The sequence below is a fragment of the Enterobacter sp. Taxon_2 genome (genome assembly GCF_058355295.1).
Window position 1 is genome coordinate 1,775,049 of sequence record NZ_CM178024.1, and the last position, 56,092, is coordinate 1,831,140.

Sequence of the window (56,092 nt, forward strand, 5' to 3'; positions counted from 1 at the left end):
ACAGCTGCTGCTGGGTCTGGTGTGGGCGGCCGGAATGGCCTGGCTGGATCTGCGTTTCCTGTTCTGGCTGGCGCCGATTGTCTTCTCGCTGATCCTGTCGCCGTTTGTGTCCGTGATCTCCAGCCGTTCGACGGTGGGGCTGCGGACCAAACGCTGGAAACTGTTCCTGATCCCGGAAGAGTATTCCCCGCCGCAGGTGCTGGTGGATACCGATCGTTATCTCGAGCAGAACCGCAATCGCACGCTGGATGACGGCTTTATGCACGCCGTGTTTAACCCGTCATTCAACGCCCTGGCAACGGCGATGGCCACTGCGCGCCACCGTGCCAGCCAGGTGCTGGAGATTGCCCGCGATCGTCACGTTGAGCAGGCGCTTAACGAGACCCCGGAAAAACTCAACCGCGACCGTCGACTGGTGCTGTTGAGCGACCCGGTGACAATGGCGCGTCTTCACTACCGCGTGTGGTCCGCTCCGGAGAAATACTCTTCGTGGGTGAACTACTATAAGGACGTGAAGCTGAATCCGCTTGCACTGAAGGCGAAGTAAGTTTTTAAGTAGGGCGGATAAGCGAAGCGCCATCCGCCAAATAAAATACCGGCTTAATTGCCGGTATTTTTTTAGAGGTTACTCATGAAAATAATCATCGTCGTACTGATGGCATGCCTGCTCAGCGGCTGCGGCAGTATCATCAGTCGCACCATTCCAGGGCAGGGCCACGGAAATCAGTATTACCCTGGCGTGAAATGGGATCTCCGTGATTCCGCATGGCGCTACCTCACCGTGCTCGATCTGCCGTTCTCGCTGATTTTCGACACGCTGTTGCTGCCAATTGATGCCAGCCATGGCCCTTACGAATAGCGTAAATTAACGCTCGTCCCACTCATCGGCTGCGGTTTGACCTTCTTCCGTATCCAGCGGCGGCTCGAGCTGAAACTCGCCCTCATCCCACTCGTGTAGGGTGTTCTCTTCCAGCCATTCCTGCCGAAGTTCGATTTCGTCATAGTTGCCATCGAAGACGGCCTGCGCACCTTCACCGCTCAATATCGGCAAACATTCCCCTTCTTCACCTTCATCGGCAAAGAATTCGGCCTGCCACATAATATCCCCATCCTGCAGAACGTATTTCTGGATATTAAGCTGTTGCACGTCAGCATCTTCTTCTTCAACGCCGGGGTTGTCGGCGAGGAACTCTTCACGAGCGGCATCAATAGCTTCTTCCAGCGTACTATAGAATACATATTCTTTATCGGACATAATGAGTTCCTCAATGATTATGTTTATCAAATGTATAGGTGCATGAATGCGAACTGTCAAAGCCTACATCTATAGTAGGGTATCGAGCTTGCAGCAGGTTGATGCTTTTGGCTTAGATCGCCAGATTAGTACAGTATTAGACTTCCTCGAAAACGCTAAACTACCCGCTGAATTAGGGTATCAGCTTGATCCAAGCAATCATGAAGTACTGGACAGTGATAAAGGATTGTCAGGCTACGCCGGACACAACTTCACGAAGGGATCATTGGGGCGGTTCAAGGAACGTGTAAGGTCAGGAGAGATTACTGAAGGTTGTCTGTTGATTGAGTCCGTTGATCGGTTCTCCAGAAAGCAGGGCTATGATGCAATCGATGAGTTTACTTTCCTGATCAAACGTAACATTGATATTGTTGAAGTTGAAACGGGGCAAATTTACAGCTATAAGCTCGATCACAAGTTATCTGCATTATCCACAAGTATTGAACGTGCTCACCAGGAATCGAAGCGAAAAGCACGTATTAGTATGAAGTCATGGAAGCATCGTAAAGAAGCATCTTTAGCAAATGGGGTAGCTCTTAACAACAACACACCAGATTGGTTGTCGCTCAGTACTGATAAACTGTCATATGAGATTGACTATCACAAAGTAGAAACTATTAAACGAATCTTTCAGATGTATCGTGATGGGTACGGGGTGACTCATATCGTTAAGGTACTCAATGATGAAGGTAACAGGTACAACGGCAAAGGTTGGAACACTGTCACTGTATATAACAAATTACGTGATCGTCGTCTTAATGGCTTTCTTGTGGGTAAGTACAAAACCATACCCAAAAAAATTAATGAAAGTACTAATGAAGCCGAAAAACGAATTTTAGAGAATTTAAAGATCAAGAAAGAAGCGAATGATAATGCTAAACGTATCTATCCGGTAGTTGTTGATGATGATCTTTTTCTAAAAGTCCAATCATTGATGGATAGGAATGTTTCAAATAAAAAGCAAAGAAGTACTACAACAAAACAACGGAATTTATTTAACGGCCTAACTAAATGCTATGAGTGCGGTAGTCCTATGATCGTTCAGAGTATGTCTAATGGGGGGCAGTACTTACGTTGCTATAGACAACGTACTAAAGATGAAAAGTGCAATTCAAAGATGCTAAGGTACAGCGTTACGGAAAAAGTTTTATTAGAACATATAAAAGGGTTGGAACTGGATGATATTTATGGGGATAAAACACAAAATAATTCCGTGGATACCCTAAAAAATCTTCTTCAACAAACCAACAACAAATTATTAGAGCTTAATGAAAAGATTAAAAGTGCTAATGATGAAGAAGAATTGTTTGCAATAATGGAATTTAAAAGGAAAAGAAATATAGAAAAAGAAGACTTGATCGCAAAAATTAACTCAATCGAAAATGCAAGTGAAGTAGTTCGGCTTTCATATAATTATGATATCGGTGAAATTTCAAATCAAGATAACACTGTCCTTAGAAGAAAAACAAATGAGAATATATCAAAAGTAGTAGCCTCAATTAAATGTTTAAGAACTGACTCAAGTTACATAGGTGCTTATTATTCATATGATATCACTTATCATAAAGACATACTTAAGCATCTACTATTAACCGATAACAATGGGGCACTGTTAAGTGAAATCAGTATTTATCAAAAGAACAATGAACGAACTTATATCGTCAAAGAAGACAAGGAAATGGTATTCAGAGTAGAGTCAAACGGTGATGTATGGGTATTGTATGCAAGTAGAAAGAAAAGCATAAATGATCTTTTGCATTACATCAATGTAATGATGGTTGGTCGAGAACCTGATACTTTTAGTTTTGTGCTTAATGAAGATATGATTGAATGGATCGACTAAGTGGCATATCTTAAGGTTGAACTGTATCGACAGTTATAACAAGTCTTTGTGAGATTCGAGCACTCAAGATTTATAGTGTATTAATAATTCTATAGTTGAGAGTGTTCCAAATCCCCATCATTTTAGCACCTTTTTGAAGGTTCCGAATAAATATCTAAAAGATAAAAAAAGGAACCTCAAATGAATTTTCTAATAGAAGTATTCGCAGCCATTCTTTACATTTTAGTTATTTTCCCCATGTACATAGTCTGTTCAATCATCTTTATGGTGTTATGTATCATTACTCTACCTTTGAAGATACCGGTAATAAATAGATGGGTTAGGAACTACCTGAAACGGAAAAAATAACATGATAAAATATAAGTACCATGTACTTAATGTTTTCTCTCAACTTCTTCAATACTTCCAGATTGAATCAACAATAACGATTTAAAAACCCGTGAAACGATTTTGAAAAAAATCCTATACTAAAAATGTCTTCACATATCTCGCATGTTTCGAAGAATAATAATAAATAATATATAGATTGTGACTCATCTATCCTTCCATTGAAAAGATACCCTACGCCGTAGGGTTCTTTTTACATGGGATCTATTACGAAATCGAAATCATTTAATAAGGAAAAACAAATGAAAACCAAAAAAAAGGATGTAAAAACTAATTGTGTGACCGTGAGATTAACTGACGCTCAACTTATCGCTCTACAGGAGCTATCTAAGAGTGGGGTATGCGAGCGTGTATCACTCGCAAGTGCTTTTCAGTACTTACTAAACCAACACATCATTCTAAAAAAGGGCTAACTCTCACAGGCCAAGTAGATGTGAGAAACGCGATCAAAGGAATTGACGCGTTAATTATAAAAGGAAGTTCAAATGAAACAATGGAAAAACACACAATATGAAAACTACATAGTAAGCTCTGATGGTGAAGTTTTTAATACTAAGACAAATAGAAAACTTAAAAACTCATTAAGTAAATCGAATGGGTATTATAAAGTATCATTATCTGTAAAAGGATATGGTAGTAAAGTTATTGAGGTTCATCGTCTTGTAGCCGAAGCATTTATACCACGCAATCAATCGTTGAAATTAGTAGTTGATCATATTGATGATAATCCATTAAACAATGAAGTTAGTAATTTACAATGGATTACTCAGAAAAATAATATTGCAAAAATCAAAAAAAGAAAGCCTTGTATTCGTTTTACAAAAGAAGAGAAAGAAGAGATTATTAGTACTTACAAAACTGGCAAGTACTCATTGATTGGAATAACAAACTATTTTAATAATCTTTGGAATCGTTCAGTATCACGTCAAGCTTATACAAGGATTATAAAAAAAGCAGGGCAATAAAATACAAATGGCCTGTAGTGGGTGGAATCACTACAGGCCATCTATTAATTACATTTATACAGGAGTATTTATCATGGCAAAAACCTATTCAAGTTTTGATAATAGAAACATAAAAGCACTAATAAGCCAGTACAAGCTATACAAAGATATCCCATGTGAAGATATCAAAAACATTATGAAGGATTCAGTAGCTAAACTGAATGTGAGGGATAAGATTAGTGTATACGATGTGTTTACAGTATTGAGTAATGAAGATGAAATACGAAATGATTTACTATTCAAAACTATCAATCTTATTAAAATAAAACAGAATAAGAAACAAGTAAAAGAACGTATGATTAGGTACTACGGGGCAGCGATAACGGATGCAGCAAAACGAATAGAGCAGTACTTGATGGAGCACCCTGACGCACTACCAGCACCAGCATATGGACAAAGAACGCTAACGTATAAAGAAGTTGGTAAGCTATTAGAACTACAAAAACAAGGTAACTTTATTGATGACATGATTGAGTACTTAAAGAGCTTGCGTTAATTGTGCCTTATTACGGCATATTACGGCATATATCCATGCCGTATTACGGCAGAAAAAGCCCCTGAAACCCGCGTTCTACCATCAATACGGCAACTAAGTATAGAGATACGAAATCCATTCCATTTCATTCCATGTATTTCTTTCTCTATCAGTATTCAATGAAACTGTGACTGCGTCACGAATACTACTCGTCGTGAACTCCTCGTAGTATTGGTTAGAAACGTTCCGTTTTTCTCGCTGTACTCGAAAAGACGGAAGGCGTTTCTTCTCGCTTTGCTCGATAGGTGTTAGTACAGCAAGTGAAGTACCTAAAGTGAATTGGTAAGTCCGAAATGCCCCGCCAGTTTAACCCCTCTCGCTCCGGTCATATGATGCCATTTGATAACTACATAAAGTACTGGATCAAGTGTGCAATTTTTGTGTACAAAGAGGTACTTAAGAGAGGAATAACATGAACAGAAAACAATTCATCCAGTCGCATGGTGCGACATGTAAAAATTGGACATGGAGTTGGTCATTTGTTAATCACGACAAGAAAATGGTGATCTTTGGTGCTTGGGATGTTCAGAAAGAGCAAGAAAGATCAGTCATACTAAGGGAGCGGTGGAAAACCAAAGTAGTTGATGGTAGGACAAGAAAAAATCTGGGGTACATTCAAGCTATTGAACACATCCAGTTGATAGCTGAAGGTTATGATCTTTTCACGTTTGATATGGAGCAGGGGCGAAACGATGAGGATAGAGATGTAGCTGTTATCAAACGTTTCACCCCTAAACTTGAAAAGCGTTACCTTCGAAAAGAAGGTACTGTTTGGTATGCTGACTTTTTACCTAATCCGTTTCCTGACGAAATTACCTCACCTGAAAACTACGCTGAAGGTGCAAAAAAGCAAGTTACAGTAAACTCCTACGAGCGTGATCCAAAAGCACGACAGGCTTGTATTGACCATCATGGAACTTCATGCATGTGTTGTGGATTTGACTTTGAGAAAGTCTATGGTGAACACGGTAAAGGATTTATACACGTTCATCATATCAAACCACTACATACAGTAGGTGAGAACTATGTGGTAAACCCGATTGAGGATATGGTTCCCCTTTGTCCTAACTGTCATGCAATGATACATAGGGGAAGTGAAGTCTTAAGTTTAGAAACATTAAAATTAATAGTTGAGAAAAAATGAGTATATTAACAGTAGCAGCTAAATATAAAGATTTGTTTTCAGTGCTTTCATTTATCATAGCATGTACTTCCTTATTTTTTTCAGGTAGAACAGCATGGCATGATAGATCGAGATTGAAAATTTCAGGTCGAGTTGTATACGAACCGGTTTACGAAAAGGCTTATAAAATTGAAGTGACAGTTCTGAATGTTGGCAGGCGTGATGCTGTATTAGAAGGGATTTTATGCCATTACGAAGGGAATAATACCAGACATAGTTATGAAAAAAAAGGATTTATACTAAAAGAAAAGCAAAGAGAAATGTTTCAAATAGAGTTCAGGGATTTAGTAATTACAGATGATGATGGAAATGCTTATGAGTTAGAAAACATTACCGTATTGGATGTTGAAGGGAAAGAGCATGAAATTCCTAATTCAAAAAATCTTATTGCAAGGTTTTCTAAAGATGCATAACCTATCGAAAATAAAGATAGCTAAAAAATACGAGTGAATTAGAAAGTCTCATACGGAATATGATAATTTAAGTTGGTTTTTAGACTTACTACATTTAGGAGGCTGATTGTTTAAATGGCATATGTTAGAATCGTCATATGCAAACAGCAGGGAAAACAAAATGCAAATAATGAGGATGACATACGACGACATTGATAAAAATGGCTATGCCAAATTACACGTCTATGGAATAGGAACTTTCTCGGTATTCAGTGGGCAGAACCCATATACCAATGATCCCAATTGTGCGTTTATGCCTAATAGTGCCATACCTCCAGGAAGGTACTGGATAGTAGACAGGCCAACCGGATCAATAGTGAACCAGATACGAGCATGGGGCGTTGATCTCTACGGTGGTAATGATCACTCTGAATGGTTCGCCTTGTTCAACGCACAAACCATGACAGACAGTATTCATGTTAATGGTGTTGCTCGTGGTGGTTTCCGTTTACATCCACTCAGGCCGGATGGGTCAGGGGTCAGTGAAGGGTGTATTACCTTTGCGAACCGTCCTGATTTCTACACTGTGCGTACTCAGCTACTACGCACTAAGAAAGTGAAAGTACCTGGTTCCAGAAGTGGATTAATGGCCTATGGTTATGTTGATGTACAAGGGAGTAGCGACTATGCGAACTGTAAGAAACGTTAATATAGCCTTGTTCGTCATATGTGTGGTTCTATCGGGATGGTTATCGAGCTTCGGTAAACCCCTAAACGGTCTAACCATATGGTTTATGGATAAAGCATATAGTGTGTTTGGTTCCATGCTAAGCGAGCCATATGAAGCAGATGCTGATCCGATTAGATTCACCGCAATAATTGTAGCTGTACTGATCTATGCAATTGTCATGTTTGTAATCATCCGCTTACTCTTCAGAAAGTTTCAGGCCAAACGCTAATCCCCTATTTTATTAAGTACCCTCACTGCATATGGTGAGGGTATTTTTTTTGTACTTAATTACTGGCTCTAAGAATAAATACATCAACAATAGATGAGGTGAGTTTATGGAAAAATATATTATTAAGGGTTTTGTTTATGAAGTGATTGGCAATGTGATAACCGTCCAGCCAGTACAAGAATTTAAGTTTCAATTTTATCCAAGCGGAAATCAGCCATGTCCAGTATTTGCTATCAAACAATATGTCATTGATGAACTACTGAACATGGGGAACGATGAGTTATTCAATGCTTCACTAACTGATGAGACTATCATTACTGCAAAGAGTTTAGTATGTAAGTAAAATTGAGCGGAAAGCAGTAAATATATAGAAAGGTTAGCAGTACTAACCCACTATAGGATTTACGAAATGATAAGAATGGAATTTAACACATATGATGATGGATCATACTATTTTCTGTATGTTACAGAGGAAGTACGTATAGAAACTAATGGTTCTGATGGTTTGCAGATGGAAACACGCGATTCGAGGGTAAGGGATTTGGGTGATCCGTTCCAGTACTTAACCATTAAAGAGCGAAAGGATGAGTACTTTAATGAAGCCATTGTAAATCCGTATATTGAAGTATTAGTTATAGCGGTGAAGGTACTCCACCGCTTGTTAAATGTTGTAGATTCTAATTAGAGAAATGGAAAAGATTATTCATGTCCTTTTTTAAGGATGCATGTGTTTTGATTAAATCTTTAAAAGTATCAACTAATGTTTTCCCATAGTTGATATTGTAATGATATCGTTCAGAAATATCATTTACATCAAACCCTATTGCATTTCTCAAAGTTGCCAACGCTTTTTGATTTTTGATGAAATAATTTTTGAAAATAGTATCATCTTTTGGTGATACTTTCCAAAAGGTAAGTGATTGTAATTCGTTTTCCAAAGCTGTTAATTTTATTTGCAGTTGATCTATGACTTCTTTTTCTGTTGTTACTAAATGAGGAAAATTTGGAGGGTCACATTCTGGTTCAGTATTATTGAGGTTCCGTACATTTTCATATGTTTTCAGCATTTCCAACGAAAAAAGATCGCAATTAGTCCAGAATTTAGTAACTTGATTTAATGCATTTTCCTTTATTTTAGTTTGAAACCAATTTTTAGCGTTCCATGCTGCATAAAGGGCTGCCCCTGCCATAATGATATTGGCAATAGAACTAAACCAGTCACTAACCGAACCCCACTCGAAACCTTCATTACCAGAAAAAAGAAACTTTATAAGTACTAAGCATGAAATAATTAATAACGCAGAGACAATTGTTATAAGAGCAATATTTGCTTTTCTACAGTCCATCGAAGGATGTTCCTAAAATCATAAAAGGTAATGCAATCACTTTACCATTAATCACCGAATAACGTACACTCCGGTTTCACGCTACGCCTACAATGGGGTTATGGTTTGTTTGCGTAGGTGTGGCGTGAACTTAGAACGGTAGTTCTTCTTGTCCACAAAACCAATCATCACCATGTTGTTCAATCACACGTTGTTCAGCATGTAGGTAACTCACAGCGTCCAAAACCTCTTTAAATGGCGTTTCGCTAATCAGTACAAAACAATCCCTTTCAACCGTTCCCAGCCAGAACACCCCGCCTAAAGAACCTTCAAATATCACCCGATCACCAAACTTGAATTGCTCAAGAGCACTTCCACGATAGCAGACCGTGAACCATACCCCGTTGTTGGAGAACTGGTGAACCCCTCTACGTTTGGATGGATCATAACCGTTCTTATTGCTCATTTCTTAGCCCTCCGCTCATGTATAACTACTGTAAATTTATACAGTATATTCGTATCATTCAAGACAAAACACTAAAAAACAAATAAAAATGATCATTTTCAATGAGTTAAGTGATTATCTTTAGTGTGGTTAGTCTTTCATTGATATCTGAAAACGATCAATAATTGATAATTAACCAATTTTAGAGATAAGCAGGGATGAGCAATACAACCTTCATAGCAGAACCAATCATGACTACATCAGGCCAGCTCGTAGGATGTGAAATGTTAACCCGCTTCCATCATGAAGATCTGCCAGTACTGAATAGTAAGTACTTCATCATGGCTATGACGGTCGAAGGGAAGAAGGAACTACTGAAACAACAATTAGAGACTGTAGAAGTTCATGCGTCATGGTTCAGAGAGCACCGGCTTTTCTGTACCGTTAACGTTGATACGATACAGGCACGGCTATGTGTGTTTGACAGGGAGATTATTCAGCTATTGGATAAAATGGATTTCATCAGGCTTGAGATATCAGAGAACTTTGAAGGGCTTGAACTCGGTATCAATCATCCAGTACTTAAAACACTGTTAAACGTTGGCTATCGCCTGTTCCTTGATGATCTTGGATCAGGCTTTGCGAATACAGCAGCACTTTCTACTGGTTGCTATGAGGCGGTCAAACTTGATAGGGCTTTCTACCGTCAGGAAGTACAGAAACCTACATTCAACGTACTGATGAAGAACATCATGAAGTACTGCCCGTATGTGATCGTTGAGGGAGTAGAGCAGCGGCAAGAACTACCAGTACTACGTGATGCTGGAGTAACAGCCGTTCAAGGCTACCTCTACCGTTCAGTGAACTTCTCTAAGGTACAAATGCTGTTATAGAGAAGAAGTAGTTGTTTCTTGAATTTGATGGGCATAGATAGATATATAGTACTGTGTTTAGTCTAAGCTCTGTATGGTTAGAACATACAGGGCTTTTTTTATTTCTCAAGTACAAAGTAATTATGAATTAGATTGATGTTAAGTTATTTTTAGAATAACTAATTAGTTCTTCTGGAAGTATTGATTTACAAGTAAAGTATATTCAAAGTGGAAATAAAAAGATAATTCATAATAAGTACTGCCAGTAAACATATATCACTTTGATTTTAAGTTATTAATCTAAATATTTTTTCCTTTATAAAACAATGGTGAATTAGATTTGCGTAATAAATCAATTCAAAAGTATTTGCATTCATCATTTCCACTGATTATATTCACTCTCACTGAATCAGCAGTAGCTAAAATAAAATGTTAAGGCGTTTTTTTCTGAACTTCATAATACAAACAAAAAGGTAATTCTATGCTTTATTCACAACTACACTCTACAGCAACAACTTATCAGAATGGCGTAGTTATTCGTTGTCGCTCAAAAATAGTAGCTTACTTTCGTCAAGAACCTTTCAGCATAAATGGTAATAATCATCGCTATTATGGTTTTATTGATAATAATGGACAATGGTATGAAACTGATGAGCCAATAGCATTTTGTCCGTACTGGAATAGTTTTGACTATGAATTAGGGGGGGCTATCATGTTTGAACTTGACAGTACTATACCAGTACATAAGATCGATAAGCCAAAATTACCTCACGGTAAAGTTGAAGGTTATGAAGCATGGCATGATACATACATTGCACATATATTAAATGATGGGTGTAATGATATTATTATTCATGTATACAATTATGATAGCTCATTACGTTGGATTCGGTGGTCATATGGTCGACTTAATCATTCAGGAACAGAAGAAACTACTTTATATGAGAAACGTGAAGGGGATTTAGTAAACCGTATACATGGTAATATATTAGAACCAGGTTTGTTCAAGAACATACCATTTGAACATAACGTAATATGTAAAGATATTGGTGTAGTATACGCTTCTGTAGGAGATAACCTGAATAAGTTGGCTTTTTTTGCAGAGGTAGCTGGTATCAAGGAATACACGGGTACACCTGAACCGATAACGTATAGACAGTGGGATATTGGTAAACGTGATTTCATCTAAATCTTAGCCCACACAAAGTGGGCTAACGAGTTATTTTTTATCCATCATTTCGATGATAAGTTTCTTTGTTTCGACAGAACATAAAGCAACGTAGCTTTCTTCATCGTCAGTTTGGATGTTGTTAATCCGTTTACTTAATTCATTTAAGAACCCTTCGCTTTTAACTAACTGAATGACAGAGTTAGCGAACTCATCTTTTTTCTTTTGAGAGTATAGTGAAGGTATAAAAGAACTTACAGCGGCTGACGTACCCTGCCATTGTTGAGGTGTTACCGCTTCTTCTGTTGCTGTCTTGAAATCCTCTTTACTCTTTGTGCTACGGAAACGTTTAAACACATTATCAAAAGTAGCAACAATAGCATTTATAATTTGTATTTGTACAGGTTTTGGTAACTTTAAAAACAGCTCAAATAATTTAAAGATATAAGCGAGCATAAAATCAACCTCATATGTGTGTAGATAGAAAAGATTATCATAAAGTACTTAAATTGTTCAATCACCAAAAATAGTAAATAAACAAAAATAGGTTCTTCCTGAACTTCTTAAAGACCGCGTAGTTTCGCCGCACCCTATAAATAAGATATAGGAGGTTTTAAACCTAATTCATTCACAATACGAGGAAATATGACGTACTTACAATTAGCAAAAATCTACGGATACGATCCTGCAACAGTTAGCCGTGATTGGAAAGCAAAAGGTTTAGATATAGATGGAACAGACGATGAGATCTATCAATGGGTACAAGATAATGTACTAACACCATTGAGAGGACAAACAGATTTAAAAGAAGAAACTCAGCGTGAACAATTACGATTAGCAAAAGCTAAAGCAGACATTGAAGAAATGGAAGCTGATCTAAAAAGAAGAAACTTAGTAGAAGTGGATTATGTAACTGACTCACTTTCAAGTTACTTACTTCAACTAAAGAACATGTTGCGTAGTATTCCAAACACAACTTATGTAGAACTCTTTGCAAGTGAAGATGCAAACCAATTGAGGGAAACGCTAAAAGATAAAATTGATGAAGTACTCAGAGATATTGGAAATTATGAGTACGAGGAAGATGAATATGAAAATGGATTTTCAGAATCAGAGGAAATTAATAACGATATTGAATCAGGCGGTGAAAAACATACTACCGCCAGAGAAGATCAGACCGAGTGAATGGGTAGAGAAGAATCTTAAATTCTGCGATGGTGAGTTACAAGGCTCACCAATGCGTTTGTACGAATTTCAGAAACAACCGTTAGATTCAATTATAGAACCAGGGGTACGCAAGGTAGTACTAATGAGTTCGGCACAGTTACTAAAAACAACAATAGTTACTGGTGCATCCCTGTACTTTCTTCAACATGATCCATCAAACATGGTAATTGCTGGTACAACAGCAAATACAGTGAAGAAGTATAAGAATGGTAAGTACGATCCAACTATCCAGCTAACACCATCACTTTCAAAACTAATCACGAGCAAATCAGACAAGACGAAAACGAATGATGCCACTACACAGGAAACAACCGTTGGTACTTTCAACTATTTCGTAAGTCTCTCAAGCCCAAGCACCCTACGTGGCCTCACGGCGAAGAGAGTATTTTGTGATGAAATTTCCGGTGTATTAACTGATGGCGATGAGGGTAATCCAATCGCCCTCGTATCGCAACGCTGTGAATCATTCCGTGATTCACTAATCATGATGTGTTCTACACCGTTAGTACCTGATGATCCCATATGCCAGGAATTTGCTATGAGCGATCAGAGGTACTTTCACGTACCTTGCCCTGAATGTGGTGATGAACAACGCCTGATATGGAAAAACGTTAAATTCAAATGGAAAGTAATAGACGGTGGCCGCCGTTCTATCCCTGATGCCGATACTGCCTATCTTGAATGCCCGCACTGTAAACACCAGTACACAGAAGCCGAACGTGTAAGAGCAGTATCACAAGGACGTTGGATCGCTACACATCCAGAAATTAAGGATGTTAGGGGCTATCACATATCACGTTTGTACTCTCCGGTTTCGTCGATCCGCAAGTTGGTACAGGATTTTGCAGAAGCGTTTAAGAACTTTGACCATATGCGTTTTGTGAACAACGCATTAGGCGAACCCTACATAGATAAAGAAAACGTAGAACACGATTTAACTCTACTGGAACAACTACGCGATTTTGATATTGATATACATAACATACCTAATGATTGTGTTGGTTTAGCATATGCGGTTGACCAACAATTAGACCGCCTGGAATGTACTTTAGTTGGCATATCGGAAAAGAATTATTATGTACTCGATCATCGTAGCTTCTATGCAGTCGATTGTAATAAATATGATTCGCCAGCATATGCAGAATTACAAAGTTTTATAAATAATACAAAGCTAAAAACGAAAAATGGAACACCTCTACGAGTACTTCAGGTATGGGTAGATAGTTCTAATGGTGCTGCAACCAATACCATCTACCGATACTGTAATAAAACAGGTAACGAGATATACAAACCTATCAAGGGTGATGGGCGTACAACCATTCCTCTATACAAAGAAAGTACATCGGGTGGTTATAAGTTCATGCTACTTAACGTTAACGAAGGGAAGAACCGTATCAGGAAGCTACTTAACGCAGCTATGAACGATGAAGCACATGAAGGTAAGAGAATCCATTTTAGCCATTCATTACCAGATGATGCATTCCTTCAGTACACCAGTGAAAAGCGAGTAATGAAAGGTGGTCAACTTGTTTGGGTGAAACGTACTGGTTCAAAAGATGATCGTAACGAAATGCTTGATACGCTCAACTATTGCCTAATTAGCTTTGAATATATGTTAAATAAATTGGGTGTTGATGCCTATAAAAAACTAAGGAACTACAACGCCAATATAGCTAAAACTAAATACAATGAAGAAATACAAACTAATGATACACCTATAGAACATGTTCCAGTACGTAAACAACGTAAAAGGCGTATGGGGAGAAGAAATTGGTTTAATGAATAAGGAATAAACATGGCAACACGCAGCGTTGATTTCACCTCAGATATTATCAAAGGTGAAAGCATTGTGTTTAGTTTTGCCGCAGATTCTAAAGTAGATATAGTAGATGTGGATGGGATCAAAATTACATATACCTATCCATATTCTGTAATTGATACTTCAATCTGGAAATCAGGTGCATATACGGCAATTATCAATGATAAAACATTTGCTGTACGTACCTTTCAGATAGTAGATCCAACTGCGACAGCAAATAAATACAATCAATACCTATCTATCATTGATGAAATAAATATTGTTATAGAGTCTAAAGTACAGAGCGGTGGTGTAATCACTCAGAGCATCAACAATAAAAGCCTAACTACAGAATCTATGGACGCATTACTAAAACTCCGCACTCACTATACAAAACTTGCTAACCAAGAATTAGCACGTATGAGGGGGCTTTCTTCTGGTAATCCGATTAAATCAATAACAACTTTTAACAGGGGTAACTAATGTTCTGGAAAAAGAAAAAAATTGATGAGCCTGAACAAGTACCTAAACCACAGTTTGAACGTAAACAACTTACAGATAATGCATTAAAACGTGAACTAAAAGAGATTCGTACTAACTCACAATCACCAATCATCAGTTTTGGGTTTGCAGCAGGTAATTCAGCAGGAAATATTAATAGTATCATCAATATGACATTACCTACCTTAGTCGCTAAGTCACGTGAACTAAGTTTGAATAATGGAATTGCTAAAAAGTACTTTCAGGTTAACAGTGATGGCGTAACGGGTGCATCAGGTCTCTATATCCGTCCTGATGTTAATCTTCATGATGATAATGAAGAAAACTTAGTTATTAACGAAGAACTTGAGCAGCTATTCTACAAATACGCAGATAATCCAGAAGCATTTAGTATGAATGGTAAGATGGATTTAGCGGCTTTTCAGCGTTTAGTGGAACGTACTCGTAGTATTGATGGTGAAGCGTTCATTATTTGTCATGAAGTGAACGGTACTGTGAAGTTTGAACTTATCGACACTATGCGAATACCGACTACTGGAAACCGAATTTTTGATGATGGTTCATATGTTTCTAATGGTATTCATTTTGATCGATATGGGAAAGTAATTGAGTACTATGTAACTCGTTTGAATCCTTCTACATATACGTATCAAACAGGTGATTATGAAGTAATTCCTGCATCAAACATGCTTCATCTAATGATCCAGGACTACCCTAATCAAGAGCGTGGCATACCGGATATCATTGCAGGTACTACTTTATTAAAAGATCTTGAAGCCTTTATTAAGGCAGCAATCATATCTAAGAAACTATCAGCCTCTGCAATGGCTTTCATTACTAACTCAGCAGGTAGTGATGAAGATATTGATTTTATGAAAGGGTACGAACCTGATTACTACGAAAATGACAGCTTACAAAGCGGTGCTTTAGTAGAACTTCAACCAGGACAAAACGTAACGAGTGTTAACCCAAACGGGGCTACTGATGGAATCACAGAGTTTGTAGATACTCAGATGCAACAAATTGCTATGTCTCTTGGTATCACAGAGCAATCATTAAGCGGTTCTACCGCAAATGCTTCATTCTCAGCAGCAAAACTAACAGACCGCCTACAACGTCAGACTTTCAAGACACGTACTAATGCATTAACCACGTTTGTATTAAAACCAATATACGCACGCTGGCTTAAAGCAGAAATGTTACGTAATCAGAGTTTAAATCTGAAATTTAGTGATTTCGATAAATTAGTAAATGCTAAATATATTAGTGAATTTGTGGAATCCCTTGATCCTCTCAAAGACGTACAAACCCAAGTACTAATGATTGATAACAAGATCAAGAGTCGTTCTATGGTTGTTTCTGAATTTGGTTATGACCCATATCAAGTACAGAAGGAAATTGAATTAGAGGAAGCTAAAACAATTAATAATAAACAGGAAGTTATTCAGGATGAAGAAACAACTAACGAGGGAACTAAACCTACAGAAAATTAATAACGCTATTGATGTAGAAAATCGAACCATTGAGATCGCTTTTGCAAGTGAAACACCTGTTAAACGTGATTTTGGTGAAGGTATTGGTGTACTGAACGAAATCCTTAAATGTACGCCTGATTCCGTTAACCTAACTCGTATGCTAAATGGTGCTCCATTACTAATTGAACATGACTTTACCCGTCATGTTGGAATTGTATTAGATGCGAGAGTAGACAGCGATAATGTATGTCGTGCGACTGTAAAACTATCTTCAATTCAAGAAGCAGAAACTATTTTTACAATGATTCAGGAAGGTATCCGTACCAAAATTTCCGTTGGATACAATATTGAATCTTATCATATCGAAGGTGAAAACCTAATTGTAGATCTTTGGTCGCCATATGAAGTAAGTAGCGTATCTGTTCCCGCAGATGATTATGTTGGTGTTTCACGTTCACTAAATACAAATGAAATTCAACTTAGTGAAGGTGAACAAATGGATATTGAAAACCAACAAGAAGAACTACGTACTGATGATGTAGTTGAACAAATCGAAGAAGAAGTAAAAGAAAGTACTGAATCTGATGAACATGTTGAAGTACAGGAAAGTTCAGAAGCAGTAGAAGAAACTAAAACAGTAGAAGTACAGGACAGTACTGAAATTGTTGAAGTAGAAGCACAGGAACGTGCAGCACTAAATAAAGGTGAATCTGACGAAATTAGAATTCGTGAGTTAACCGCTATTGCAGAACTTTTCAAGGTAGATGGTTCTGAAGCAATTAAATCAGGTGTGACAGTTGAACAGTTTAAACAGGAAGTTCAAACCAGATCCCTAAATAAAGAAACAAATCTAATTAACAAGGATGTTAATAATATGAATAAAAATGTAATTGGTGAACTAATCCGTAGTATCAACGATGATAACTTTGATTCTGTAAAAGCTGAACTCGAAAAAGGCCAACGCGGTTTCAAAATGGATTTTTCCCGTGCTCTTGCTACCGATACTCAGACAGCAGCAGGAACAGTAAAAACCGTATATGCGGATTCTTATCTAACCGCTCTATTGGCTCAGTCCATTCTTGGAAGCCTAAATCCAACTATCTATTCTGGTCTTGCTTACCGTGGCGTTCTTAGTATTCCTCGCCTTACTGGTCTAACTCCAGCGGCACCAGGTAACTTCAAATTCTATGAAGAAGGTGATGCAGTTGAAGATACAATCGCGAATTTTGATTCTATCAAGCTATCACCAAAGATGTTTGCTGGTGCAGTACCTGTAACTAAGCAGCTCATGCTAAGTTCTGATACCGCAGCAACCTTTGTTCAGGATGCTCTAATCCGCTATGCGGCTAATGGCCTCGAATCCAAGATCTTTGATTCACTACAGTCAACGATTCCAGTAGTTACGACCGCAGCGATCGGTAAAATGACTGAAGCTGATGTACAGAAAGCTATTGAAGCTCTTGGTACTGCTAACGTTGACGTTCGTTCTTGCGTAGCGGTAATGCATCCAAGTACTTTAGCTAAGCTACGTCAAACCGCCGTATTAAATAACACCTCAGCCGTGACTATGGTTGAAGGTCATCGTTTCGATATGTGGCTAAACGATGAAGTTCGTGTTGTTGAAAGTACTTTTGTAGATGTCGATTCTGTGATCATCGGTGACTTCCGTAATCTAATTATTGCGAATTGGTCAGAAGGTCAGGAAATTGACGTAGATACAACTACTCACCGTGCAGCACAAATTACTGTTTTCCGCAGCTTCCAGTACTTAGCAACCGCTATTGCTCATGAAGAAGGTTTTGTAAACCTAAAAATCAAATCCGCTTAATGGTGAAATAAAATGAGAGCATTTTTTAGTAACTCACAATCAGAGTCACTACTTAATGCTTTTGGTGAAAAGCTCGTCATTGTTCAAGATGGTGTATCAATAACGATTACCGCTATTTTCGAACAAGACGAGCTTTTTTTCGATGATAGTCAAACTACCGTGACATATTTTAGTGCTAAGTCAGGTATCAAACTAAATAGCACTTTCAAAATCGATAGCATCGAATACGTAGTAAATAGGATAGATGATGATACAAGCGGTATCTCTAATTATCACTATATTCGCAAAGTCGATTTAGAAGAGGAAATATAATATGTTCACGGCAGACTATAAAATCAGAAAGTACTTAATTAATAAACTCTCTCCAGTTACTAATTTACACTTTCCATCAAAAGCATCAGTAGATGATATTACTGTAGTTTATATTGGTGATTCTTCTGTACAACGTACTCAAGTATCTAAAGCAAACACAGTCATTAATAATCAAATTGTGCCATCAACTATAAGAAATTTATGTGAATTTCGTGTTGAGTTTGTGTCTGTCGGACAATCATATAAAGAAGCATCCGATGAAATTGAAAAAATACTTGAAGCAATTTATACGCCTGGTTTCTTTAATGACCTAAACCAGCAGCTTCCAATGCCATTATTCAATGTGCGTATTGAAGATAGCCTAATGACTTCTCAAGCCGAAGCAACGGAAACCGCTTATGTACACACACAAACTCTATCTTTTAGCTATGGGGAATAATAATGGCTCAAACTTTTTTAGGGAATTTAACTACGGTATGGATTAACACCGATACAACTAATGTTGATCCAAATGCCCATGCTTTTGTTCAAGTAGAAAACCTTTCAGGATTTCCAAGTTTTAGTGAAACAACAACAATTTCAACTGTAGAAACATATGATAGTACTTTCACCTCGAAAGTAGCGGGTGATATTTCATACGGTGATATGACTATTGCAGTTAACTATGTACCAGGTGAAAACGTTGTACTGGATGCATTTGTTGACTCTCAGCAGTTAGTACAGGTTAAGGTTGAAATGCTTGATGAAGGTACTAACGATACATCAGTAAACTATGTGATGTACAACGGCTATCTATCCAAAGTATCTGACTCATCAGATATGGATACCGTTGTTACTCGCTCGTATGTATTCACACCAGAATCACAGGTTGCAGCAGGTATCCTTGATGAGTCTGTAGTACCGCTTAACCGTGGTGATTGGGGCGTTGGTTCTAACGGGGTAGAGTTCCCAAGCTATCAAGGTCGAGACGGTAACTCATTCGTTAAGATCCCAGCGGTGAACTCACCATCAGGCGTAGATATGTTGGGTATCACTAACCTTGACGGTTCGAACGGTACTCAACTGGTAATGAACAAATCCGGTACGCCGGTACTGAATTTCCGTAACTTCTCATCAGCAAGTACTGGTGCATGGTACAAGGTCTATACCACTGCCGATAAGCCTACTTTGTCAGAACTTGGTGCAGCAGCGGCTACAGATCTCAATAACTACATACCGATTACCCGTACCATCAATGGCAAGCCATTAAGCGGAAACATCACTCTTGTAGCAGCGGATATATCTGATGTGTACTCAAAAACGCAAACCGATAACAGCTATGTTCCTAAAGTCTTTCAGTTAAACGGACACGCACTATCAGGTACAGTGTTGAACCTGGTAGCAGCCGATATTTTAGATGTATATTCACAGACTCAGGTTAATACAAACTTTGTAGCAAAAGCTACTACAGTAAATGGATTAGCATTAACAGGTAATATTACTCTAACGGCAGCACAGTTAACGGATATGGCAAGCCTAAGTTATAGTAATAGTACTTTCGTTCCAAAGACGTTCTTAATCAATAACAAGCCATTATCTGGTACAAACATTCAATTGTTAGCCGCAGATATTAGTGACGTATATTCACGTACTCAGGCAAATGATCTCTTTGCACTACGTATTACTACTGTTAACGGTTATCCATTAAGTTCTAATGTATCACTAAACTATAATGATGTTGGTGCTTATTCGAAAGCACAGATTGATGTAAAGAATGCAGCACTACAGGCAAACATTGATACTAAGGTTACTATCACTCAAGATTTGTTAGTACTAAATACCGTAACAGACACACTTGGTCTTGATATGTCTGATGGGAAAAGAGTATTTGCAGCAACACTTACATCTGCAAGTACTCAATTAAGTATTATCAATGCAAGCGGTAGTACTAAGAACAGTCAAGCTATCACGGTATATCTGACGCAAGGCACAGGTGCTAATAAAATAGAATGGCCTTCGAATGTTAAATGGTCATATGGGCGTACTCCAGTATTAACCTTCACTAAAGATTCAGTTGATGTTTTTCAATTCGCGTCAATAGATGGGGGTAGTACCTGGTACGGCTCATTACTAATGGCGGATCTTCATTAATGATTAGAAAAGGTAACATAGATAATGCCCTTCAAATGTTAGAAGGGCATTTGAAATTTTTAGAACGTAATACAGGCTTAACTAACGATAACAAAACTGAACATTTTGTTTTTAATCCAGATAAAGTACTTGCAAATAACAGGCACTTTATAGCGGAAACTGGATGGGAAGCACAACCTGATGGTGACGCAACAACAGAAGGGCAGTCATTAGCAATTTTAGGTGCAATATACGCATATCAGGCAACCAAAGAACCCCACTATCTGGAACTGGCAAAGAACTACTTTAACGGGTATCACAATGCGTTCTACAGAGGGGTAGCGTTTCCAGATCCACCTGATGGTTCATTACGCTGTAACTGGATATGTAACGGCAAAGCTCCGGTACTGGCACACTATCCATTAGATCCAGAGTACCCAACTCATGGAGGCTTCAAGGGAGTACTGTTTACATGGACAAACGGACAGACACAGATACCGCACGGTGCACCAAACTATGGTGAGTACCTCGATGCTGTATGGTTCGCTTTTCCTGAACGTGCTTCTTTAGGCTGGAATCAGGTAAACGCTACTGTATATGCGTGGGATTCAGAAGGTTCGGTTGACTGGAAAACCAAAGCACCAACATACGATGTTGATTGGATCGTTGACCGAACAGGCCGCAAAGTAGATAGCAATGGTGATGTACTGGCAGAAGGGCTAACAAGCCAGATCGGTACAGTCCAGCTCAAGGATACTTCCATCAACGGTAATTACCGCTTCAACTATGCAACACGTAACCCCGTAGAACATGGCGGTTATCTGATGGGGCGTAATGAACGTTGGCACAACAGGCCAGTACATGTACCGATTGATAACTATGGTTCCTTTGATTTCGCAGATAATGCATCAGATGCTGAATTGTGGTTCTGTCAGGCGGCAAAACTACTATGGGATATCACAAGTGAGCGTAAGTACTGGTTAGCCTGGCAAAACTCATTGATGACCTGTATTGGGTACTCTGATATAGATAAATTCGATAAGTTCTTCCGTAAATCTACCGCAGCAACAACACCATTTACAGATGGTATCTCATATGATTATTTCTATCCAAGTAATCAGACCGCTACTTACTCGCGTGATGCTGATGGATATATTGTAATAAATCAAAATGCATCAGCACAAACCACACTTGAACAACAATCAATCTGGTTCAAATTTAATAATAGTAGCAATTTTTATGTTGAATATGGTGGTGTAGATACCTCTGGGGCTGCATTAAGTCTTGCAGTTGCATTAACTGTGAATAAAACTAAAACAGAAGAAGGTGCAATTAAATATCGTTGCGGTCTGCCAATCACTAAAAAAGATGGCAGTATTCAGGCAATGAGTATACCAATGAACCACTTTACACGAATTGCTAAACCAGATGGTGGACAGTACTTAACCGCAGATATGCGTATGATTTCTGATTATGGTGATAACACCGTAACTAAACTTGAATATCAAAGCGGTATTGCTGGTAAGTACTATGATAACGTCATAACAAGTACTATGGATAGTGACGGTAGTTCTACAGTAGGTTTCTGGATTTTCAATAAAGAAGAACAGGATTTAGTTTCTTTCACATACCGTACTTATGCTGATGATTTTAACATCCGTATTATTGATGATCTTGGTTGGCGTTGGTGGGCTATGTTACCTGCAAGTAATGGTGCATGGTTTACACAAACATTTTCAGTCTTAGATTTTAAATTAAGTTCATATCAACCTGATCATCAAGAAGGTGATGAACAGCCAGGACAACCAACACTTGCCGCACGTAAAGAGTTTACGTTACTACTTGATACCGATCCGGTTGATGGCGTTAGCGGTCGTATTGACTGGTACTGCATTAATGACCTACCAGCACTCTATGATGATGGCGGTACGGGTGACTATTCAGTACTGCTAAGTCTTACGTTCAATGACAGTACCGGAAACGGGTATACAGCCCGCTTAGGCGATTGTGTGATCAAGCAGTACATGCTTGATAGTCTCGCATACACACCAGGCTTGATACCCTTCAGTAACATCACAGACCCGTATGCTCAGTTGTATTCTGGCTGGCGTGGACTTCCATACCCAGGGTATCAACTACCTGCTATATGGTGCTTTCAGGGTACTGCAATTGATGAAACCAGATTAAATAACAGTATGAGGTTCTTATGTGATGCTCAGAACTGGTTCACGAACAAGTTTCATCCTACTGTACCAGGCCCGTGTGCACAGGCGTTTGTGTGGAACCGTCAGGACGCATTAGCGTACTTACCTGATGGTGAACAACCAGACGTATTCATCATGCAACATTGGCACGCTGAAGCGTGGTCAGGTTATGAACCTCGTGCGTTCTTTGCAGGTTGTGATGTAGTACATGAACTCTATCAACGTGGTGATTACACCATTCCACAGAACATACTTACGTACTGTAAGAACTGGATGAATTACCTAAAGTGGTTCATGAAAAACAACGATGGCCACGCACCAACACGATTTAAAGATAATGGCGAAGTTATCTATGATGGCTTTACTGGTCATATGTCAGGGCTATGGCTTGCAGGTGCTTCTATGATGGCAATTGCAGGTTATCCAGATCATGAATTACTTGATTTGCTCTTTGCAGAGATACAACAAAACTACGATGTAATTAGTGCTAATCACGTGATGAATGGAGCATGGTCGCCAGCCATTAGAAGTGGCACACCTACAACAAGCCAAAACAATTCAATGTACTTTGGTTTCTATACAGGTGAATTACTAAGAGGTTTAACTTTATATATGAAGTACTACAACCTACATACATAAATAATATATGAAAGGGATAGCAAGGATCGTTATCCCTAAATTTAAAGGAATAATAAAATGGCTTTTAATTCTATTTTTATTGGTAATAATGTCAAAGTTGAAATCGCAGAAGCTCCAGCTAATGGCGGTCAGGCAACTACTTTTACCGTTGTTGAAGAAGTTGGTGCGTTCCCCGCAGCAGCAGGTGCAGAATCTAATGTTGTTAGCGTAAACACTTTCGGTCAACAGTACGCTAAGAAATTACTTGGTTCTCGTAGTGTTCCAGATCTAACACTGACTGTTAACTGGAAACCAGGTTCAACAGGTCAGGAACTACTTGCATCAGCAGCAGCTTCACAAAAATTAATGCAAGTTAAAGTAACCTATTTCCAAAACATTGCAGATCAAGACGGTCCTGCCTATTACAGTATTGTAAATGGTTACGTGAGCTCAGATGTAGTGAACGGTGATTTTGATGGTGTAGTTACTCGGGATTTCGTTGTATCTGTAACTGGTGCTCCAATCGCAGTTGGTGAAGTAACTGGTGCTTAATTACTAAATACTACAAACCAACTAAAAGGATAAAACAAAATGGATTTTTCTAATCTAATGAATACTATTGGTGTGAAACTAACACAAGTAGAACTAACACCAGAATGTACTGTGTATATCAAACTACCTTCCATTACCCAACATACAGAATGTGCCGATCCATATAAGGCAATTTTCTATTGTGTAGTTGATGAGGACGGTAAACAGATTTTTGATTCACCTGAACAAGTTGAAGCAAAAGTAGATCTTACTGTACAACTAAAATTGAATGCTGAAATTGGAAACGTTTTCGCTAAATCCTTTAATGTTGAGGATGTAGAGGGAAAGTAAGACGCGATCCGATTCTCAAACTATCACTATCTTTATTGTATAAACACGGGTGTAGTGTGGATGAACTCTGCACTATGCCCGTTTTGCTTTTCTACTACCTATTAGTTTTTAAAGAAATCGTTGATCCTGAATCCTCACAGATAGAGCAAATCAGGCATACCGAACTACTACAGGCAATTTGGTTAAGTACTGGCAACATCAAGAAAGAAGATATACCTAAATTTAATATCTATGAACTCGACTCACTGAATATTATTTCAAATAAAACCTTAGCTGAACAACATGCAGAGAGGGAGAAGAAGATCGCAGAACAACAAAAAGCAAACATGCTAAATTGGATGGGAGTAAAGCCTAATGGCAAATAACAATAGACAATCAATGATCTTTGAAATCACTGGTGATGAATCAGGATTACAAAGATCACTAAAAAATGCAGCCAATGATATAGGTAACTTTGGTGATCAGGCAGGTGGAGTATTTGGTGGTATCAATACTGGCCTTTCTACTACCTCTAAAGCTATGTCTGGTTTCGCTGGTGCTGTAGGGGTCGCAGGTATCGCCATTGCTGCAACTATGGCAAAAGTACAGGAACAATCAGAAAAGGCGTTTGAAGTCTTTCAGGCAGCTTCACTATCACAGTCGGGGATATTACAGATTCAACAAGCCACTAATATGTTCGCCGCCGTCGGTCTTACTATGGATAACGTCGCCGACCAAATTAAGGATAGTAAGGATAAGTTGGGCGATGCCATAACTAATAATGCTGGTTCTATGTTAACTGACGTAATTCAACCATTGAAGTTGAATATGTTCGAGTTACAGAAAGCAGCAGAAAACGGTGAAGATATTATTGCTAAGATTTACTATCAGGCTAAACAAATGGGATTCAGTCAGTCCCAGATAGTAAACATGATGGAAACAGTTGCAAACGACGCGTCAAAACGCATGACTATATACCGAGAGTTCAATAGTGAACAAGAGTACCAAAACAGTCTTGCTAATGAATCTATTCAACTAACCGCAGAACAATCACGACAATTTGAAGAATACAGGGCTGCAACTAATAATTTATCCAGAGCATGGGATACCTGGAAGAACTCAACGCTTGCACCTATCGCACAGAACCTTGCTGAAATTCTCGACTTAATGACGAAAATTATTAATAGTAAACCTGTTAATGCAGCGGCAGCAGCAGTTAGTAAAGAAGGTGTTCAGGCTACTCAACAATACCAACAGCAGTTTCAACAGCAGATACTAAAAAATTCTTCAATTTATGGTTCTCAGATAGTAGCTGATCAGCAAAAACAACAAGAGGAAAATAATAAAACCTTTGCAAGCTTATTAGCAAACCTTGATGCGGCACATAACCTACTTGATAAACAGAAAGAAGAATACAATAAAGGCTCAGATAGAAGTGTTATTGATACAGCTTTAAAACCTTATCTTTCAGCAAAACAAAAAATACAGGCACAGATTGATACCCTTGACGCAACTCATGCACAATTACGAGCAACTATTAAAGATTCTTTAGTACGTGCTTATAAGGGTGATCAAGCGGCAATGAATGCCGATCTCGCTAAACTTGATGAAGGGTATAAAGCTAACCGTGAGAAGTTAGTAAAAAGCCTAACAGCCGATGAAGATAAAGCACGTGAAGACAAAGCTAAGAAAGATGATGCAGCAGCCAAGAAAGCACAAGCCGCACAAGACAAACTTAATGAACAAACGAAAAGAGCAAAGGCACTATTAGAACAGACGCTATCACAAATCGGTACTAATGAAGCTCAAATACGTATTACTCGTTTTAACTATGAACAAGACCAGATTGAAAAGCGTATACGTGAAGCAGGTAAATTAGCAGGAAGTACTGAATCTGAAATTACAGATATGTTATCCAAGCAATATGAAAGCCGTAAAACCAAGTACAAAGACATGGTTGATCAGATGCTTTCTGAAACTAACAGACTCAAACAGGCACAGAACATTGCCGCCATTGCTAACGATCCTAATGCAACAGCAGATGCTAAGGCACGAGCAGCGGCAGCGGGTACTACCTGGATGAATGACACGGTTAGTCAGGGCTTAGGGTACAAGAACCCATTAAACTTTTCGCCAGATCCGGTACAGAACCAGAACATCAACACCGAAGAACAAGAGAACAAAGATGGGGCTAAGGCTCTATATGATGCCAAAGTACTTGGTTTCCAGGAGTACCAGGATCAGCTAACAGCGATTCAGGCCAACGCCGATATGAAACGTGGCCGATTAACCGCAGACGCACTAACCAGTACTTTAGGGATGTGGCAAACGGGAGCAGGTAACGTAGCGGATATCATGGCTGGTGTATTTGGTGAATCATCAGCAGCGGCTAAGGCAGCTTTTGCCGTAAGTAAAGGTATTGCTATTGCTCAGGCAGTGATCAACATCCAGCAGGGTATATCCGAAGCTATCAAACTTGGTTGGCCTATGGGGATCGCAGCAGGTCTACAAGTAGCAGCTCAGGGTGCTTCCATTGTCCGTACTATCAAAGGTACAGCTATCCAGGGGCAAGCCCATGATGGTTGGGATTCACTACCAAGTACTGGTACATACAATCTTGAAAAAGGGGAACGTGTAGTAGGTAAATCACTAAACCAGGATTTAACAAAATACTTGAGTAATCAGGATGGTAGTAAATCAGGTGATATTAAGATTGATGCACCGTTAATTATTAATAGTAATGGTCAAATTTCTGATTCAGATTTCCAAAAGATGTGTGATAAACACGCTGATACTATCGTTCAGGCAACACGTAAATCTCAGAAGAATAACGTATAAATATCATATAGCCCACATGGATTGTGGGCTAACTATTAAAGGAATAATAATATGTTAAATAACACACTTATTAGTGAGTTCATGTTGACGGATAATATACCGCAATACCAAAACCAAACATGGACAGGTGAAACTATTACACGTGTTGTTGGTTCGCAGTACTATACCCTAAGTTTTAAAGTTACATTGAACAAGATGAACCGTGCTGAACTCGCTAACTTCTACGCTTTATATGGTCAGGGCAAACCGTTCTCTATGCCTCTTGGATGGTGGAGTACATACAACGGTACTCAAACATCACAAGTACAGGCAACAGCAGCAAGGGCGGCGGGGACAACATCCATTGCCGTTAATGCTAATACACTTGAAGTTGGTACGTTAGTTCAATTCAACGGACACAAAAAACTATACCGAATCATAGCCAACACTGGCAACTTAATTACTATCTTCCCTGGATTAATCAAAAACATCCAACTTGGGGAAGTAATGAAATATGACAATATTCAAGGTTCATTTATTCTTACACCACAGAACGCAGCATATCAGATGCCAAGTACAAATATTATGGAAGTGACAATAAATGCAACCGAAAACATTAGAGGTTAATTTATGTCAATTCCAAGTAATGTACTAACTAATGCGGATCTCGTCGCGTACTGGAATCTTACACGAGGCGATAACAAAACCGTACTAACAGAAAAAGAACTATACCAATGTGGTGTTATGGTAAAACTAATAGATGTACTTCCACCTACTGGAAGTAACATATATCTAACTGATGCCATTGCCGATCAGAACTATAATGGAATTAACTATAAGTCCGTTCCTGATTTCCTTGATTCATCATTTGCAAACTATGTTGAAAAAACACAAATCAACAATAACGGTACTTCTTTGAAAGTAAGTAATGTAAGCCAGGATTATCTATCGATGGCGTTAAGAGGATTATGGAATGATGCCAAAGTTAATATCTGGATGGGTATAGTTAATCCAGCTACAGGGGGCATTCTATATGCCTATCGTATGTTTAGTGGTTACATTGATTACTTTAGTTCTGACTTTAACAACACAGCAGGTAATATAACAAATGAAACAACAGTAAATCTAAATTCATTGTGGAAGAAGTTAGACCAAACACAACGCTTGTTATCAAGCACATCAGTACACCAATCATTACACACTGGTGATAAGTTCTTTGACCTAATCGGAATACTAAATAGTTCAGAGCAATTCTGGAAGAGTAGTAAGAAATAATGAAAAACGGATTTATAACAGAGTACCTAAGTGGTTTAGTTGGTGAACCTTTAGTGTACGGTACTAATGATTGTCATATCATGGTGCTAACAGTAATTGATATGATTACAGGTAGTAATTACCGTGATGAAATCTATCAGAAATACACAACACCAACAGCAGGTAGAAAATACGCAAAAGCAAACTGTAGTTATTCTACTCTACATCTATTGTGTAAAGATAAAGGCCAATTAGTAAGTGAGCCACTTGATGGGGATATTGTTATTTCATCAGGTCACAGTACAGTTTATTGGCGTGGGAAAGTTGTAATTTTATCAGAAGATAAATCTAACTATATCGTTTCTCAATATATCCCAAATAAAAAAGACAAAATATACAGATTTAAAGGGGAATAATTATGGCTTTAGCAGCAATTGGTGTAGCTCTTTTAGCAGGAGCCAGTGCGGCCGCAGCCGCGTATTCGGCAGGTTTAGCTTTAGCAGCAGTCATTGCTATCGGTATTGGTACAGCAGCACTATCTTACATTAGTTCATCACAGATGATGAATGTAGGCCAAATGGGGGTATCGTACCCAAGTACAGGAAGTAATAACGCCCGATCTACATCGCCAAGTACCGGGATTCCCATAAGCTATGGCGGTTCTAACCGCAACGCAACAGAGGTAGCCTATAACAAGTTAGGCTCAATCGTTGTATGGCAGAACGTCTATAAAGGTACTTCAAACCAGTTATGTACGGTTCACGCGATCAGTATCGGTGAAATCGGGCAAGTACCAGGGGAACAGTCGCAAGGCGTAATCAAGCAGATCTATTTTGATAATGCTCCGGTACTCATGGATGGTGCGTACATCACCATAGAAGGGATCGTACCTACCTCAATGATGATTGAGAAGTACCGTAAGTACCTACAGATTGAGGTACGTTTCGGTAAGCCGTCCTACGGCGGTTCTATGACGCTTGCCCGTCAATATGGCGGTAGTCAATGGACTGACAACATGCGTGGTGATGGTCTTGTACAGATCTGTACCGTAATCAAGAAAACCAACGATTCATTGATTGATGGGATTCTAACGAACCAGAACTATACGTTATCGGTAGAAATGCGTGGACGTATGATCTATGACTTAACTGATAATGTACGTAAACCAAGTTCAAACCCTCCAAGCCAACTATATGACTTTATCACTAATACAGAGTTTGGATTCGGCCTTGATCCTAATGATATTGATATTACCAGTTTCCGTAATATGGCAAACTATTGTGCTCAGAATCATTTCTATTCCAATGGTAATATTCAATATGATAAATCCTTTAAGGAAAACATTGAAAATATTCTACAAACATTTGGGGGTGTACTTTATGAATCAAACGGTAAGTACTATCTAACCGTTGATGCTCCAGATATTCCAAGTGTACATTTTGATGAAACAAATATTATTGGCAGTGTGAATATCACAACGGGTTCTAAGTCTGACTATTTTAATACAATGGACAGTACCTATACAAACCCAGGTAATGACTATTCGCAAGATATTATCCGTTATCCAAGTGATGCCATCGGTAACGCATCCATTGCTAAAGATGGTTATATTATCAAGAAGGATTTAAACTATCTTTGGGTACAGGATAAAAATCAGCTTGCTATTCTTAGTAACATTGAATTACTAAAATCTAAGTACATTACGAACACAATTACTTTCAATACCTATGTAACAGATATGAAAGTATATGATGTGTTTACTATTGATTTTAAAGAAGCTGGATTTAGTAATAACAAGTACAGATGTATTCAACGTACTGTACCAATGACCGTTGATAAAGCAGGTATTATCCAGATCACCGCGATTTCATATGATGATGGTATATATCAAGGAAAAGATCCGGGACAATTCCCCCAGGAAGGTTTGACTAATCTACCTAACCCAACATACGTAGAACCGCCAAGTAACCTACAGGCTCAACGGTTAGGGGCAACGGCATCAGGTAACACCGTTCTATTAACATGGGATTTATCACAGGATACAACTGTACGTGGTTATAAGATTCGTTATAAACGCAGTGATTCCAGTGTTTGGATCAGCATTGGTAACGTAGGGCAGTACTCTACGAGTTTTGAGATATTAAATCTGTTATATGGTGTACAGTACGATTTTGCTATTGAGGCGTATAACACATTAGGTTATTCATCGGAATTAGTAGCTATATATAATCAAACACCACAAGTTATATTCGCATTACCGAAGATTACTAATCTTGATATGGTGAATGATGATGCAGGTTTAAACCAGACTTATGCTCAAGATTTCATTTTACGTTGGGATGATCAGGCTAACATTGCCGTAAATGGTAAAACATTTGCTGATTTCTTTAAACATTATGAAATTCGTGTGTATGACCGATACAGGAACTACATCACATCGTACTACACCACTACAAGCAACTGGACGTACTCATATTCAATGAATACCAGTGATGGCCTTAGCCGTTACCGCGTGTTTGGGATCATCGCTCATGGTTGGGGTACAGGTATCTATAGTGAAGAAGTTCAGATTGAAGTTAGTAACCCACAACACCCACAATTGTTAGGTATCAATTTGAAGAGTGGTTATGATTCTGTGTTCATCGACTGGACTGAATCAAACGTACCGGATTATGCGGGAATCGTTCTACAAATCGCACTTGATGAGGGGTTTAGCTCAGGATCGAAGTACTTTAGCAGTGCTAACCGCTATTCAGCATCGTTTGGTATTGAAGATGGTTCATGGTTCGCACGTGTAGCAGCCTATGACGTTTTCGGACAGGATGAATTGGTATGGTCGCCTACTATCGGCTTTAACCAAAATACGAAGGTTCCATACAGCAAATTGAACGAAGATGTTATTGATAGTCTTCTAAATAGTGATACGGCTACTGGTATTGTTGAGAAACAGATCGTAGATGAACTTGGTTCACGCTGGCAGCTACAGGTATCAAACAACGGTAACGTAACGGGCATTGCTTTAGCCGCAGATGAAAAAACATCAGTGTTTACCGTAATGGCGGATCGCTTTAGTGTTATCAGTACGGATAGTGCCAAACTATCAGACAGGGTTTATCCACTTGTTGTTCAAAATGGAAAAGTATTTCTTAATTCAGCGGTTATAGCTGATGCGAGTATTAATACAGCCCAAATTAACAACTTATCAGTGACAACCGCCAAGATTCAAAACGCTGCAATTGATAATACTAAGATTGCCAATGCCGCTATTCGTAATGCACATATCATGAATGGTGAAATTGACTCAGCGAAGATAAGTCAGCAGATACAATCCAGTAATTGGGATGGTACGAATGGTTGGATGATTAACAAGAACGGTACAGCCAACTTTGGAAACGCTACTATTCGCGGTACGATTTTTGCGAATAGTGGGGTGCTCAATAACGTTACTATCAATGAAAACTGTAACATTCTTGGTACTTTGAGTGCCGCACGTATCGTAGGGGATATTTGCCGTCCACAATCGACGGGTATCAACCCTGTACCGTTTATCTTTGGTTCACGTACTGTTTCAGGTGGTCAGGCCGCATTAGATCCAGTAGCTAACCAACACTATGTAGCGTTGCGTATTCGTGGTGAAGATTTCGCACGTTACTTTGATAGTGATTTATCAATTAGCTTGACCTCATATGAACGTCAATACTTCTATATTCGTATGGGTGGTGATGGAATTGGTTTAACTAACTTGTTCTATTATGATGCTGGTAATGGCGGTAGTTCTACATCGTTCAGATTAAATTCTATATATGTACCGCCTGTTGGTCGTGGAAATTGGAACTATATCTATGTGATGTGTACAACTTCACGTAGTGGCATTGCTTCACTTAATGTTCCTGCTAACTGGTCTTCATTCTTATATCGTGCTGGTGATCAACCTTTATATAATGCGTAATAAATACTATTACCAAATATAATACATAGGAATATAAATGGACATCTTAACGATTGGTTCATTGATTGTTTCAGCTTTAGTATTGTGCTGGACTGTTTATAGGGATTTTACATCTGACTCAGACGAATTAGATGCACGTATTTCTACCGTTGAAACGAAAGTTGCTTTGATGGATCAGTCTCTAACTTCGCTTGAGCAGGAACAAGATCAAATGAAGAAGACATTAAAAAACTTAGAAGATAGTGTACATATGCTTGATATTAAAATTGAGCGTGTAATTACAATGCTTGAAACGCTAAAAAATAAAAGGGGCTAAATTGCCCCTTTTTTATTTGTTGGTGAGTTCTGCAATCATCTGATCTACTCGTGATTTAGTTTGTCTGTACCAGAGTGAATCTTTAGCCTGTACAATCGCTTCTTTATAGTTTTTATCACGTAAGGCTTGAATCATCTTTCTGAACTTTAAAGTACCTGATAGGCCAAGTTGAAAGACCATAATGATCATGAAGTCCTGCCAGTCAGGAGGCAAATCTAATTCTAATGAGCAAACAGCAGACTTAGCAGTACTGATATCTTCTTCTAACATCCGTTCGGCTTGTTCTGGTGTAATACCGTTTGGATATGATTCACCAGGTTTTAGTAGTCGACCGTACCCAATAGTTGGATAACCAAGACTATCTTTATATGTCCAAAATTTACCATTCTTAAAATACCCAACTTTAGTTTGATAGGCAATTGATCCCTCATAGCTAATTAGCCTGTTTTTTAAATCCATTAAATAAATACCTTATAACAATTATCTTAGGGTATTTATATGAAGCAATGGAATTACAATGATGATTGGAGTGAGGAAGAATTAACAAACGGTAGTTATGTAGGATTCGTGTACTTGTTCCAGTTTGAAGACAGTACCTTTTATATAGGTAGTAAACAGATGTATAAGAGAGTTAAGGACGTTAAGAAACTCAAAGCTAATTCAGTTGAAAATGGATGGCGTGAGTACAGTTCAAGTTCAAAGATAGTTAATCAAAAGATAGAAGATGACTTAGATTATACTCGTACCATTTTGTGGGCTTTTCCATCAATGAAAGAAACACTATTTGTAGAAACAGCACTTATCATTAATCAGGGATTGAAAACGGGAAATATTAATCTTTCCGTTATGCATAAGGCACGTTTGCCAAGTGGAAAGGATGCAGTACGTATACGTGGAATCCTTCAATCATTATATGAATTACTAAATTAAGGATGATTTATGGCATGGCGTAGAGGCAATAGCCCAAATGATATGAGGCGTTTTATAAACAACAACAGCCCAGCGATAGGGCAAGAGTTCAAAAAAGAACTAAGTAACCGCATGCGTATAGTTACCCAACATATGCAACGTAAAGTAGATAATGAAGTAGCAGGTGGTGGTGTACCGTTTACTGGTAAGAGTATGTACTTTAATTTTAAAAAGATTAGTGACTACAAGACCGTAAACCAGATCATAGTACTACCTAACCAGACCTCATACTTGAAGTACATTCTTGATCCTGCTTACAGACACGTTAACGAAGGTAAAATTATTCCGTATAAGAATGCTAAGTTAACGAAGCAGGGGAACATTACACAGCTACGTTCAAGAACACAGAGTGATAAATACAAAAAGGTAAAGAGCAAGAACGGCAATACGTACTTGATCGATACTACCAAGAAATCCTCTAAACGTAATCCTAAACTGGCACGTGAAAAGAGGGTCATTGGTTACTATGGTTCCGTAGGTAGAAAACCATTGTTTGATTTCTACGATGAAACCGAGAAAAAAGTAATAGAACAATTAAGAACATTACGCGGTACGTTTGATTACCGTTGGAGGAATTAAGATGGATAACTTAGAAAATTTCCCATGTTATGATCATTCTGTACTAACAGATTTTTCTTTTCAGACAATCCAACCAGTAAGTGTAACCATACCATATGATAAAGCACTATCTGGAAGTAAGCTCATAAAAAAGAAGGTAGATAAAACAAAAGGTGATTTAGTCGTATACAGCTTTCATCATCATACAAAACCTAACGTAAGTGATGGTGATGTACTAATGGTGGAGTTGCTAAAAGATAAAATAGACGTGCAGGTACTACTATCTTATAACCACATCTACAAAGGTCATCGCGTATTTTCTTGTGTTTGCCAAATACAATAAGGACTAATTATGATTGGTGTGATAGTAGAACTACTAACAAAAGGTGTGGACTTCTTTCTAAAACGTAAAACGATAGAACAGGAAGTGCAGAAAACGAATGCTGAAGGACAGATAGAAACCAACAAAGAAGAGATCGAAAAGGTTACTTTCCACTGGCGTAATGCTCTTGGATTTGTGATCACCCTAATCATTCTCTATAACTGGATCATAGTACCAGTACTGGATGCTTTCGGTATTGTGGTTATTCAAGTACCGTTAGGGCAATTGATGCAAGTACTATTGATTATGGTTGGGGGGAACTAAATAATTTCCTTGAAAAGTACTAATGGCTCCTGATAAACTTTCTAAGTCGATGTCTTCAATGGTCTTTATTATGATAAGCAAAAATATCTTTAATAGGGTAGTTGAGTTCCTGCGAGTGAATAAAGTTGTTATCATAGCTTTCTTCTTAGGTATGATATTTGTGCTTTGTTTTATTAAAAATGATAAGTATTCTGATTCTATAAGTGCCATAGCAAATACTATAATGGCAATTGCGGCCATTCTCGGCTTAGTTTTTGCGAGAAAATGGAAACGTGATGCGACTAAAGACAAAGTGATTGATAAATGTATAAAAATACTTTCAGTATATTTGTTTGAAGTTCGACTTAATTTTGTTCCAGCAATGCATATGGGTGTTTTTAAAATTTGGTTTGAATCTTTCAAAAATAAAGAGATTTCAACCTATAAAGATGTCATCCAAATAAAAAAGATGGTTTCTAATTACGTGCGGTTTATAAAAAAAGAAAATGAAATTTACACTGAGTTTGCCTCTGATTTAGAATATTTAAAATTATTATCATGGGATGTTAAAGAAAATCATAAGCCTTTAGTTGAGGGAATTGAGAAACTAATGAAGCTCATTATCGTTAAGGAACATGAGTTGCTTACATTCATTGACGTTATATTTGGAATGTGGAATCTCAGTGTTTATAACGATGATGAAAGTAAAGGGCATACTGCTCTTACTTTCAATATATCAAAAAATCCTATTGTTGAAGCCGGTTTTAAATTAATACCTGAAATTATTAGATTAAAAGAAGATTTGAATAATTGTTTGGAAGAGCTAATGGGTAAAAATCTAAATGTTTTTACTTTTATAGAACAAGTTGAGCACTAAAATATAAGTACTTTACTACCACAAGTATTAATGATTATTTTTGATGAAAAATAAAAAGCCCCATCAGGGGCTTTTATGCTTAACCTAAGCTATTTTTCTTAAACTTCATTACTTTTTTGTTGTATCGGATTTCACAATTATCAAATCTTTTTCTTGTTGCAGCTTCAATCTCATCACATTTTTTTCTAACTGATGCATCAGTTGGATTTGAATTCTTCATAAGGTATAAAATTGTTTTGATAGTACTATATTTGTCCTTAGTATTTGCACAGGCATAATATAGATTAAAGATGTTTTCTTTTCTAATGAAGTCTTCAGTGTTTTTGTGAAGTTTGTTAAAAGAAGTCTCTAATTCTGCGAATTCGGAAATGCTTTTCACGTAACTTTTCAATTTTGGCGTTCCAAGTTCATCTAATTTTTTTGAACAGGCCTCGTTGAAAATAGATTGCAAGCTCTCAATTTTCCCTACCAAACTTTTAATTTCTTGTTGAGATGGCAAGGGTGGAAAAGTACAGAGTTTTTCAATATACCAATTACTCGTCATTCCCTTTTCACCACGAGTATGACGCAACACATCAATATATAAATCCCAATTTTGTGTTCTTTGGGCTTGATAAAGATAAGTAAGTACTATGTCAGGAAAGCCTTTATATAAATAATCGGTTAAATTTCTTATGTTCTGAGTTTCTTTCAATAAATTAGCATACGTTGAAGATAAGGATAAAAAATTATCTTTATAGGAAGTTAATCTTTCAATGCTCTCACGCCTATCAAGTTCAGCATCAATACGATTTCTTTCCTGTATATATTGCGTGTGCTCACCAAAGTACTTGTCCCCACAAATGCCTCCGATTAAACCTTCATGTCCAGTATCATCAACACCAAGATATCCATGCTGATGTTTTTGACCACAGTTCCCATGCTCGGTTTTAACCTGGCATTTCACACTCTCGCTAAGATGATAGCGTCCTACAAGAGAACGAAAACTATTAACAGTAATTTCTAAATCAGAAGAAAAATTAGGGCGTGAAGTAATTTGTTCTATTGTTGCAAAAGATTCTGAATTATCTGCCATTACATTTCCTTATCTTTGCGTACTGTTTGGATGAACAGCTTGTGAGAATATACACCCCTTATAGGGATCTTTCAATGTCGTATGAACCATAAGGTTATAGGCGATGCGTGTTTAAAACGAACCCGGGGATTCTGACAGGACGGACTGATACAGCCAAAGGCTAAAGTACGTACTTAAGACCGTAAATGTAATGACATAAAACATGTATGTATTTTACTTTACGCTGCTTCCAGCGTGGCGTACATGGTCATTGGTGTCTCCCTGTTTTCCAGAAGGTTTCAGGGAAAGAATAGCTGAATATAAGATTCTGCAAGTATGAATGCGAAAATAAGCTTCAGGCGTTCGTCTTATTCCGTCACGGGCCGTAGCGCGCGGGATAAACTGAACCACGAATAAATGGCATTGAACAACACGACGCCCGCCGTCACGATAAAGACGGCGCGAAAACCGAAGCTGGCGGAGATCCCGGCCCCGAGCAGCGGTCCGGTGACGTTACCAATATCCCGGAATGACTGGTTATAGCTGAAAATACGCCCGGCAATCTGGTTCGTGGAGTTGTAGACCAGCAGGGTCTGTACGGCGGGCAGCAACGCACCGTCGGCGGCACCCAGCAAAAAGCGCAGGACGCCCAGCTGCCATGGCGTTTGCACCATCGACATCGGGATAAGCAGCAGGACGGAAATCACCAGCGCGCAGATCAGGATTTTTTCCGGACCCACCCGGTCCCCCAGTTTTCCCAGCCTCGGGGCACTCAGCAGCGCCGCCACGCCGGGTACGGAGGCGATCAGCCCGCTGATGAACGCAATATTGCTGACGTTACCCGCCAGGTCGCGAACGTAGAGCGTCAGAATAGGGGCAATCGACCCGGTAGCTATCTGAATAATCATTGTCGTCACGAACAGGCTCAGCACCAGTCTGGGATTTTTAAGCGAGGTCAGCACCTCCCTGGCGTGGAGCATCTCTTTTTTGGCGACAGGCGTGAAGTTTTCCCGAATACAAAGCAGGGTGACGATAAAGCACAGGAACAGCACGCTGGCGGTGATGAAAAAGACCGGGCGCAGGCCATAGCTATCGGCCAGGAGTCCACCGGCCAGTGGCCCCAGTAGGGCACCGCTCACGCCGCCGGTTGAGAGCGTGCCCAGCGCCCAGCCGCTCTTATGGCGGGGAATTTGTGTGGCAATCAGGGCATTGGCATTGGGAATAAAGCCTCCCAGCAGGCCCAGCAGTGCGCGCAGGATCAGGAACTGCCAGACGTTTTGCGCCACGCCCATCAGCGCCATGATAATGGCCATCCCCAGCGCCGAACGCAGCAGCATGATTTTACGTCCCTTGCGATCGGCAAGTCCGCCCCAGAAGGGCGAAGCTATCGCAGAAAACAGGAACGTGATGCTGAATACCAGGCCGGACCACATATTGAGCGCGCTGTGACCCGTCACGCCCAGCTGTTCGACGTAGAGCGGCAGGAAGGGCATGACCAGGCTAAACGCCGCGCCGGTAAGAAAACAGCCAAGCCACGCAACCGTGAGGTTACGCTTCCAGTTTATGGGGGCATCTGAGGGTGACATAACAATCCGCATAATGAGGTGCTGAGCACCTGAAGCATGAAGTAATAAGCCTGCTAATTATGCGCCTGGGTTATGATTGCCGCAATGAGGGGGAGCTTTTAAAGCTAAAACAGCATGCGGCCCTGAGGACCGCATGAGGATTAATAGCGGGACGGCGTACCTTGTGGGCGCGTTTTAAAACGGCGGTGCAGCCACATATACTGCTCCGGGGCGAGCATGATGCACTTCTCCACAACGCTGTTCATCCAGCGCGCGGTGGTTTCTGCATCGTCAAGCGGCGGTGCGAGTTCCGGCTCCAGCATCATCAGCTCGTAGCCTGAACCATCCGGTTTACGGCGAGGAACAAAAGGCACGATGGCAGCTTTGGACATCCGCGCCAGCATCCAGGTACCGGTGGTTGTGGCGGCCTCGTCAACGGCGAAGAAGGGGACAAATACGCTGGCCTGCGGGCCATAGTCGTGGTCGGGAGCATACCAGACCACTTCACCGGATTTCAGTGCGCGAATCATGCCCTTCAGATCTTTTCGGTCGATCATGCTTTTGTTGGAGCGCATGCGGCCGTTAGTCTGGATTAAATCGATGACCGGGTTATCGTTAGGACGATAAACGCCAATGCCGGGCGCCTGCATGCCGAACATGCGCGCCCCGATTTCCAGCGTCAGGAAATGGACGCCGATCAGCAGAACGCCCGTCTGGTTGGCCTGAAGCGTATGCACAGGCTCCATGCCAGTTCCCGTCACCTCACTCCAGCGGGCCATGCGTTTGTCCGGCCAGAACCACGCCATACCGGTTTCCATAAGCCCCATCCCGACGGATTCGAAATTCTTCGAAACCATATCGTGACGATCTGTCTCGCTCATCTGCGGAAAACAGAGCTCAAGATTGCGGTACGCGATTTTGGCGCGACGCTTCATAAACAGCTGCGCAAAACGGCCCAGAAATTTACCCAACCGAAAAATTACAGGGTAGGGAAGCTGTACCAGGAGCCATAAAAAGCCAATGCCAAGCCAGGTCAACCAATAGCGGGGATGCAAAAGGGCGGCAGTAAATTTTGGTAACTGGGTCATGTCTTTCCTGTGTTCAAACGTCCTGTTTTGCTAGTGTCTCATTTTTTTAGACGTAGCCAAAATATCTGCTTTCGAAGCGTGCACGAATACAGCAATTGTTAAGCCTGATTAATCAGGGTGTGTGAAATGTAGCGTAAATTGTGTGGATGTAAATTGGTTTTATTTGCTATATGATGCCGACCGATTTTTCATTCTCTCTAACGATTCCAGGACTGTACACCATGCCAGTGTTACACAACCGCGTGTCGAATGAGATGTTAAAAGCGCGTATGTTGGCTGAAACCGAACCGCGCACCACCATCTCTTTCTACAAATACTTCACGATCAACGATCCGCAGGCAACCCGCGATGCGCTTTATCAGGCGTTCACGGCCCTGAACGTCTTCGGACGCGTCTACCTTGCCCGTGAAGGCATCAACGCGCAGATTAGCGTACCGGAAAGCAAAGTCAGCGCTTTCCGCGACGTTCTTTATCACTTCGATCCGGCCCTCGACGGCTTACGCCTGAACATTGCCCTGGATGATGACGGGAAATCCTTCTGGGTGCTGCGCATGAAGGTGCGTGAACGCATCGTGGCGGACGGTATCGACGATCCTGAGTTTAACCCGGCGGATGTCGGCGAATATCTGAAGGCTGCGGAAGTGAATGCGATGCTGGACGATCCGGATGCCGTGTTCATTGATATGCGTAACCACTATGAGTACGAAGTGGGGCATTTCGAGAACGCGATGGAAATCCCGGCCGACACCTTCCGCGAGCAGCTGCCCAAAGCGGTTGAGATGATGCAGGAACATAAAGATAAAAAGATCGTTATGTACTGCACCGGCGGTATCCGCTGTGAGAAAGCCAGCGCGTGGATGAAGCACAACGGCTTTAATAAGGTCTGGCATATTGAAGGCGGCATTATCGAGTATGCCCGCCGAGCCCGTGAACAGGGTTTACCGGTACGCTTTATCGGAAAAAACTTTGTCTTTGACGAGCGTATGGGTGAGCGTATCTCGGAAGACGTTATTGCCCAGTGCCACCAGTGCGGCGCGCCGTGCGATACCCATACCAACTGCAAAAACGACGGGTGCCATCTGCTGTTTATTCAGTGCCCGGCCTGTGCCGAGAAGTTTAACGGCTGCTGTAGCGAATTGTGCAGCGAAGAGAGCATCCTGCCGGAAGAAGAGCAGCGTCGCCGTCGTGCAGGACGTGAAAACGGCAACAAGATTTTCAATAAATCACGCGGCCGTCTGAATACCAAACTGGGTATCCCTGACCCGGAATGATAATAACGCCCGGCACGGCAAAAGCCTGCCGGGCGAATCTATTATGATTTCTGCTGTACACCTTCAACGGAAATAATCAGCTCCACGTCCTGAGACGCCGGGCCTAAATCCGTTGTGATATTAAAATCTTTCAGATGAATTTTACCCGCTGCTTCAAATCCTGCGCGTTTACCGCCCCACGGATCGTCACCCTGACCCAATAATTTAGCCTCCAGCGTGACCGGTTTTGTTACGCCGTTAAGCGTCAGGTTGCCGGTAATATTCAGCTTATCACCGTCTTTTTTCACTTCCGTGGAGGTGAAAGTAGCCTGTGGGTATTTCCCGACATTGAGAAATTCCCCACTGCGCAGATGTTTATCACGTTCAGCATGATTGGTATCAACGCTGTTAGTATTAATGGTCACGTTGACCTTGTCGGCGGCAGGATTTTTCTCGTCAAAGGTGAATGTGCCGTCAAAATCCTTAAAGGTACCGTACAGCCAGCTGTATCCCAGATGCTGAATACGGAAATTGACGAAAGCGTGCTGGCCCTCTTTATCAATTTTATAATCAGCCGCCACGGCGGAACCGGTGGTGAATAACAGAGAACCCAGGGCGATACCCAGCAGGTGTTTTTTCATTTTATGCTCCAGAGTCAACTGACGAGCGGCCAAGCATGCGCTTTAGCGTATCGTCTTTATCAATAAAATGGTGTTTGAGGGCGGCGAGCCCGTGCAGTACGGACAGGATCACGACGCTCCACGCAAGCCAGAGGTGTACGACCCCTGCGGTGTCAGCCTGAGCGCCCGCATCGCTGAGCGTTGCCGGGACGTCAAAAAGGCCAAAGACGCTAATCGGCTTACCGTCCGCCGTCGAGATAAGGTATCCGCTAATCAGAATGGCGAAGAGCAGCGCATAGAGCGCAATATGCGCGGCGACTGCACTGACGCGGGTAAATTTGCTGTGGGTCTTCGGCGCGGCAGGCGGTGGGGAAATATGTCGCCAGATCACGCGGAAAACCAGGCCCAGCATCAGCAGGACACCAATGCTTTTATGTAACTCCGGTGCCTGGTGATACCAGCCATCGTAATAGCTGAGCGTGACCATCCAGAGCCCAAGTCCAAACATACCGTAGACGGCAAGAGCAAATATCCAGTGCAAACTTATGGATATTATTCCGTAGCGCCGGGAGGAGTTACGCAATTGCATCAGAATGTCCATTTTCAAATTAACCGGAAAGTAAAAATGAACGGGAAGGCGGGATATTGCAACTGAAATAATTGTCTATTGATTTTTATTTTATTTATTTCAGCAATTTTGAAAAGGATCGCTAACGCTAATTCAATCTCTTCGTGCAAGCGAAATGGTGAGTTTCAATAAAGATAAATTAACGTCAATTATTGTCAGTAAGGCTTTTCAGTAAAATACAATGTAAACAAAATCAATAATGGCCAACAGCGCCCACAATAAGAGATAGAGCATAAAATGCTCGCGAATATTATTCATCAGAAAGCTAACGATCCTGCGCATAACGCCCCGTAATGCAGTGTGAATGAAACGGGCCCCGGGACGTCCGGAGCCCGTGTGGATTATCCGTTAAAACGCGAGAGTGAGAAGGGCGTCAGATCAAACTGCGGCGTGATACCCTGAGCAAACTGTGCGGCGATTTCACCCAGCACGGAAGCGAATTTAAAGCCGTGGCCGCTCAGCCCGGTGATTAGCAGGGTGTTGTCATGCCCGGGCAGCGTATCAATGATGAAGTCTTCATCCGGCGTGTTGTCGTAGGTACAGGCCGCGCCATACAGCAAGCCACCGACGCCCGGAAGAATATTCCGCAGGAATGAGAAGGCTTCCGAACCATCCTGAGGAAAGGCGCCGAAAGGCTTACGCTCTTCAGGGGAGGTGATCGCCTGGCCCCCGTTGTGTTTACCAATTTTCAGCGCGTCTTTCTCGGAAGGGAAACCGTAGAACTGATCGCCATTCGGTAATTCCCCGGTGAAGGCCGGGAATTTATTCTGCGCGCTGTAGCGCCCATCTGACTGGAACCAGGAGAAGACCTTGCGCACCGGTTGGATCGGCAGCTCCGGCAGCAGGCGAGTGACCCAGGTTCCTGCGCTGACGAGCAGGCGGGAGGCTGAATAGTCGCCGTCAAGGGTCGTTACCGTGACGCCATTCTCGTCATGGGTGATGGCCTCCACCGGACAGTTAAACAGCTGTGCACAGCCAGCTTTCGCGGCAAGGTCGACCCAGGTTTTGATCGCTGTTTCACAATGCAGTACGCCGGAGTGGGCTTCAAAGAGGCCAATATAATCGTCCTGGACGCTAATTTCAGGCCAGCGCGCGGTTATGCCCGTTGCGTCCAGCTTCTCAACGTCCAGATTAAAGGCTTTCGCGCTGCGCTCGACGCCGGCAAGAAATTCCGAATGAGCCGGACCAAGGTTGATAACCCCGGTACGCTCGAAAATACGCTCTTCGGTCTGTTTCGCCAGTTCATCCCACAGCGTCTGGGCGCGAAGCACCAGCGGGACATAGCGCTCGCCTTCTCCATACGCATGGCGCATGAGGCGGGTATCGCCATGATGGCTGCCTTCCGCATGGGGAGGGAGGTGAGCATCGATCATCAGGACCTTCAGACCTGCCTGTGTTGCGTAATAACCGGCAGCGGAACCCACGGAGCCGCTACCAATAATGATTAAGTCGTATCTCATATGCATCTCATAAACTGACGTTTTGTTAGCAGAGTAATTAACAACGCGGAGTTAGACAAGGGAGAAATAAATAAGGCACCGCGAGGGTGCCTGTAGAGAGAAAAGTGGGCATAAGCTTAGTGCCGTTTATACTCATTTTCCTGATAGTCGCCAGATTCTATTTTTGCAATACCTGCCTCTAAAATAGAAATAAACTGACGGGCGACGTCTGTTGTTAGCCACAGCGTCTGTCCAACTTCCGCTTCTTCACGGTTGAGTTGATTCGGGGTCTGGTAGTGCAAACGCAGCATCAGCGCATCGTAGCTATCTACGGTACTGATATCCCAGCCAACAAGTGGATGGGTCTGGATCACTTCACTATTCTTTTCCATTATAACCCCCTTAATGCGTGTTAGAAGACAACGGCTTTGAGGTTCAATGCATGTTTTTCTGAAAGCATCTTCAGTATACCAAGTAATAAGGGTTCCGAAGGGAAAAATAAACAGGTGGCAACACATTTTTCTGCTTTTTAGGATTGTTCGAACAATAAAACACCATCTTGTTCACGATTCTTAAAGAAGATGCCGAATTAATTTGAACTTACCGTATTTTTAGACAAAAAAAAGCCGGGGCGACCCGGCAAAAAAACACAATGAGGGAGCAGTATTAATCTGTGATAAACCAGTCGTCTGCGCTTTCCCACGTTTCCTGCAGGATTTCGCTGATGCGATCTTTATCTTCTTTCGCCGCACCAATGACGGAGAGGTTGTTCGCCGCGGCGTAACGCACCGTTACGGCACCCGCGTTGTCGGGAAAGGTGTTGTTAATACGGCGGGATAATTCGCCTGCCAGTGCATCAAGTGCGCCGGCAGGCAGAACAGTTGTTTTGGCTATGGTGACTTCAATACGCATAAATGCCCCCTGTGTAATATACTGTTTATTTATACAGGTATATTATCGGTTTGACAACAAGGGGCATTGATTTTTTAACGTTTTACCGTCCAGTTAACGGTTTCGCCCGCCAGGAAGGGGATCAGCGTGTCATCCGTCAGCGCAATGGACTCCTCAACGTGGCTCGCTTTACGCTCCAGTTCGATGAAGCTGTCGTTGACCGGCAGGCCGTAGAAGCGCGGGCCATTAAGGGAGCAGAACGCTTCGAAATGTTCCAGCGCGTTCATCTCTTCAAATACGGTCGCGTAGCTGGCAAGCGCCGTTGGGGCGTTGAAGCAGCCTGCGCAGCCGCAGCTTGCCTCTTTACGGTGGCGGGCGTGAGGCGCGGAATCGGTGCCGAGGAACGCGCGGGAGAACCCGCTGGCAACCAGCTCGCGCAGCGCCTGCTGGTGGATGTTGCGCTTGAGAATCGGCAGGCAGTACAGGTGAGGGCGCACCCCGCCCACCAGCATGTGGTTACGGTTAAACATCAGGTGCTGCGGCGTAATGGTGGCGGCGATAAGATCGTTGCCGTCGCGCACGTACTCTGCCGCGTCTTTGGTGGTGATATGCTCAAAGACCACTTTAAGCGCGGGCAGGCGCTGGCGCAGAGGCTCCATCACGGTCTCGATAAACCGGGCTTCACGGTCAAAGATGTCAATTTCGGCATGCGTGACTTCACCATGGACCAGCAGCGGCATGCCCAGTTTCTGCATGCGCTCCAGAACCGGCATGATGGCATCAATGCTGGTGACGCCGTGGCTGGAGTTGGTGGTGGCATTCGCCGGGTAGAGTTTCGCCGCCGTAAATACGCCTTCGTTAAACCCACGCTCCACTTCGTTCGGGTCCAGCGAGTCGGTCAGATAGCAGGTCATCAACGGGGTAAAATCGTGTCCCGCAGGCACGGCATCCAGGATGCGCTGGCGATAGGCTATCGCGGCATCGACGGTGGTGACTGGTGGAACCAGGTTAGGCATGACAATCGCGCGGCCATAAATTTCGCTGGTATAAGGCACGACGGTTTTCAGCATATCGCCATCACGCAGATGGATATGCCAGTCGTCAGGGCGGCGGATTTTAAGAACCTGGGGTTGTGCAGTCATGGAAGCTCCGGCTTGTCAGGAATCAGTCATAAGGATGGCTGTTTTTGCCGGACACAAATCATAAGCGGAAACGTTTTCGTTTGCACACTTTTCCGTAAAAAAAAGGGCGCCGCAGCGCCCTTCAGGTTAATCGGTGAAAGGAATGATGATTTCACCCGGCTTAACCTCTATGCCTTTTGCGTATTTTTTCGCCAGGGCTTCGCCCTTGCTTTTATCTTCGCTTAAGACGTACGCGGGCTGCTGGTTGAAATAATTACGCAGCGACTGGTTGAGATAGGGCATCAGGGTTTGCAGAACCGGCGCCATCTTGTCCGGCGACACCTGCGCATCGACGACTTCCATCTCCTGGAGGAAAATCGCCCCTTTCTCTTTGTTGAAAATGGGAAGTGCCTTCAGCTTGAGCTTGATGTTGGCTTTCTGATTGCCAAAGAGGGAGGACATATCAAGATCCGCGTCACCGGCCAGGGTGACTTTGTTTGGCTCTTCACGTCCGATCTGGCTGGTCAGATTCGTGAGCACGATATGCGCGTCCGCCAGCCCCGGCACGCCAATGTCTTTAGAAAAATTGTTATGTTTTTCCAGCGCCTGATTAATTTCCTGTTCACTGACGGTATATTGCGTGAGCTGGTTACAGCCAACCAGCAGACCGCTGACAACTAATGCAGCGGCAAAGACGATTTTCTTCATAGTGTTCCTCAACGAAAAATCGGCGCTTCTGTCCTGTTACGCCAGTATGTCAGCGTGAATGGGCAGAAACCAGCAGAAAAAACTGAGAAGTGGGGCGGGAGGGACTCCCGCCCGAGGGAAAGGCTACGCGCCAGGCTCGAGCATGCCGCTCGCGCTGCGTTTCTGGCTGAACTGCCACCACAGGGCAAGGAGCGTCATAAAGCCCACCACGCCGAGCATCATCCACGGGAGTTCGGGCTGGTTTAACGCTTTGCCGGCATCAAACAACCAGCCGCCTCCGGCGTAACCTAATGCGCCGCCAAGCGCCAGCCCCAGCCGGCTGAAACCCATATAGCTGCCGCGCGCACGCGCATCCGCAAGGGAGGCGCTCAGCGTTTCACGGGCAGGCTCGGCGATGATCGACCCTATATAGAAGGTGCAAATCAGGGTAAACAGCTGCTGGAGAGAGTTCACCAGGCCGATTGGCATCATGCTCAGCGTCATCAGGAACAGCCCGGCCATCAGGCGATGCTCCAGACGAAAACGCCGTTCGCTCCAGCGGGCAATCGGATAAAGCAGCGTTAACGACAGGCAGGCTTCGATGGCGTACATCCATTTAACAGCAGCAGGCGTGCCAGCAATGTCGTTAACCATGATCGGCAGCATCAGCATGACCTGCACAGCCAGCATGTAGTAGCCCGTCAGGGTCAGCACATAGGTGACAAAACGTTTGTCGCGCAGGACGCGGCCAAGCCCTTCCCGGACAGGTGCTTTGACCGTCGACAGTTTCCAGGCGGGCAGGAACAGGCCATTAAACAGCGCGCACAGAATAAAGAGCACCGCCCCAGCCGCGCAGACCAGACGGAAGTCGTACTGCAGCAGCCAGCTTCCCAGCAGGGCGCCGACAACCGCCCCGGCGCTGTCCTGCATCATCAGAATCGAGAAGAAACGGCCGCGGTGCTGCGGGCGAATAAGCTTCACCACCAGCGCGGTGCGTGGCGGATCGAACAGCGTGCCCCCGATACCGGAGAGGAAACAGGAGAACCAGAGCAGCCACGGCTCCTGGGCGACCGCCATCGTGGCAAAGCCTGCCGCGCGCAGCAGCATACCGGTCACGATCATCGGTTTAGCGCCAAAGCGGTCGGCAATGGCCCCGCCAAAGACGCCCAGCCCCTGCTGGACAAACTGGCGTAATCCCAGAGCAATGCCGACCATTAATGCCGCCCAGCCCATTTGATCGACAAAGCGAATCGATATCAGCGGGAAAACGACAAAAAAGCCGAGCACGACCAGCATGTTATCGACGAGCAGGAAATATTTACCCAGGCTCCTGGCCTGTGATACGCGGGACATTTTCCCTCCAGGGAAAATAAGATGGTGAGCACGCTAACATTCTGCGGTGTCGCCGCGTTTTTTCCCACCCCTGAACGCGACAATATTTTTTTATCAAAAGGGTGCTTTGATAGAGAGTTCTCATCGAAAAGTGTGAAAAGAGGGCAAAATGGTATGTCACTGTTTTCACAGACGGCGCAGGCGCAGGTATAGTAAAGCTAATGGGTAAGCAGAAGTGACGGGAAGGAGTGGTATCGATGTTTGGCTATCGCAGTAATGTGCCAAAAGTGCGTCTGACAACGGACAGGCTGGTCGTTCGTCTGGTGCATGAGCGTGATGCCTGGCGTCTGGCGGATTATTACGCCGAGAATCGCCAGTTTTTAAAACCCTGGGAACCCGTTCGGGATGAGAGCCATTGTTACCCTTCCGGCTGGCAGGCGCGCCTAAGCATGATTACGGAATTTCACAAGCAGGGCAGCGCGTTTTATTTCGCGCTGCTGGATCCTGAAGAGAAAGAGATTATCGGGATCGCCAATTTTTCAAACGTGGTGCGGGGATCGTTTCACGCCTGCTACCTTGGCTACTCCATCGGTCAGAAATGGCAGGGGCAGGGGCTGATGTACGAGGCGTTAACGGTGGCGATCCGCTATATGCAACGCACGCAGCATATCCATCGCATCATGGCGAACTATATGCCGCATAATCAGCGCAGCGGCAATTTGCTGGCGCGTTTAGGGTTCGAGAAAGAGGGTTACGCCAAAGACTATCTGTTGATAGACGGAGAGTGGCGCGACCACGTTCTGACGGCATTAACCACCCGGGACTGGACCGCAGGTCGTTAAGGAGAAAAGATGAAGTATCAGCTAAACGGTACAGAAGCGCGCGTGATTGGGTGCTTACTCGAAAAACAGGTCACCACGCCGGAGCAGTATCCGCTCTCCGTCAACGCCGTGACCATGGCCTGCAACCAGAAGACCAACCGCGAGCCGGTGATGAACCTCAGCGAGCATGAGGTTCAGGACGTGCTCGATGCATTGGTAAAACGCCACCATCTGCGCACCGTCAGCGGCTTCGGCAACCGCGTGACCAAATACGAACAGCGCTTTTGTAACTCCGAATTTGGCGACCTGAAGCTGAGCAGTGCAGAAGTGGCGGTCATCACCACGCTGCTGCTGCGCGGGGCGCAGACACCGGGAGAGCTGCGCACGCGCGCTTCCCGTATGCATGAGTTCAGCGATATGCAGGAGGTCGAGCAGACCCTGGAAGGGCTAGCCGCGCGTGAAGACGGCCCTTACGTGGTGCGTCTGGCGCGAGAGCCGGGAAAACGCGAAAGCCGCTATATGCATCTGTTCAGTGGTGAAGTTGATATTTCAGTTAAATCCAGCGCAACCGATATTAGTGCTGGAGATGATGATTTGGTTGCCCGCGTAGAGGCGCTGGAAGACGAGGTCGCTGGGCTGAAACAGCGTCTGGATGCGTTGCTGGCACATTTGGGAGACTGACGGTGAAAAAATTACGCGTAGGCGTGGTGGGGCTGGGCGGCATCGCGCAAAAAGCCTGGCTGCCTGTTTTAGGTGCGGCGACGGACTGGACCCTGCAAGGGGCATGGTCACCCACCCGAGAAAAGGCAGAACGTATCTGCGAAACCTGGCGCATGCCGTATGCTGCCTCCCTGCAGGATCTGGCCCGCGAGTGTGATGCGGTTTTTGTGCATACCTCAACGGCAACCCACTATCAGGTGGTGAGCGAGCTGCTCAATTTGGGGGTTCACGTCTGCGTGGATAAACCGCTGGCTGAAAATGTTCAGGATGCCGAACGGCTGATTGAGCTGGCCGCGCGCAAAAAACTGACGCTGATGGTGGGCTTCAACCGCCGCTTTGCGCCGCTTTATCAACAGCTGAAGGCGCAGTCGGGCACGCTCGCCTCGCTGCGGATGGATAAGCACCGTACCGACAGCATTGGGCCAAACGATCTGCGCTTCACCCTTCTGGATGATTATCTGCACGTTGTGGATACGGCGCTGTGGCTCGCCAGCGACAATGCACAGCTGCAAAGTGGCACGCTACTGACGAACGAGCAGGGTGAAATGGTCTACGCCGAACATCATTTCGCGATTGACCATCTGCAGATCACCACCAGCATGCATCGTCGTGCGGGGAGTCAGCGTGAATCCGTCCAGGCCGTCACCGACGGCGCGTTGTACGAAATAACCGACATGCGTGAATGGCGGGAAGAGAAGGGCAGCGGCGTGGTGACGCTACCTGCCCCTGGCTGGCAGAGCACGCTTGAACAGCGCGGTTTTGCCGGTTGTGCCCGTCACTTTATCACCTGCGTGCAAAATCAGACGGTTCCTGAAACGTCCGGTGAGCAGGCCATTATGGCGCAGCGCATTGTGGAAAGGCTCTGGCGCGAGGCCATGAGCGAATAACTCGCTGTAACATCTGCGGATAGTAATTCGTTGAAATCCGGTTAGACTAAGCGCCGCTTGTTGGCTTTGCCGGGTGGCGCTTACGCTTACCCGGCTCACAAATCCGTATGGTTCTGGAAATTCACGTTAATGAACTTATTAAAATCGCTGGCGGCCGTCAGCTCGATGACCATGTTTTCCCGCGTGCTGGGTTTTGCGCGCGACGCCATTGTGGCAAGGGTATTTGGTGCAGGGATGGCCACGGACGCCTTTTTCGTCGCGTTCAAGTTGCCGAACCTGCTGCGTCGTATTTTTGCTGAAGGGGCGTTTTCCCAGGCATTCGTGCCTATCCTGGCGGAATATAAAAGCAAGCAGGGTGAAGACGCGACGCGCGTCTTTGTTTCTTATGTCTCCGGGCTGCTGACGCTGGCTTTGGCGGTGGTGACGGTACTCGGGATGCTGGCCGCGCCGTGGGTGATTATGGTGACCGCGCCCGGTTTTGCCGATACGGCCGACAAATTTGCGCTGACCTCGCAGCTGCTGCGCATTACTTTCCCCTATATTCTGCTCATCTCGCTGGCCTCGCTGGTGGGGGCGATCCTGAATACCTGGAACCGCTTCTCTGTACCGGCGTTTGCGCCGACGTTCCTTAACGTCAGCATGATCGGCTTTGCCCTGTTCGCTGCGCCGCACTTCAACCCGCCGGTACTGGCGCTGGCCTGGGCGGTGACCGTGGGCGGCGTGCTGCAGCTGGCGTATCAGCTGCCGCATCTGAAAAAAATCGGCATGCTGGTGCTGCCGCGCATCAACCTCAAAGATGCCGGGGCGATGCGCGTCATCAAGCAGATGGGGCCCGCCATTCTCGGCGTCTCCGTCAGCCAGATCTCGCTGATTATCAATACCATCTTTGCCTCGTTCCTCGTGTCCGGCTCGGTTTCCTGGATGTACTACGCCGACCGTCTGATGGAGTTCCCGTCCGGAGTGCTGGGCGTGGCGCTGGGGACCATCCTGCTGCCGTCGCTGTCGAAAAGTTTTGCCAGCGGTAATCATGATGAGTATTGCCGCCTGATGGACTGGGGGTTACGTCTCTGCTTCCTGCTGGCCCTGCCAAGCGCGGTGGCGCTGGGTATTCTGGCCAAACCGCTGACGGTGTCGCTCTTCCAGTACGGGAAATTCACCGCCTTTGATGCCGCCATGACCCAACGCGCGCTGATTGCCTACTCGGTCGGATTGATGGGGCTGATCGTCGTCAAGGTGCTGGCGCCCGGGTTCTACTCGCGTCAGGACATCAAAACGCCGGTGAAAATTGCCATTGTGACGCTGATTATGACGCAGCTGATGAACCTGGCGTTTATTGGTCCGCTGAAGCATGCGGGCCTGTCATTATCGATTGGTCTGGCGGCCTGTCTGAATGCCGGACTGCTGTACTGGCAGCTGCGCAAGCAGGATATTTTTACACCGCAGCCGGGCTGGGGAAGTTTCCTGGTGCGTCTGATCGTTGCGGTACTGGTGATGTCTGCCGCGCTGCTCGGCATGATGTACGTGATGCCGGAGTGGTCTCAGGGCACCATGCCCTACCGTCTGATGCGGCTGATGGCCGTGGTGGGCGTCGGGGTGGTGGCGTACTTTGCCACGCTCGCGGTGCTGGGCTTTAAAGTGAAAGAGTTTGCCCGCCGGACGGCATAAACGCCAAAAGGGGAGTTCACCTTATGGTGCTCCCCACTGCATGATTTGTCGCTGATGCGTCAAATCGAAATCTTTTTCACACCCGCAATACGCGCAGTCGCTGTCTGACCATCCGCACCGTACAGTCCGGTTTCTTTATGCGGTTTCAACACCTCAAGTGCCTGCTGATTACGCTCAATCTGACCTTCCAGTAGCCAGCCGTTATGCTGGTTAAGATCGCGCAGGTGCTGGGTTTTTTCGGTAATGGTCTGCCAGCGCTCAATAATATCGTCATTGGCGCTGCGCTTCGGATCCTGCTCAGCGCGGCGTTGTTGCTCCAGATAATCCAGCGTCGCCAGAAGCGAACTCTTATCTTCAGTAATACGCTGCAGCGCGCTGCCGTTGATGTGACCGGAAGAGAGATGCTGTTGTTCAGCGTCCATTACCGTTTTCAGGTCGTTCAGGACAACCGTCATTTGATCCAGTATTTCTGACAGTCGACTCATACGGTTAGTTACTCTGTAAGAAACTCTGTGCTTCCTGAATCAGGGCATCAGCGATCTTGCTGGTATCCATTTTCAGTTCACCGTTACGAATAGCCGTTTTCAGCGCTTCAACACGTTCCATATTGATATCGTTGGTGCCTGGCTGCATCAGTTTCGCCTGCGCATCGCTCAGGGTCACGCTGGTGCTGTTGGACGTTGACGGTTTTTCCAGACGCGTTTTCTGCGCAGGAGTGTCATTCGTTTCGCGAGGTTGTACAGCGCTTACCGGCTTCAGGGCTGATGTACGATCAATGCTCATAGTGTTGTCCTCATCGAGGGTTCGCGGCGTTTGCGCCTGACATCATCATTAGTGGAATATTTATCGGCACGCGCCGCGAAATCTTTAAAAAGATTATAGGTTAATCAGAATATTCCCATCAGAATCGACGGTTCCGCTCACCACCTGGCCTGAGGACATTCTGACGCGGATGTTTTGCGCCACCGCGGCATTGTTTAACGCTTTCCCTTCACTGTTGATACTAAAGCCCTCTCCGTTGGCCACCACCATCACCTGCTGGCCCGCTTTTATCCGCCATGCCTGGCGCAGCATTGAGAGCTGTATCGGCTGGCCTGGTGCAACATCACGCAGGCTGACGGCGTCCTGTGCCTGGTTTATTTCCAGCATGGTGCGTGGAGGCAGTTGATCCAGACGGCCGCGTTTTAACGTCACGCTGTTCGTCTGCAGTACGCTGCCGCGCGCAATGGGCACGGCGGCGACAACATAATTGCCCGTCGCCTGAACTGCAACCTGTAAATAGCGTTTTTCGTTGGCGCAGCGTGCCAGCACGTTCACATTTCCCCAAAGCTTTGTGAACCCCACCACGCTGAACGAAGGCTGGTCACACGTCGGGTACAGATTCGGTGGCGTGCGCACGGTAACGGTAACGTCATCGCTAAAGCCTGCCAGCTTCTCAGCAAAGAAAGCCGTCAACTGATCCTGTAAGCCTTCAGCCTGCACCAGCGGGCTAAACAGCCAGAAAATTGCCATCAGGCCACGTTTTAACGTTTGCATCGCAAGTTCCACCGTTTCCAGAGTTGAATGAATTCTACCTGCAGTGGTTTTGCATCAACGCAATAAATAGCGACGCATTTTGCGCTTATTCCGTCGATAGGGGAGACCGGGTGAGATTTAAGCTGTGAACTGAAATTTTGCCATCAGCGGAGGAGACATGCTCGATAAACTCGACGCCGCGTTACGTTTTCAGCAGGAAGCGCTCAATTTACGCGCCCAGCGGCAGGAGATTTTAGCCGCCAACATCGCTAACGCCGATACCCCGGGGTTTCAGGCGCGCGATATTGATTTTTCCAGTGAACTCAAAAAGGTGATGGAGCGTGGACGTGCCGAAGGAACGGGTGTTGCACTTGCCATGACATCCTCTCGCCATATTCCTGCTCAGGCGATGACCGCGCCAGCGACCGATTTACTTTACCGCATTCCCGATCAGCCCTCACTCGACGGTAACACCGTGGATATGGACCGGGAGCGTACCCAGTTTGCCGACAACAGCCTGAAATACCAGACGGGTCTGACCGTACTCGGCGGACAAATCAAAGGCATGATGAACGTCCTGCAGGGGGGGAACTGATAGATGGCCTTGCTGAATATTTTTGATATCGCCGGTTCGGCGTTAACCGCGCAGTCCAAACGCCTGAACGTGGCTGCCAGTAACCTGGCAAACGCCGACAGCGTCACCGGACCCGATGGCCAGCCTTATCGTGCCAAACAGGTTGTCTTTCAGGTCGATGCTGCGCCGGGCGCGGCGACGGGCGGCGTGAAGGTGTCTGATGTGGTAGAGAGCCAGGCGCCTGACAGGCTGGTGTATGAGCCGGGTAACCCGCTCGCGGATGCCAGCGGATACGTGAAGATGCCAAACGTGGATGTGGTGGGTGAGATGGTGAACTCCATGTCGGCTTCCCGTAGCTACCAGGCCAACGTCGAAGTGCTTAATACCGTGAAGAGCATGATGCTCAAAACACTCACTCTCGGCCAGTAAAGGAGACATGCATGTCCATCGCCGTAAATGTGAATGATCCTACGAACTCGGGTGTTAACAACACAAAGAGTACGACGGGTTCTAACTCCCTGACGGGGAGTAACGCCGCCGATCTTCAGGGCAGCTTTCTGACGCTGCTGGTGGCGCAGCTTAAGAACCAGGATCCCACCAACCCAATGCAGAACAACGAACTGACCACGCAGCTTGCGCAGATCAGCACCGTGAGCGGCATTGAGAAACTGAACACCACCCTCGGTTCCGTCTCTGGGCAGATTAACAGCGCCCAGTCTCTGCAGGCGGCAAGCCTGATTGGCCACGGGGTGATGATCCCGGGGACCACGATTCTGGCAGGCACCAGCACCACCGACGGCAATACCACCACGACGACCACGCCGTTTGGCGTTGAGTTGCAGCAGGCGGCGGAGAAAGTTACCGCAACCATTACCGACAGCAACGGCACGGTCGTGCGCACCATTGATATCGGTGAGCTGAAGGCGGGCGTTCACACCTTTACCTGGGATGGCAGCCTGACCGACGGCACGAAAGCACCAAACGGTTCCTACAAAGTAGCGATCAGCGCCAGCAACGGGACAACCCAGCTGGTAGCGCAGCCGCTGCAGTTCGCGCTGGTCCAGGGCGTGATTAAAGGAAGCGACGGCAACAAACTGGATTTGGGAACCTCGGGTTCCACCACACTCGACGAAGTTCGGCAGATTATCTAAGCCTTATCACTTATCAGGAGTAAGTCATGGCCTTTTCTCAAGCGGTCAGCGGCCTGAATGCTGCGGCCACCAACCTGGACGTCATTGGCAACAACATCGCCAACTCCGCGACCTATGGTTTTAAATCCGGTTCTGCATCATTTGCAGACATGTTTGCCGGTTCCAAAGTGGGTCTGGGCGTGAAGGTTGCGGGCATCACTCAGGACTTTAGCGACGGCACCACCACCAACACCGGTCGTGGTCTGGACGTTGCCATCAGCCAGAACGGTTTCTTCCGTATGGTTGATTCCAACGGCTCTGTGTTCTACAGCCGTAACGGTCAGTTCAAGCTGGACGAAAACCGTACGCTGGTGAACATGCAGGGCATGCAGCTGACGGGCTACCCGGTAGCGGGTACGCCGCCTACCGTTCAGACCGGTGCGAACCCTCAGGCGATTACTATCCCGAATACCCTGATGGCGGCAAAATCGACCACCACCGCGACGCAGCAGATCAACCTGAACTCAACCGACCCTGTTCAAACGGCCCCTTTCGATGCGACCAACCCGGACACCTATAACAAAAAAGGGACCGTGACCGTATTCGACAGCCAGGGTAACGCCCATAACATGTACGTCTACTACGTGAAGACGGCTGACAATAAATGGGATCTTTACACTCAGGACGGCAGCGTTGCGGGTTCTACAGCGGCCAAAGCGGCGCAGATGAACTTTGATGCGAACGGTAACCTGGCAGGTGTCTATAACTACGACGCTGCGGGTGTGCTGAGCGCAACGCCAAACGCCACGCCGGCCATTAACATCACCACGGGCTCCGTCAGCGGTGCAACGGCGGCGACCTTCTCCCTGAGTTTCCTGAACTCCATGCAGCAGAACACCGGTGCGAACAGCGTGGTGGCAACCAATCAGAACGGCTACAAGCCAGGCGATCTGGTGAGCTACCAGATCAACGACGATGGCACCGTGGTGGGAAGCTACTCTAACGAACAGTCTCAGGTTCTGGGTCAGATCGTGCTGGCAAACTTCGCCAACAACGAAGGTCTGAAATCAGAAGGCGACAACGTCTGGTCTGCCTCCCAGTCCTCCGGCGTGGCGCTGCTGGGTACCGCAGGCACCGGTAACTTCGGCAAGCTGACCAACGGCGCGCTGGAAGCCTCCAACGTGGATATGAGTAAAGAACTGGTGAACATGATTGTCGCGCAGCGTAACTATCAGTCGAACGCGCAGACCATCAAAACCCAGGATCAGATCCTCAACACGCTGGTTAACCTGCGTTAAGCGGCTAACAGGAAAGCGCAATGGATCACGCAATATATACCGCGATGGGCGCGGCAAGCCAGACGCTCAATCAGCAGGCCGTTACCGCCAGCAACCTGGCAA

Annotated in this window: 64 protein-coding genes (2 of these 64 only partly in view); 44 read left to right on the forward strand and 20 right to left on the reverse strand. The window is 43.8% G+C overall.

Translation table 11 applies throughout. The features are described from left to right. Both mdoH and AC4IC4_RS08305 read left to right on the forward strand, forming a co-directional pair. On the forward strand, window positions 1-547 hold the 3' portion of the coding sequence (gene mdoH, locus AC4IC4_RS08300) for a glucans biosynthesis glucosyltransferase MdoH (protein WP_491472537.1). Its footprint begins 1,982 nt before the window's first position; 547 of the gene's 2,529 nt are visible here — the last part of the coding sequence; its start codon lies off the left edge, out of view; its stop codon occupies window positions 545-547. 84 nt (window positions 548-631) lie between these two features. Next, window positions 632-859 (forward strand): YceK/YidQ family lipoprotein, encoded by a 228-nt coding sequence (locus AC4IC4_RS08305; protein WP_032650824.1) that lies wholly within the window; start codon window positions 632-634, stop codon window positions 857-859. 6 nt (window positions 860-865) lie between these two features. Here AC4IC4_RS08305 and AC4IC4_RS08310 read toward each other — a convergent pair whose 3' ends face one another. Further along, complete coding sequence (locus AC4IC4_RS08310; RefSeq protein WP_491472538.1) at window positions 866-1,255, reverse strand: MysB family protein; 390 nt, start codon at window positions 1,253-1,255, stop codon at window positions 866-868. An 88-nt stretch (window positions 1,256-1,343) separates the two neighbouring features. On the opposite strand from AC4IC4_RS08310, the gene AC4IC4_RS08315 reads away from it, so the two are divergent. The 7 genes from AC4IC4_RS08315 to AC4IC4_RS08345 all read left to right on the forward strand — a co-directional run bounded on the left by AC4IC4_RS08315 (window position 1,344) and on the right by AC4IC4_RS08345 (window position 7,940). Beyond that, on the forward strand, window positions 1,344-3,137 hold the full coding sequence (locus AC4IC4_RS08315; RefSeq protein WP_165765167.1) for a recombinase family protein: 1,794 nt from the start codon (window positions 1,344-1,346) through the stop codon (window positions 3,135-3,137). A gap of 872 nt (window positions 3,138-4,009) precedes the next feature. Continuing rightward, window positions 4,010-4,489, forward strand: coding sequence for an HNH endonuclease signature motif containing protein (locus tag AC4IC4_RS08320; RefSeq protein WP_087529510.1), 480 nt, complete (start codon window positions 4,010-4,012; stop codon window positions 4,487-4,489). Window positions 4,490-4,562: 73 nt separating this feature from the next. After that, the gene (locus AC4IC4_RS08325) at window positions 4,563-5,024 is read left to right on the forward strand and encodes a hypothetical protein (RefSeq protein ID WP_491472539.1); all 462 of its coding nucleotides are present in this window, start codon (window positions 4,563-4,565) and stop codon (window positions 5,022-5,024) included. 451 nt (window positions 5,025-5,475) lie between these two features. Further along, window positions 5,476-6,207 carry an HNH endonuclease gene (locus AC4IC4_RS08330; RefSeq protein WP_087529512.1) on the forward strand — a complete coding sequence of 244 codons (732 nt, stop codon included), beginning with the start codon at window positions 5,476-5,478 and terminating at the stop codon, window positions 6,205-6,207. Continuing rightward, the gene (locus AC4IC4_RS08335; RefSeq protein ID WP_491472540.1) at window positions 6,204-6,659 is read left to right on the forward strand and encodes a hypothetical protein; all 456 of its coding nucleotides are present in this window, start codon (window positions 6,204-6,206) and stop codon (window positions 6,657-6,659) included. Before AC4IC4_RS08330 ends, AC4IC4_RS08335 begins: the two co-directional genes overlap by 4 nt. A 160-nt stretch (window positions 6,660-6,819) precedes the next feature. Further along, the gene (locus AC4IC4_RS08340; protein WP_087529514.1) at window positions 6,820-7,347 is read left to right on the forward strand and encodes a DUF2778 domain-containing protein; all 528 of its coding nucleotides are present in this window, start codon (window positions 6,820-6,822) and stop codon (window positions 7,345-7,347) included. Window positions 7,348-7,703: 356 nt separating this feature from the next. Further along, window positions 7,704-7,940, forward strand: coding sequence for a hypothetical protein (locus AC4IC4_RS08345; protein ID WP_087529516.1), 237 nt, complete (start codon window positions 7,704-7,706; stop codon window positions 7,938-7,940). A 334-nt stretch (window positions 7,941-8,274) separates the two neighbouring features. Here the strand turns inward: AC4IC4_RS08345 and AC4IC4_RS08350 are convergent, their stop codons facing one another. Both AC4IC4_RS08350 and AC4IC4_RS08355 read right to left on the reverse strand, forming a co-directional pair. Beyond that, the gene (locus AC4IC4_RS08350; RefSeq protein WP_087529518.1) at window positions 8,275-8,943 is read right to left on the reverse strand and encodes a hypothetical protein; all 669 of its coding nucleotides are present in this window, start codon (window positions 8,941-8,943) and stop codon (window positions 8,275-8,277) included. A gap of 130 nt (window positions 8,944-9,073) precedes the next feature. After that, entirely contained in the window at window positions 9,074-9,388 is a 315-nt protein-coding gene (locus AC4IC4_RS08355; RefSeq protein ID WP_087529519.1) for a hypothetical protein, read from the reverse strand. A gap of 197 nt (window positions 9,389-9,585) precedes the next feature. Between AC4IC4_RS08355 and AC4IC4_RS08360 the strand changes: the two genes are divergently transcribed. Continuing rightward, window positions 9,586-10,260, forward strand: coding sequence for an EAL domain-containing protein (locus tag AC4IC4_RS08360; RefSeq protein WP_491472541.1), 675 nt, complete (start codon window positions 9,586-9,588; stop codon window positions 10,258-10,260). A 460-nt stretch (window positions 10,261-10,720) separates the two neighbouring features. Beyond that, window positions 10,721-11,428: a hypothetical protein gene (locus tag AC4IC4_RS08365; protein ID WP_200925110.1), complete on the forward strand. Its 708-nt coding sequence runs from the start codon at window positions 10,721-10,723 to the stop codon at window positions 11,426-11,428. A gap of 30 nt (window positions 11,429-11,458) precedes the next feature. Here AC4IC4_RS08365 and AC4IC4_RS08370 read toward each other — a convergent pair whose 3' ends face one another. Then, on the reverse strand, window positions 11,459-11,863 hold the full coding sequence (locus AC4IC4_RS08370; protein ID WP_087529521.1) for a hypothetical protein: 405 nt from the start codon (window positions 11,861-11,863) through the stop codon (window positions 11,459-11,461). A gap of 189 nt (window positions 11,864-12,052) precedes the next feature. Here AC4IC4_RS08370 and AC4IC4_RS08375 point away from each other — a divergent pair, with 189 nt between their 5' ends. From AC4IC4_RS08375 to AC4IC4_RS08460, 18 genes are read left to right on the forward strand one after another with little or no spacing between them, the layout of a single operon-like run. Further along, window positions 12,053-12,592, forward strand: coding sequence for a hypothetical protein (locus tag AC4IC4_RS08375; RefSeq protein WP_165765168.1), 540 nt, complete (start codon window positions 12,053-12,055; stop codon window positions 12,590-12,592). Then, on the forward strand, window positions 12,498-14,420 hold the full coding sequence (locus AC4IC4_RS08380; protein WP_165765169.1) for a terminase gpA endonuclease subunit: 1,923 nt from the start codon (window positions 12,498-12,500) through the stop codon (window positions 14,418-14,420). The genes AC4IC4_RS08375 and AC4IC4_RS08380 overlap by 95 nt, the downstream gene beginning before the upstream one ends. A gap of 9 nt (window positions 14,421-14,429) precedes the next feature. Then, a complete protein-coding gene (locus AC4IC4_RS08385; RefSeq protein WP_087529523.1) occupies window positions 14,430-14,915 on the forward strand; it encodes a hypothetical protein in 486 nt (161 codons plus the stop codon). Continuing rightward, window positions 14,915-16,426 (forward strand): phage portal protein, encoded by a 1,512-nt coding sequence (locus AC4IC4_RS08390; protein WP_491472542.1) that lies wholly within the window; start codon window positions 14,915-14,917, stop codon window positions 16,424-16,426. The genes AC4IC4_RS08385 and AC4IC4_RS08390 overlap by 1 nt, the downstream gene beginning before the upstream one ends. Then, window positions 16,383-18,236: a phage major capsid protein gene (locus AC4IC4_RS08395; protein WP_087529525.1), complete on the forward strand. Its 1,854-nt coding sequence runs from the start codon at window positions 16,383-16,385 to the stop codon at window positions 18,234-18,236. Before AC4IC4_RS08390 ends, AC4IC4_RS08395 begins: the two co-directional genes overlap by 44 nt. A 12-nt stretch (window positions 18,237-18,248) precedes the next feature. After that, a complete protein-coding gene (locus AC4IC4_RS08400) occupies window positions 18,249-18,548 on the forward strand; it encodes a hypothetical protein (protein ID WP_045143194.1) in 300 nt (99 codons plus the stop codon). Window position 18,549: 1 nt separating this feature from the next. Further along, complete coding sequence (locus AC4IC4_RS08405; RefSeq protein WP_087529526.1) at window positions 18,550-18,987, forward strand: hypothetical protein; 438 nt, start codon at window positions 18,550-18,552, stop codon at window positions 18,985-18,987. Between the two features lie 2 nt (window positions 18,988-18,989). After that, window positions 18,990-20,678: a hypothetical protein gene (locus AC4IC4_RS08410; RefSeq protein WP_087529527.1), complete on the forward strand. Its 1,689-nt coding sequence runs from the start codon at window positions 18,990-18,992 to the stop codon at window positions 20,676-20,678. Then, window positions 20,678-23,500, forward strand: a complete 2,823-nt coding sequence (locus tag AC4IC4_RS08415; protein WP_491472543.1) for a hypothetical protein — start codon at window positions 20,678-20,680, stop codon at window positions 23,498-23,500. Before AC4IC4_RS08410 ends, AC4IC4_RS08415 begins: the two co-directional genes overlap by 1 nt. 57 nt (window positions 23,501-23,557) lie before the next feature. After that, on the forward strand, window positions 23,558-24,031 hold the full coding sequence (locus AC4IC4_RS08420) for a phage tail protein (RefSeq protein WP_072048467.1): 474 nt from the start codon (window positions 23,558-23,560) through the stop codon (window positions 24,029-24,031). Between the two features lie 39 nt (window positions 24,032-24,070). Next, window positions 24,071-24,361: a hypothetical protein gene (locus AC4IC4_RS08425; RefSeq protein WP_047955451.1), complete on the forward strand. Its 291-nt coding sequence runs from the start codon at window positions 24,071-24,073 to the stop codon at window positions 24,359-24,361. Window positions 24,362-24,417: 56 nt separating this feature from the next. Further along, the gene (locus tag AC4IC4_RS08430; protein ID WP_127348488.1) at window positions 24,418-24,726 is read left to right on the forward strand and encodes a hypothetical protein; all 309 of its coding nucleotides are present in this window, start codon (window positions 24,418-24,420) and stop codon (window positions 24,724-24,726) included. Next, window positions 24,716-27,178: a hypothetical protein gene (locus AC4IC4_RS08435; RefSeq protein WP_491472544.1), complete on the forward strand. Its 2,463-nt coding sequence runs from the start codon at window positions 24,716-24,718 to the stop codon at window positions 27,176-27,178. Before AC4IC4_RS08430 ends, AC4IC4_RS08435 begins: the two co-directional genes overlap by 11 nt. 51 nt (window positions 27,179-27,229) lie before the next feature. Beyond that, window positions 27,230-27,784, forward strand: a complete 555-nt coding sequence (locus AC4IC4_RS08440; RefSeq protein ID WP_087529530.1) for a hypothetical protein — start codon at window positions 27,230-27,232, stop codon at window positions 27,782-27,784. A 3-nt stretch (window positions 27,785-27,787) separates the two neighbouring features. After that, window positions 27,788-28,432 carry a hypothetical protein gene (locus AC4IC4_RS08445; RefSeq protein ID WP_087529531.1) on the forward strand — a complete coding sequence of 215 codons (645 nt, stop codon included), beginning with the start codon at window positions 27,788-27,790 and terminating at the stop codon, window positions 28,430-28,432. Beyond that, window positions 28,432-28,827, forward strand: a complete 396-nt coding sequence (locus AC4IC4_RS08450; protein ID WP_232932282.1) for a DUF6950 family protein — start codon at window positions 28,432-28,434, stop codon at window positions 28,825-28,827. Before AC4IC4_RS08445 ends, AC4IC4_RS08450 begins: the two co-directional genes overlap by 1 nt. Before the next feature lie 2 nt (window positions 28,828-28,829). Next, entirely contained in the window at window positions 28,830-32,360 is a 3,531-nt protein-coding gene (locus AC4IC4_RS08455) for a phage tail tip fiber protein (protein ID WP_087529532.1), read from the forward strand. Between the two features lie 37 nt (window positions 32,361-32,397). Next, window positions 32,398-32,676, forward strand: coding sequence for a coiled-coil domain-containing protein (locus AC4IC4_RS08460; RefSeq protein WP_028018548.1), 279 nt, complete (start codon window positions 32,398-32,400; stop codon window positions 32,674-32,676). Window positions 32,677-32,688: 12 nt separating this feature from the next. Here the strand turns inward: AC4IC4_RS08460 and AC4IC4_RS08465 are convergent, their stop codons facing one another. Further along, complete coding sequence (locus AC4IC4_RS08465; protein ID WP_087529533.1) at window positions 32,689-33,135, reverse strand: glycoside hydrolase family protein; 447 nt, start codon at window positions 33,133-33,135, stop codon at window positions 32,689-32,691. Between the two features lie 39 nt (window positions 33,136-33,174). Here AC4IC4_RS08465 and AC4IC4_RS08470 point away from each other — a divergent pair, with 39 nt between their 5' ends. From AC4IC4_RS08470 to AC4IC4_RS08490, 5 genes are read left to right on the forward strand one after another with little or no spacing between them, the layout of a single operon-like run. Beyond that, complete coding sequence (locus tag AC4IC4_RS08470; protein WP_087529534.1) at window positions 33,175-33,606, forward strand: GIY-YIG nuclease family protein; 432 nt, start codon at window positions 33,175-33,177, stop codon at window positions 33,604-33,606. A gap of 9 nt (window positions 33,607-33,615) precedes the next feature. Beyond that, on the forward strand, window positions 33,616-34,224 hold the full coding sequence (locus AC4IC4_RS08475; protein ID WP_087554634.1) for a hypothetical protein: 609 nt from the start codon (window positions 33,616-33,618) through the stop codon (window positions 34,222-34,224). A 1-nt stretch (window position 34,225) separates the two neighbouring features. Then, window positions 34,226-34,546 (forward strand): hypothetical protein, encoded by a 321-nt coding sequence (locus AC4IC4_RS08480; protein ID WP_100152823.1) that lies wholly within the window; start codon window positions 34,226-34,228, stop codon window positions 34,544-34,546. A 9-nt stretch (window positions 34,547-34,555) separates the two neighbouring features. After that, on the forward strand, window positions 34,556-34,849 hold the full coding sequence (locus AC4IC4_RS08485; protein ID WP_087529537.1) for a 3TM-type holin: 294 nt from the start codon (window positions 34,556-34,558) through the stop codon (window positions 34,847-34,849). Window positions 34,850-34,871: 22 nt separating this feature from the next. Then, window positions 34,872-35,705, forward strand: a complete 834-nt coding sequence (locus AC4IC4_RS08490; protein WP_087529538.1) for a hypothetical protein — start codon at window positions 34,872-34,874, stop codon at window positions 35,703-35,705. Window positions 35,706-35,784: 79 nt separating this feature from the next. Here the strand turns inward: AC4IC4_RS08490 and AC4IC4_RS08495 are convergent, their stop codons facing one another. The 3 genes from AC4IC4_RS08495 to AC4IC4_RS08505 all read right to left on the reverse strand — a co-directional run bounded on the left by AC4IC4_RS08495 (window position 35,785) and on the right by AC4IC4_RS08505 (window position 39,412). Beyond that, window positions 35,785-36,780: a hypothetical protein gene (locus tag AC4IC4_RS08495; RefSeq protein ID WP_087529539.1), complete on the reverse strand. Its 996-nt coding sequence runs from the start codon at window positions 36,778-36,780 to the stop codon at window positions 35,785-35,787. A 347-nt stretch (window positions 36,781-37,127) separates the two neighbouring features. After that, window positions 37,128-38,345 carry a multidrug efflux MFS transporter MdtG gene (mdtG, locus tag AC4IC4_RS08500; RefSeq protein ID WP_491472545.1) on the reverse strand — a complete coding sequence of 406 codons (1,218 nt, stop codon included), beginning with the start codon at window positions 38,343-38,345 and terminating at the stop codon, window positions 37,128-37,130. Between the two features lie 140 nt (window positions 38,346-38,485). Next, complete coding sequence (locus AC4IC4_RS08505) at window positions 38,486-39,412, reverse strand: Kdo(2)-lipid IV(A) acyltransferase (protein WP_032650828.1); 927 nt, start codon at window positions 39,410-39,412, stop codon at window positions 38,486-38,488. 221 nt (window positions 39,413-39,633) lie between these two features. On the opposite strand from AC4IC4_RS08505, the gene trhO reads away from it, so the two are divergent. Then, window positions 39,634-40,683 carry an oxygen-dependent tRNA uridine(34) hydroxylase TrhO gene (gene trhO / locus AC4IC4_RS08510; protein WP_024909001.1) on the forward strand — a complete coding sequence of 350 codons (1,050 nt, stop codon included), beginning with the start codon at window positions 39,634-39,636 and terminating at the stop codon, window positions 40,681-40,683. A gap of 41 nt (window positions 40,684-40,724) precedes the next feature. Here the strand turns inward: trhO and AC4IC4_RS08515 are convergent, their stop codons facing one another. From AC4IC4_RS08515 to mdtH, 9 genes are all read right to left on the reverse strand, one after another. Next, the gene (locus tag AC4IC4_RS08515) at window positions 40,725-41,303 is read right to left on the reverse strand and encodes a YceI family protein (protein ID WP_491472546.1); all 579 of its coding nucleotides are present in this window, start codon (window positions 41,301-41,303) and stop codon (window positions 40,725-40,727) included. Window position 41,304: 1 nt separating this feature from the next. Further along, window positions 41,305-41,871, reverse strand: coding sequence for a cytochrome b (locus AC4IC4_RS08520; protein WP_491472547.1), 567 nt, complete (start codon window positions 41,869-41,871; stop codon window positions 41,305-41,307). Between the two features lie 207 nt (window positions 41,872-42,078). Next, on the reverse strand, window positions 42,079-42,192 hold the full coding sequence (locus AC4IC4_RS08525) for a DUF2770 family protein (RefSeq protein ID WP_032645429.1): 114 nt from the start codon (window positions 42,190-42,192) through the stop codon (window positions 42,079-42,081). A gap of 59 nt (window positions 42,193-42,251) precedes the next feature. Then, complete coding sequence (gene solA / locus AC4IC4_RS08530) at window positions 42,252-43,370, reverse strand: N-methyl-L-tryptophan oxidase (RefSeq protein WP_491472548.1); 1,119 nt, start codon at window positions 43,368-43,370, stop codon at window positions 42,252-42,254. A gap of 116 nt (window positions 43,371-43,486) precedes the next feature. After that, window positions 43,487-43,741 carry a biofilm formation regulator BssS gene (gene bssS, locus AC4IC4_RS08535; RefSeq protein WP_008500827.1) on the reverse strand — a complete coding sequence of 85 codons (255 nt, stop codon included), beginning with the start codon at window positions 43,739-43,741 and terminating at the stop codon, window positions 43,487-43,489. Between the two features lie 274 nt (window positions 43,742-44,015). Beyond that, window positions 44,016-44,261: a DNA damage-inducible protein I gene (gene dinI / locus AC4IC4_RS08540; protein ID WP_008500826.1), complete on the reverse strand. Its 246-nt coding sequence runs from the start codon at window positions 44,259-44,261 to the stop codon at window positions 44,016-44,018. A gap of 74 nt (window positions 44,262-44,335) precedes the next feature. Then, window positions 44,336-45,382, reverse strand: a complete 1,047-nt coding sequence (gene pyrC / locus AC4IC4_RS08545; RefSeq protein ID WP_032650832.1) for a dihydroorotase — start codon at window positions 45,380-45,382, stop codon at window positions 44,336-44,338. A 126-nt stretch (window positions 45,383-45,508) separates the two neighbouring features. Then, window positions 45,509-46,069, reverse strand: coding sequence for a lipoprotein (locus AC4IC4_RS08550; protein ID WP_491472549.1), 561 nt, complete (start codon window positions 46,067-46,069; stop codon window positions 45,509-45,511). 123 nt (window positions 46,070-46,192) lie between these two features. After that, entirely contained in the window at window positions 46,193-47,401 is a 1,209-nt protein-coding gene (mdtH, locus tag AC4IC4_RS08555) for a multidrug efflux MFS transporter MdtH (protein WP_024909006.1), read from the reverse strand. A 236-nt stretch (window positions 47,402-47,637) separates the two neighbouring features. On the opposite strand from mdtH, the gene rimJ reads away from it, so the two are divergent. The 4 genes from rimJ (at window position 47,638) to murJ (ending at window position 51,473) form a co-directional block, all read left to right on the forward strand. Then, the gene (gene rimJ, locus AC4IC4_RS08560; protein WP_008500822.1) at window positions 47,638-48,222 is read left to right on the forward strand and encodes a ribosomal protein S5-alanine N-acetyltransferase; all 585 of its coding nucleotides are present in this window, start codon (window positions 47,638-47,640) and stop codon (window positions 48,220-48,222) included. 9 nt (window positions 48,223-48,231) lie between these two features. Next, the gene (locus AC4IC4_RS08565) at window positions 48,232-48,882 is read left to right on the forward strand and encodes a YceH family protein (protein WP_491472550.1); all 651 of its coding nucleotides are present in this window, start codon (window positions 48,232-48,234) and stop codon (window positions 48,880-48,882) included. A gap of 2 nt (window positions 48,883-48,884) precedes the next feature. Beyond that, on the forward strand, window positions 48,885-49,808 hold the full coding sequence (locus tag AC4IC4_RS08570; protein WP_491472551.1) for a Gfo/Idh/MocA family protein: 924 nt from the start codon (window positions 48,885-48,887) through the stop codon (window positions 49,806-49,808). A gap of 129 nt (window positions 49,809-49,937) precedes the next feature. Continuing rightward, a complete protein-coding gene (gene murJ, locus AC4IC4_RS08575) occupies window positions 49,938-51,473 on the forward strand; it encodes a murein biosynthesis integral membrane protein MurJ (RefSeq protein ID WP_024909009.1) in 1,536 nt (511 codons plus the stop codon). A gap of 59 nt (window positions 51,474-51,532) precedes the next feature. Here the strand turns inward: murJ and flgN are convergent, their stop codons facing one another. From flgN to flgA, 3 genes are all read right to left on the reverse strand, one after another. Continuing rightward, the gene (gene flgN, locus AC4IC4_RS08580) at window positions 51,533-51,958 is read right to left on the reverse strand and encodes a flagella biosynthesis chaperone FlgN (RefSeq protein ID WP_008500818.1); all 426 of its coding nucleotides are present in this window, start codon (window positions 51,956-51,958) and stop codon (window positions 51,533-51,535) included. A gap of 4 nt (window positions 51,959-51,962) precedes the next feature. Further along, window positions 51,963-52,256: a flagellar biosynthesis anti-sigma factor FlgM gene (gene flgM / locus AC4IC4_RS08585; protein ID WP_032650838.1), complete on the reverse strand. Its 294-nt coding sequence runs from the start codon at window positions 52,254-52,256 to the stop codon at window positions 51,963-51,965. 93 nt (window positions 52,257-52,349) lie between these two features. Next, window positions 52,350-53,009, reverse strand: a complete 660-nt coding sequence (flgA, locus tag AC4IC4_RS08590) for a flagellar basal body P-ring formation chaperone FlgA (protein WP_024909011.1) — start codon at window positions 53,007-53,009, stop codon at window positions 52,350-52,352. A gap of 157 nt (window positions 53,010-53,166) precedes the next feature. Between flgA and flgB the strand changes: the two genes are divergently transcribed. The 5 genes in view from flgB to AC4IC4_RS08615 are tightly spaced (at most 26 nt apart) and all read left to right on the forward strand, a layout consistent with a single transcriptional unit that may run on beyond the window. Further along, complete coding sequence (flgB, locus tag AC4IC4_RS08595; protein ID WP_023311135.1) at window positions 53,167-53,583, forward strand: flagellar basal body rod protein FlgB; 417 nt, start codon at window positions 53,167-53,169, stop codon at window positions 53,581-53,583. Window positions 53,584-53,586: 3 nt separating this feature from the next. Beyond that, window positions 53,587-53,991 carry a flagellar basal body rod protein FlgC gene (gene flgC, locus AC4IC4_RS08600; protein ID WP_008500814.1) on the forward strand — a complete coding sequence of 135 codons (405 nt, stop codon included), beginning with the start codon at window positions 53,587-53,589 and terminating at the stop codon, window positions 53,989-53,991. Between the two features lie 11 nt (window positions 53,992-54,002). Continuing rightward, window positions 54,003-54,713 (forward strand): flagellar hook assembly protein FlgD, encoded by a 711-nt coding sequence (flgD, locus tag AC4IC4_RS08605; RefSeq protein WP_473713173.1) that lies wholly within the window; start codon window positions 54,003-54,005, stop codon window positions 54,711-54,713. A gap of 26 nt (window positions 54,714-54,739) precedes the next feature. After that, window positions 54,740-55,990, forward strand: coding sequence for a flagellar hook protein FlgE (gene flgE / locus AC4IC4_RS08610; protein WP_473713174.1), 1,251 nt, complete (start codon window positions 54,740-54,742; stop codon window positions 55,988-55,990). Between the two features lie 20 nt (window positions 55,991-56,010). Continuing rightward, a protein-coding gene (locus AC4IC4_RS08615; protein ID WP_008500811.1) for a flagellar basal body rod protein FlgF crosses the window boundary here: on the forward strand, window positions 56,011-56,092 show its beginning. Its footprint extends 674 nt past the window's final position; 82 of the gene's 756 nt are visible here — the first part of the coding sequence; the start codon lies at window positions 56,011-56,013; its stop codon lies off the right edge, out of view.

Excerpts from the sequence above, each read along its gene's own strand:
- trhO (WP_024909001.1), top strand. The coding sequence starts at position 39,634 with ATGCCAGTGTTACACAACCGCGTGTCGAATGAGATGTTAAAAGCGCGT.
- AC4IC4_RS08385 (WP_087529523.1), top strand. The coding sequence starts at position 14,430 with ATGGCAACACGCAGCGTTGATTTCACCTCAGATATTATCAAAGGTGAA.
- AC4IC4_RS08395 (WP_087529525.1), top strand. The coding sequence starts at position 16,383 with ATGAAGAAACAACTAACGAGGGAACTAAACCTACAGAAAATTAATAAC.
- mdtH (WP_024909006.1), bottom strand. The coding sequence starts at position 47,401 with ATGTCCCGCGTATCACAGGCCAGGAGCCTGGGTAAATATTTCCTGCTC.
- AC4IC4_RS08375 (WP_165765168.1), top strand. The coding sequence starts at position 12,053 with ATGACGTACTTACAATTAGCAAAAATCTACGGATACGATCCTGCAACA.
- AC4IC4_RS08405 (WP_087529526.1), top strand. The coding sequence starts at position 18,550 with ATGTTCACGGCAGACTATAAAATCAGAAAGTACTTAATTAATAAACTC.
- rimJ (WP_008500822.1), top strand. The coding sequence starts at position 47,638 with ATGTTTGGCTATCGCAGTAATGTGCCAAAAGTGCGTCTGACAACGGAC.
- AC4IC4_RS08480 (WP_100152823.1), top strand. The coding sequence starts at position 34,226 with ATGGATAACTTAGAAAATTTCCCATGTTATGATCATTCTGTACTAACA.
- mdtG (WP_491472545.1), bottom strand. The coding sequence starts at position 38,345 with ATGTCACCCTCAGATGCCCCCATAAACTGGAAGCGTAACCTCACGGTT.
- pyrC (WP_032650832.1), bottom strand. The coding sequence starts at position 45,382 with ATGACTGCACAACCCCAGGTTCTTAAAATCCGCCGCCCTGACGACTGG.
- AC4IC4_RS08440 (WP_087529530.1), top strand. The coding sequence starts at position 27,230 with ATGTTAAATAACACACTTATTAGTGAGTTCATGTTGACGGATAATATA.
- flgB (WP_023311135.1), top strand. The coding sequence starts at position 53,167 with ATGCTCGATAAACTCGACGCCGCGTTACGTTTTCAGCAGGAAGCGCTC.
- AC4IC4_RS08450 (WP_232932282.1), top strand. The coding sequence starts at position 28,432 with ATGAAAAACGGATTTATAACAGAGTACCTAAGTGGTTTAGTTGGTGAA.
- AC4IC4_RS08435 (WP_491472544.1), top strand. The coding sequence starts at position 24,716 with ATGGCAAATAACAATAGACAATCAATGATCTTTGAAATCACTGGTGAT.
- AC4IC4_RS08345 (WP_087529516.1), top strand. The coding sequence starts at position 7,704 with ATGGAAAAATATATTATTAAGGGTTTTGTTTATGAAGTGATTGGCAAT.
- AC4IC4_RS08350 (WP_087529518.1), bottom strand. The coding sequence starts at position 8,943 with ATGGACTGTAGAAAAGCAAATATTGCTCTTATAACAATTGTCTCTGCG.
- AC4IC4_RS08410 (WP_087529527.1), top strand. The coding sequence starts at position 18,990 with ATGGCTCAAACTTTTTTAGGGAATTTAACTACGGTATGGATTAACACC.
- AC4IC4_RS08445 (WP_087529531.1), top strand. The coding sequence starts at position 27,788 with ATGTCAATTCCAAGTAATGTACTAACTAATGCGGATCTCGTCGCGTAC.
- solA (WP_491472548.1), bottom strand. The coding sequence starts at position 43,370 with ATGAGATACGACTTAATCATTATTGGTAGCGGCTCCGTGGGTTCCGCT.
- AC4IC4_RS08400 (WP_045143194.1), top strand. The coding sequence starts at position 18,249 with ATGAGAGCATTTTTTAGTAACTCACAATCAGAGTCACTACTTAATGCT.
- flgD (WP_473713173.1), top strand. The coding sequence starts at position 54,003 with ATGTCCATCGCCGTAAATGTGAATGATCCTACGAACTCGGGTGTTAAC.
- AC4IC4_RS08425 (WP_047955451.1), top strand. The coding sequence starts at position 24,071 with ATGGATTTTTCTAATCTAATGAATACTATTGGTGTGAAACTAACACAA.
- AC4IC4_RS08470 (WP_087529534.1), top strand. The coding sequence starts at position 33,175 with ATGAAGCAATGGAATTACAATGATGATTGGAGTGAGGAAGAATTAACA.
- dinI (WP_008500826.1), bottom strand. The coding sequence starts at position 44,261 with ATGCGTATTGAAGTCACCATAGCCAAAACAACTGTTCTGCCTGCCGGC.
- AC4IC4_RS08505 (WP_032650828.1), bottom strand. The coding sequence starts at position 39,412 with ATGACCCAGTTACCAAAATTTACTGCCGCCCTTTTGCATCCCCGCTAT.
- AC4IC4_RS08495 (WP_087529539.1), bottom strand. The coding sequence starts at position 36,780 with ATGGCAGATAATTCAGAATCTTTTGCAACAATAGAACAAATTACTTCA.
- AC4IC4_RS08415 (WP_491472543.1), top strand. The coding sequence starts at position 20,678 with ATGATTAGAAAAGGTAACATAGATAATGCCCTTCAAATGTTAGAAGGG.
- flgM (WP_032650838.1), bottom strand. The coding sequence starts at position 52,256 with ATGAGCATTGATCGTACATCAGCCCTGAAGCCGGTAAGCGCTGTACAA.
- AC4IC4_RS08460 (WP_028018548.1), top strand. The coding sequence starts at position 32,398 with ATGGACATCTTAACGATTGGTTCATTGATTGTTTCAGCTTTAGTATTG.
- AC4IC4_RS08490 (WP_087529538.1), top strand. The coding sequence starts at position 34,872 with ATGGCTCCTGATAAACTTTCTAAGTCGATGTCTTCAATGGTCTTTATT.
- AC4IC4_RS08340 (WP_087529514.1), top strand. The coding sequence starts at position 6,820 with ATGCAAATAATGAGGATGACATACGACGACATTGATAAAAATGGCTAT.
- AC4IC4_RS08330 (WP_087529512.1), top strand. The coding sequence starts at position 5,476 with ATGAACAGAAAACAATTCATCCAGTCGCATGGTGCGACATGTAAAAAT.
- AC4IC4_RS08550 (WP_491472549.1), bottom strand. The coding sequence starts at position 46,069 with ATGAAGAAAATCGTCTTTGCCGCTGCATTAGTTGTCAGCGGTCTGCTG.
- AC4IC4_RS08475 (WP_087554634.1), top strand. The coding sequence starts at position 33,616 with ATGGCATGGCGTAGAGGCAATAGCCCAAATGATATGAGGCGTTTTATA.
- flgE (WP_473713174.1), top strand. The coding sequence starts at position 54,740 with ATGGCCTTTTCTCAAGCGGTCAGCGGCCTGAATGCTGCGGCCACCAAC.
- flgN (WP_008500818.1), bottom strand. The coding sequence starts at position 51,958 with ATGAGTCGACTGTCAGAAATACTGGATCAAATGACGGTTGTCCTGAAC.
- flgC (WP_008500814.1), top strand. The coding sequence starts at position 53,587 with ATGGCCTTGCTGAATATTTTTGATATCGCCGGTTCGGCGTTAACCGCG.
- AC4IC4_RS08325 (WP_491472539.1), top strand. The coding sequence starts at position 4,563 with ATGGCAAAAACCTATTCAAGTTTTGATAATAGAAACATAAAAGCACTA.
- AC4IC4_RS08565 (WP_491472550.1), top strand. The coding sequence starts at position 48,232 with ATGAAGTATCAGCTAAACGGTACAGAAGCGCGCGTGATTGGGTGCTTA.
- AC4IC4_RS08335 (WP_491472540.1), top strand. The coding sequence starts at position 6,204 with ATGAGTATATTAACAGTAGCAGCTAAATATAAAGATTTGTTTTCAGTG.
- flgA (WP_024909011.1), bottom strand. The coding sequence starts at position 53,009 with ATGCAAACGTTAAAACGTGGCCTGATGGCAATTTTCTGGCTGTTTAGC.
- AC4IC4_RS08380 (WP_165765169.1), top strand. The coding sequence starts at position 12,498 with ATGAAAATGGATTTTCAGAATCAGAGGAAATTAATAACGATATTGAAT.
- AC4IC4_RS08305 (WP_032650824.1), top strand. The coding sequence starts at position 632 with ATGAAAATAATCATCGTCGTACTGATGGCATGCCTGCTCAGCGGCTGC.
- AC4IC4_RS08515 (WP_491472546.1), bottom strand. The coding sequence starts at position 41,303 with ATGAAAAAACACCTGCTGGGTATCGCCCTGGGTTCTCTGTTATTCACC.
- AC4IC4_RS08390 (WP_491472542.1), top strand. The coding sequence starts at position 14,915 with ATGTTCTGGAAAAAGAAAAAAATTGATGAGCCTGAACAAGTACCTAAA.
- AC4IC4_RS08465 (WP_087529533.1), bottom strand. The coding sequence starts at position 33,135 with ATGGATTTAAAAAACAGGCTAATTAGCTATGAGGGATCAATTGCCTAT.
- AC4IC4_RS08365 (WP_200925110.1), top strand. The coding sequence starts at position 10,721 with ATGCTTTATTCACAACTACACTCTACAGCAACAACTTATCAGAATGGC.
- AC4IC4_RS08320 (WP_087529510.1), top strand. The coding sequence starts at position 4,010 with ATGAAACAATGGAAAAACACACAATATGAAAACTACATAGTAAGCTCT.
- bssS (WP_008500827.1), bottom strand. The coding sequence starts at position 43,741 with ATGGAAAAGAATAGTGAAGTGATCCAGACCCATCCACTTGTTGGCTGG.
- AC4IC4_RS08370 (WP_087529521.1), bottom strand. The coding sequence starts at position 11,863 with ATGCTCGCTTATATCTTTAAATTATTTGAGCTGTTTTTAAAGTTACCA.
- AC4IC4_RS08355 (WP_087529519.1), bottom strand. The coding sequence starts at position 9,388 with ATGAGCAATAAGAACGGTTATGATCCATCCAAACGTAGAGGGGTTCAC.
- AC4IC4_RS08310 (WP_491472538.1), bottom strand. The coding sequence starts at position 1,255 with ATGTCCGATAAAGAATATGTATTCTATAGTACGCTGGAAGAAGCTATT.
- AC4IC4_RS08485 (WP_087529537.1), top strand. The coding sequence starts at position 34,556 with ATGATTGGTGTGATAGTAGAACTACTAACAAAAGGTGTGGACTTCTTT.
- AC4IC4_RS08420 (WP_072048467.1), top strand. The coding sequence starts at position 23,558 with ATGGCTTTTAATTCTATTTTTATTGGTAATAATGTCAAAGTTGAAATC.
- AC4IC4_RS08360 (WP_491472541.1), top strand. The coding sequence starts at position 9,586 with ATGAGCAATACAACCTTCATAGCAGAACCAATCATGACTACATCAGGC.
- AC4IC4_RS08525 (WP_032645429.1), bottom strand. The coding sequence starts at position 42,192 with ATGCGCAGGATCGTTAGCTTTCTGATGAATAATATTCGCGAGCATTTT.
- murJ (WP_024909009.1), top strand. The coding sequence starts at position 49,938 with ATGAACTTATTAAAATCGCTGGCGGCCGTCAGCTCGATGACCATGTTT.
- AC4IC4_RS08520 (WP_491472547.1), bottom strand. The coding sequence starts at position 41,871 with ATGCAATTGCGTAACTCCTCCCGGCGCTACGGAATAATATCCATAAGT.
- AC4IC4_RS08455 (WP_087529532.1), top strand. The coding sequence starts at position 28,830 with ATGGCTTTAGCAGCAATTGGTGTAGCTCTTTTAGCAGGAGCCAGTGCG.